Here is a 57671-nt window from a genome sequence, read left to right as displayed (position 1 = left end):
TCCATTAGTTGAAATGGATGGAGATGAAATGACAAGAATAATATGGAAGATGATTAAGGATGAGTTATTACTTCCATTTATAGATTTAAAGACAGAGTACTATGATTTAGGTTTAGAATATAGAAATGAAACAGATGATAAAGTTACAACTGAAGCATCTGAGGCTATCAAGAAGTATGGTGTTGGAGTAAAATGCGCTACTATAACTCCTAATGCAGCAAGAGTTAAGGAATATAACCTAAAAGAAATGTGGAAGAGTCCAAATGGAACTATAAGGGCTATATTAGATGGGACAGTGTTCAGAAGTCCTATAATAGTAGATTCTATTGAACCTTTCGTTAGAACTTGGAAAAAGCCTATAACTATAGCAAGACATGCTTATGGTGATGTTTATAAAAATGTTGAAATAAAGGTTGAAGGCAAAGGAACAGCTGAATTAGTATTTACTTCAGAAAATGGAGAAGTTGAAAAGCAAGTAATCCATACTTTTGATGGACCAGGAGTTCTTCAAGGAATGCATAATACAAATAAATCAATAGAAAGCTTTGCAAGAGCATGTTTTAACTTTGCATTAGATAGAAAAGAAGATTTATGGTTTGCATCAAAGGATACAATATCTAAAAAATACGATCATACTTTTAAGGATATATTTGAAGAAATATTTGAAGAGGAATATAAAGTTAAATTTGATGAAGCTGGTATAGAATTCTTCTATACACTTATAGATGATGCAGTAGCAAGAGTAGTAAAATCAGAAGGCGGATTTATATGGGCATGTAAGAACTATGATGGAGATGTAATGAGTGACATGGTTGCAACGGCTTTTGGTTCATTAGCTATGATGACTTCAGTACTTGTTTCACCAGAAGGTTTCTATGAATATGAAGCAGCTCACGGAACAGTACAAAGACACTACTACAATCACTTAAAAGGAAAAGAAACTTCAACTAATTCTATGGCAACCCTATTTGCATGGACAGGAGCTTTAAGAAAAAGAGGGGAACTAGACAATATCCCAGAACTTATAACTTTCGCAGATAAGTTAGATAAAGCATCTATTCAAACAATAGAAGAAGGTGTGATGACAAAGGATCTAGCAAGCCTTTCATCAATAAAAGATATTAAAGTGGTAAATACAGAAGATTTTATAAAAGAAATAAGAACTAGACTTGAAGCTGCGCTTTAAGATTTAGAAAGAACCTAGAGAAATCTAGGTTCTTTTTCTATTATAGCTAAGCTAATATAGACACTATAAAAATACCTGTGATAGAATTGTAATATATGGAAAAATGAAGGGGAGCAGCTATGGGAAAGAAATCAAAATTTATATTAGTTATATTATATACAGTTATAGTAGTGGTGATTACCATGTATTTTAATTTAAGAACTTATACAGTAGTTAAATATAACTTTGATGTAATAGCGGATGACTTTATAGTTAGAGATTTTACTTTAGTTACATTTAAGGATAAATACTATATACCTAAAAGTTATAAAATTGAGAAAAGAGGTTCTTCAAAAGAAAAAATTAGTGATATTTCGATGGAAATATATCAGGATGGAAAAATCATAAAAAGTTACTTTTTTGGTTTTGAACATAACCAGGAATATGAATCTGGCGTGGATGAATTGGGGGATTCAAGGATTTTTCCAGAAAAGATAAAGTTAGACAAAGCAATAGATATAAAATTTAAATACACCCTAGATGGCGTAGAGAAGATAAGTAATCAGACGGTAGAGCTAGATAAACATATAGAGCAAAAGCTTTAAGAAAAATCTTCAAGGGAGTGTGAAAAGTTAATTTTACACTCTTCTTTTTTCTATTTAATTTTATGATAAAATTGAATAATAGAATATTAGGAAGTTGGAGTGAATAACACATGGATAAAAATATTAGATTATCAGGAATAGCATATGAATCTTTAGTTAATGGACCTGGCATTAGAAGAGTTTTCTTCTCCCAAGGATGTTTACATAATTGTAAGGAATGTTTTAACCCAGATACCCATGATTTTAACGGGGGAGAACTTAGAGATATGGATGAACTTATACTAGATGTTAAGGAAAATCCAATGATAAAGGGAATAACTTTCTCTGGTGGAGATCCCTTTGAACAAGCTGATAAGTTCTCTTACATGGCTAAGGAGTTTAAAAAGTTTGGATTAAATATTTGGAGTTATACAGGATATACTTTTGAATATATATTAAGTCATATAGAGGAAAGAGAAGGCTGGAAAGAGCTAATAAATAATATTGATGCCTTAGTTGATGGAAGATTTGAAATAGATAAAAAGGAAGATGGGCTTAGGTTTAGAGGATCATCAAACCAAAGGATTATCAATGTTCCAGAGAGTTTAAAAGAGGGAAAAGTTATTTTAGTTGAAATTTAAATAAAGAAGAGAGTTTTTAATGAAACTCTCTTCTTTTTATCTTAAAAATTATTAACTTCCTTTAAAAACAAATCTTTTGCTTCAATAAATGGATAATGACCGCAATTATTAAAGACTACAAGCTTACTATTAGCTATATTACTATTTAAGTCCATACCTAGTGAAACTGGCACTGATGTATCATTTGAACTAAATAAGAGCAAAGTCTTATTAGGTATGGTTTTTATTATATCCATAGGAATTCCTGTATTCTTAGTAGTAATTAGTTTACTAAGGGTTTGAGCTGGAATAGTCCTATTAAAATAGTAGTCTTCTCGAAAGTAATCCATATCCATGTTGCTGTTTTTAATAAATTTTTTAGAAAAACTTGCACCTTGTATGTAATAGTTTATGTATGCTTCCTTCTTAATTACTGAAGGTACAGGTGCTTGCTTTTTACCAGCTTGTATTATGGGATTAACTAAAATTAAAGAATTAATTCTATCCGAATGAGTTAAGGATAGGTTTATCGCAACAGCTCCTCCCATTCCATGTCCTAGCACTGAAAATTTACTTATCGATAATGCATTAGCTACATTAAGTATGGCTTCACTAAATGAAGTATATGTATATTCTTGCTTTGAGTCTTTTGATGAAAGACCAAAGCCAGGTAAATCTATAGTAATCACTCTATGATTTTTTGCAAGTTCATCCTTAATTGAATAAAAGTCATTAGAACTTCCTAAAAAGTCATGAACAAGGATTATAGGTGCGCCACTTCCCACATCCGTATACCTAATTTTATAATTATTTAATTCTAGAAATTTTTCACCTTTAAATTTGTCTTCATAAGAAATAGAAATGAATAAATTCGTAAGATAAGAAAAACCTATAAGTAGTAATAATGAAGTTATTATTATTTTAATAAAACGATTAATCAATTTCTTCATAAATTTATGCTCCTACAAAGGTAGATATTTAAGTTTATTATACCACTAAAAGATAAATGTTTTCTAATCTTTATTATGTATCATTAGTAATAGTATATTTATGAAGAATATGGTATATTTAAATTATTAATTGATAGTAACTATTAAGAGGTGATAAATATGGACATAAACTATAAAAAGTTTCCTTGTTCTGAAGCTGATGCAGTTATAATACCTTTATTTGAAGGTAAGGTTGAAGTGCCAAATGAGGAAACTAATAGATTCTTAGATTTAATAAAAGCAAAGGGACAGTTTAAAGGAGCTAAAGGAGAAGTAATAAGCTTTATAAGAGATTTAGGCGGAAATCTTCAGGATGCAATAATTACAGGTCTTGGTAAAGAGGAAGAACTTTCAAGCGAAGCTATTAGAGTAGCTTTATCAAAAGCTGTAAGAAAGGCAAAAGAATTAAAGGATAAAAGAATATTTATTAAGATTCCAGAAAACTCAAAACTAAATTATTATGAAACAGCAAAAGCAGTTGCAGAGGGTTTAGGATTAGGATCCTATAGTTTTGAGAAATATAAAAGCAACAATGAGACATTAGACTTAAGTTTCTCCTTAGGTGGAAGAGATATTAGTGATGAAGAGACTAATAATATAAATGAGGCTATAGAAGAGGGAATAGTATTAGTAGAGGCGGTAGAAATTGCTAGAGATTTAGTTAATGAACCTGCCAATGCTCTATATCCTAGAACATTAGCTGAAAAGGTTAAAGACTTAGGAAATACATATGGTTTTAAAGTAGAAGTAAAAGAAAATGAAGAGATTAAAGCTTTAGGAATGGAAGCATTTTTAACAGTTGCGAGAGGAGCTAAAAACAGTCCTAAGTTAATTGTAATGAGATATTATGGCGATGATAGTAATAAGGATAAAGTTTTAGGCTTAGTTGGAAAAGGACTTACATATGACTCAGGTGGATATTCCCTAAAGCCAAGTAGTGGAATGGAGACTATGAAATCTGACATGGGAGGAGCAGCTGCTGTAATTGGAACAATGGTATCTATAGCTAGAAGAAAGCTAAAGACTAATGTAATAGCAGTGGTAGCAGCTTGTGAAAACATGATATCAGGTGATGCATATAAACCTGGAGATATTATAGGCTCTATGGCAGGAAAAAAGATAGAAGTTATAAACACAGATGCAGAAGGAAGACTTACCCTTGCTGATGCAGTTACATACATAATTAGAAAAGAAGGAGTTGATGAAGTAATTGATGTTGCGACACTAACAGGTGCAGCCTTAGTTGCTTTAGGAACAACAACAACAGCAGTAATTACAAATAATAACGAATTCTATGGAGAACTTAGTGCAGCATCAGAATACTCTGGAGAAAGGATATGGCAGCTTCCAAGCTTCCCAGAATATAAAAAGTTAATTAAATCAGATATAGCAGATTTAAAAAATACTGGTGGAAGATATGCAGGAACAATAACTGCTGGTTTGTTTATAGGTGAGTTTGTAGAAGATAAACCATGGATGCACTTAGATATAGCAGGAACCGCTTGGAATGATTCGGTTAGAGATTATTCTCCAAAGGGTGGAACTGGAGAACCTTTAAGAACTTTATATGAGCTTTTAAAAAGAAGAGCTAAATAATAAAATATATAATTAAAAGGATTTGGGTAACCAAGTCCTTTAATTTTTTGCCTAGATTTAATTACTATTATTTATTTTTGTTTGCTGATATAATAATTAAGGGATGCTAAGAAGGAGGTAATAATATGATAAATATTTATAAGACTACAAGTGAAACAGATCTTACATTAAAGACTATAGAAAATATTGAAGCTGGATGTTGGGTAAATGTTGTGGCCCCTACAGAGCAAGAAATAATATTACTAGCAAAGAAGACTGGGGTACCTCTGGAATTTTTAAAGGCTCCTCTAGATGATGAAGAAACTTCAAGAATTGATATTATAGATAATAATATATTGGTTATAGTGGATATTCCATTTACTGAAATGGAGGACAACTCATTAACTTATGACACTTATCCTTTAGCAATCATACATACTGAAAAAGAGATCATAACAGTATGTTTAAAGAATTCAAAAATATTAACTGATTTTGCTAAAGGTGAAATAAGAGGTTTTTATACCTTTAAAAGATCAAGATTTATATTACAAATATTAAGTAAAATAGCAACCTACTATCTTCTTTACTTAAGACAAATAGATAAGAAGAGTTTAATGATAGAGAAGAAACTTCATAAATCAATGAAGAATAAAGAATTGATACAAATGTTATCTCTAGAAAAATCATTGGTATACTTCTCAACTTCACTTAAATCAAATGAAATAACCTTAGAGAAGATGATGAAAATGTCAATTATGCAGAAGTATCCAGAGGATAATGATGTATTAGAAGACGTTATTATAGAAAATAAGCAAGCTATAGAGATGGCTGGAATATATAGTGATATATTAGCAGGTACAATGGATGCCTTCGCTTCAGTAATTGCTAATAACTTAAATATTGTAATGAAGGTATTAGCAGCTGTAACTATAGTTATGTCTATACCTAATATGATATCGGGAATATTTGGGATGAATGTTGGAGGAAATCCATTTTCAGAAAGTCCAGTAGGACTTATATCTGTGGTAGGGTTTATAGTTTTCCTTTGTGTTGTAACAGCACTAATCTTAAAGAAAAAAGATATGTTTTAATTGGGTATAAGGAAGAGGGAATTTTATGAGAAAGAATATAGCATTTTTTGATATAGACGGAACTCTAATTGGATTTAATGGAACAAGTTTAGTTATGCCTGAAAGTACAAAAAGGGCTATAAAAGAATTCAGAGAAAGAGGAAATCTAGCTTTTATTTGCAGTGGAAGACAAATAAGATTTATTCTTGAGATGTTTGGAACTGATATGTTTGATGGATATATATCAGCTAATGGAACACAAATAATGCTTGGAGATAAGGTGGTATTTGAAAGAACCTTATCTAAAGACAGGATAGAGTACTTAAAAAATGCTTTTGATGAACTTGGTATATCCTGTATCTTTAATGATGCTTTTCATGGCTATTCCTATGATATGGATGAAAGTAGAATAAAAAGATATAATTCTCAATTTAAAGGAAATGACTATATATTAAAGCGTTGGAATATGGACAATATCAAGGCAAGTTCACTAGATATATTTTATAAGGATGAAGATGCATTAGAAAAATGCAGAGAATACTTTAAAGAAAGCTTGATTTTTAATCCTCATGGACCCAACATGTCTGCAGATGTTTCTCTTAAAGAATGGGGTAAAGCAGATGCAATCGAATATATCTCAGAATACTTAAAGATTCCTATGGACAATACCTATGCCTTTGGGGATGGTCACAATGATATTGAGATGATTAAGAGGGTTAATACAGGAATAGCTATGGGGAACGCAGTAGAAGAATTAAAAGAGGTAGCTGATTATATAACTTCTGATATATTTGAGGATGGAATAGAAAGGGCTATGAAAACTTATAAATTAATATAAAACATAAAAACTCCAGTAGAGCTTATCTCTACTGGAGTTTTTTATTAAAAGTCTGATTGACCTGTAGTTCTTGGGAATGGTATAACGTCTCTTATGTTTGTCATTCCAGTTATATACATGATTAATCTTTCAAAACCTAAACCGAAACCAGAGTGAGGTGTTTCACCATATTTTCTTAATTCTAGGTACCACCAGTAATCTTCTTCATTTAAGTTTAGTTCAGCCATCTTTTTCTTTAACACATCAAGTCTTTCTTCTCTTTGAGAACCACCGATGATTTCTCCTATTCCAGGAACTAAACAGTCCATTGCAGCAACAGTTTTTCCATCTTCATTAAGTCTCATATAGAAAGCTTTGATATCTTTTGGATAATCAGTTACAAATACAGGTCTCTTAAATATTTCTTCAGTTAAATATCTTTCATGTTCAGTTTGAAGATCTATTCCCCATTCTACTGGGTACTCAAATTTCTTGTCTGATTTTTGAAGAAGTTCAACTGCATCAGTATAAGTAACTTTACCAAAGTCAGAAGTTACAACATGGTTAAGTCTTTCTAAAAGACCTTTATCTATAAATTGATTAAAGAATTCTAATTCTTCAGGACATTCTTCCATAACATAGTTAATAACAAACTTTAACATGTCTTCTGCTAGTTCCATATCATCTTTAAGATCAGCAAAAGATATTTCAGGTTCTATCATCCAGAATTCAGCTGCATGTCTAGCAGTATTAGAATTTTCAGCTCTAAAAGTAGGTCCGAAAGTATAAATGTTTCTAAATGCTAATGCAAAAGATTCTCCGTTTAATTGTCCTGAAACAGTAAGATTTGTTTCTTTACCAAAGAAATCCTCTGAATAGTCTATCTTACCTTCTTCAGTTTTAGGAATGTTATTAAGATCTAAAGTAGTAACTCTAAACATTTCTCCAGCACCTTCAGCATCAGATCCAGTTAATATTGGAGTATGTGTATATACAAATCCTCTTTCTTGGAAGAACTTGTGTATAGCATATGCTGCAACAGAACGAACTCTAAAAACCGCAGAAAATGCGTTACTTCTTGGTCTTAAGTGAGCAATTGTTCTTAAATACTCAAAAGTATGTCTTTTCTTTTGAAGTGGGTAGTCAGAGGAAGACATTCCTTCAACTATAATTTGATTTGCTTGGATTTCAAAAGGTTGTTTTGCATCAGGTGTCTCAACTAAAGTACCTATAACAGATATAGATGAACTAATAGGTAACTTAGAAATGTCTTTAAAGTTTTCTAATTTATTAGCATCTAAAACTATTTGTACGTTCTTAAAGAAAGAACCATCATTTAATTCAATAAATCCAAAGGCATTAGAAGCTCTTAAAGTCCTAATCCATCCACTAATTTTAATCTCTTTGTTAGCAAAATCTTTTTGTTCTCTATAAAGGGATTTTACTAAAATGTTGTTACTCATAGATATCCTCCTTAAACTTTTTAAATGTAGTCCGAAAGTTATAATTTATTCTAAAACCGTTATATACACAGCTAAAAGTTATATTACTAATAATTGCATATAAGTCATAATGAGATTTTACAACAAAAAGCCAGTATTTGCAAGAAGCCACCAGACTTATTCGGTACCGCTTTCGTAACCATCTATAAGTCTAGTTGGAAAATCAAGCAGCTGCATATCCTTCATAATTCTTTTATATTCATAAGGAACCTCTTTGAAATTAACCTTAGGCTTTGCCTCTCCTTGTATATCAATTATTGCATAAGTAGCATTAGGTCTACCAAGCATAGGTTTACCAACTGATCCATCATTTATAAATAATTTATCATTAAATTCCTTGTATCCAGGTAAATGAGTATGTGCAGCTACCAGGATATCACCTTGGAAATCCTTCATAATTTCAGCTGTTTCCTCCGAGTCTTGTAATAAATATTCGTTTATCCTTCTTGGACTTCCGTGAACAAAAGTTATTTTCTTTTCTTCAAATTCTAGTGTCATAGAACTTGGAAGATTATTTAAAAATTCTTTATTTGAGGCCCTTAATTCATTAACAGTCCATGGAAGTACAAAGGAATTTATAGAAGTATCTCTAATATAAGTAAAATCATTATCAACAACAGAAGCATCATAATTACCCTTTAAGCAAGGAATTCTTTTCCTTCTAATTAAGGCAATAACTTCATTTGGATGAGGACCATAACCTACTAAATCTCCTAAACACATAATAAAATCGATATTTTCGTTATCTATATCTTCTAGAACGCTCATTAATGCATATATATTGCCATGTATATCTGATATTGCAGCTATTCTCATATTATTTCCTCCAGTTTTATTTTTATATTTATTATATTACTACAATGCTTTTCAATTTTAAATATTGTAAATACTATATAATATGATAAATCAGTTACATTTTGGTTAAATAAGAATGATATAATAAGGTTATGTAAAATTATATTTAGTAGGAGTGAAGGAAATGAAAGTAGACAGAGTTAAAAAGATATTAAGGGATATGGAAGCAGAAGGCTTAGAGCAAATGATAGTTACATCCTCAGCTGCTATTTTTTATTTAACAGGTAAATGGTTTGAAGTAGGAGAACGTATGATAGCTCTTTATTTATCAACTAAGAATGAACCTAAGCTAGTAGTTAATGAGTTATTCCCAATAGTAGAAGATTTAGGTGTGGAAATTTTATGGTATAAGGATACTGAAGATCCAATACTTATTTTGAGTAAATTTATTGATAAAGAAAAATCACTTGGAATAGATAAGAATTGGCAAGCTCATTTCTTAATAAGATTAATGGAACTTGGAGCAGGAAAAGCATTTGTAAATGGATCTCCAATAATTGATAAGGCTAGAGCAATAAAAGATAGTGAAGAAATAGAGCTTATGAAAAAAGCTAGCGAAATTAATGATAGAGCCATGAAAGAAATTTGGAGAAGCATAGGGGAAGTAAAAACTGAAAAAGAAATGGGAGCATTATTAGGAGAATTATACGATAAAGAAGGAGCAGAAGGATATTCTTTTGCGCCTATAATAGCTTATGGAGCTAATGGGGCAGATCCACACCATGAACCAGATAAATCACTACTAAAAAAAGGTGAAGGGGTGGTTATAGATATTGGATGTTTATATAACCATTATTGTTCAGATATGACAAGAACAGTGTTTTATGGTGAACCTTCAAGTAAAGCAATAGAAGTATACAATATTGTAAAAGAGGCAAATTTAAAGGGGGAGGAAGCTGTTAAACCAGGTAGAAGATTTTGTGATGTAGATAATGCTGCTAGGAAGCATATAGAAAAGGCTGGATACGGTAAGTATTTTACTCATAGAACAGGACATTCTATAGGAATAGAAGTTCATGATTATGGTAATGTAAGTGCTGTTAATGAAGATAAATTAGAATCAGGAATGATCTTCTCTGTAGAACCAGGAATATATCTATCTGGAGATGTAGGGGTTAGAATAGAGGACTTAGTTCTAGTAACAGAATCTGGAGTAGAGGTATTGAATAAAGTAACAAAGGAAATAGTAGTTCTTTAACATACTTTGTTAAGGAGGATAAAAGGATGTTTTTTATAGGTATATTCGGAATTGAAACTAAGCAAAAAGAGATTAAGAGAATAGCTTCTGCTTTATGCAAAGAATGCAGGACAGGGGAACTTATATTATATAAACAATTTAATATGTTTCATTTCTTTTTTATTCCCTTATTTAAATGGGGAGTAAAATACTACCTAGTATGTAAAGATTGTAATACTATCTATGAAATATCAATAGAAAAAGGTAAGGCTGTAGAAGAAAATAGAGAAGACATAACTTACTGGGACTTAAAGGTATTGCATAGGGGAGATGTTAAAGTGTATTGCAGTCATTGTAATAGGGAAGTAAATGAAGAATTTGAATACTGTCCACATTGTGGAAGTAAAATATAAAAAAGGCTTTAATAAGCCTTTTTTTCATTCATCTAGATTTTCTTTACCATTAAACCATTTTAAAGAAATCTATGTTATAATGGCTTAAATTAATGAACCAATAAAACTATTTATTTCTGGAAGGAACTTAATAATGAGTGAATCTAATGAACTATTAGAGCTATCAAAAGAATTTAAAGAATGCCAAAAGGCATTAATAGCAATTGGTGATGAAACAAGGCAGTTAATTATAAGTGCATTACTTTTAAGCGATTGTAGTGGGGTAAGGGTAGGTGACATTGCTAATAAGACTAATCTTTCAAGACCATCAGTATCACATCATTTACAAGTATTAAAAAATGCAAATATGATAAGTGTGAGAAGAGAAGGAACAAAAAATTATTATTATCTAGAAGCAAGGGATAATGAGTTAAATAAGATTATAAGACTTTTTAATCATGTCAATACTATTATGAAGCATGCACCTGATAGAAGAGATGATTTTTAAAGATTAGAAGTAAAAATTACATAATCAAAAATAAGAATTAAATTGTTGGGGGAATAAGAGTGGATATGAAGTCAGATGTTAGCATTGATTTAGAAAAATGTATTGGTTGTAGTAAGTGTGTAAAGGATTGTCCAGAACATAATATTGTGATGGAAAATAATAAAGCTGTTATAAGAAGGGATGAATGTCTTAAGTGCGGTCACTGCGTGGCTATTTGTCCTAAAAATGCAGTGAGAATACCTCAATATGATGAAGAAGAAATTATACCTATAAGTGGGGAGGACAAACTTAATAGTGATACGCTACTAAAGGTAATAAAAGGTGGACGTTCAATTAGGCAATTTAAAGATATTCCAGTAGAAAAGGAAAAGTTAATGCAGATAATTGAAGCAGGACGGTATACAGCAACTGCAAGTAATAAACAGGATGTTTCATATATTGTGATTACAGAAAAGAATAAGGAAATTGAAAAGGAAGCAGTAAAGCTATTGAGATTACTAAAAAAGCCTCTAGGATTATTTATACCAATTGTAAAATCAATTACTATAGATGATGAATTCTATTTTAAAAATGCTCCAGCAGTTATTGTTGTAGTATCAAAGGATCAAGTTAATGGATCGTTAGCTGCTTCTAATATGGAGTTAATGGCAGAGTCTTTAGGGCTAGGCACATTTTACAGTGGATTTTTTACTAGAGCAGTAAATATAAGTGCTAAACTTAGAAATCTCTTGAGAATGGAGAAAGGACAAAAGGTTGCAACTGTCCTAGTAATTGGATATCCAAATGTAACATATGAAAGGACGGTACCGAGAAAAAAGGCAGATGTTCAGTTTGTGTAGTTTTTAAGAAAAAGTTGATTTGAAAGTTATAAATAAAATATAAAAGAAGAGAAATATATAGGCATAATATTTCTCTTCTTTTTACTTTAAATACTTTTATAGAGATTCTATTATATTATTCATTAATGAAATAAAGGTATTCTTTACTTTTTCTGAAGTCTCCATAACTTCTTCATGACTTAACGGTTGATCTAATATTCCAGCTGCCATATTTGTCATGCAAGATATGCCGAGTACCTTCATACCTTGATGTTTTGCTATTATGACCTCAGGAACAGTTGACATACCAGCAGCATCTCCACCTAAGACTCTTATCATTCTTATTTCAGCAGGTGTTTCATAAGTAGGACCACTCATCATAGTATATACACCTTCTTTAAGTGATAAGTTTAATGAAGTAGCTATATCTTTAGCTTTTTCTCTTAAATCTTTATCATAGGCATTGGACATATCAGGGAATCTAGGACCAAAGTCATTTAAGTTTCTGCCTATTAGTGGATTATCACCTGATAAATTAATATGATCTGATATTAGCATTAAATCTCCTGGTTTAAAGGAGGTATTAACAGCTCCTGCGGCATTAGTTACAATTAATGTCTCTACACCAAGAAGCTTCATAACTCTAACAGGAAAAGTTACTTCATTCATTTCATATCCTTCGTAAAAGTGAAAACGTCCTTGCATTGCAACAACAGATTTTCCTTGAAGTTTACCTATAACAAGTCTTCCTGCATGACCTTCTACAGTAGATACAGGGAAATGAGGTATTTCATTATAATTATAGTATTCTGCATCTTCTATTTTATCCCCAATAGCACCTAGTCCTGAGCCTAAGATAAGTGCAATTTCAGGTTTGTATTTTGTCTTAGATAGTATAAAGTCACCAGCTTCTTTTATTTTTATATTTAAATCAATCATTATTTCACTCCTTATTCCTATTTCAATATTTCTTTAAGGAAACTTTCACCGTTTTGTATTTTTTCAGTATTAAATATTTCACATATAGTTTGCCCCATACTGTAGAAGCCCATTTTAATTCCTAGGTTATAACCTTCTTTTAGCGATTTCCCATACGCTAAAAATGGTACATATTCTCTTGTGTGATCTGTTCCAGGGAATGTAGGATCGCATCCGTGATCTGCAGTTATAAATAATACGTCATCTTCCTTCATATTACCTATTATTTCTTTTAGTCTTTGGTCAAATGCTTCTAATCCCTCGCCATAAGCCTTTGCATTATTTCTATGACCCCATTTAGAATCAAAATCAACAAGGTTAGTAAATATAAGCCCAGAAGTACTTTCATTCATATAATCTAGAGTTTTATCAACTCCGTCCATGTTATCTTTAGTATGAATTGCGTGAGTTATTCCTTTGCCAGAGAAAATATCCTCAATTTTTCCTACTGCCATAACAGGAATACCTGCTGACTTTAATATATCTAGAGTTGTTTCGTGTGGTGGAACTAATGCATAGTCTTTTCTGTTAGGTGTTCTGCTAAAATTGCCAGGTTCGCCTATATAAGGTCTGGCAATAACACGAGCTACTTTACGGTTGCCATGTAACATTTCTCTAGCTATTTCACAATATTTATATAAGTCATCAAGTGGAATTAATTCTTCATGTGCTGCGATTTGAAATACTGAGTCAGCTGATGTATATACTATTAGTGCACCAGTTTTTAATTGCTCTTCGCCTAATTCATCAAGTATCTCAGTTCCAGAAGCAACTTTATTTCCTATTACTTTTCTTCCAGTTTTCTCTTCAAATTCTTCTATCAAATCTTTAGGGAATCCATTAGGATATGTAGGGAATGCAACTTCAGTTTTTACTCCAACCATTTCCCAATGACCAGTTACAGTATCCTTACCGTTTGAAGCTTCATGTAATTTACCATAACAACCTATAGGGTTTTGGGCTTTGTTTATGTTTTCCATACCATCAATTAATCCAAGACCAAGGGATTCCATGTTAGGTAGTTTTAACCCACCATTATATTTTGCAACATTCCCTATAGTATTTGAACCAACATCACCATACTTATCTGCATCAGGAAGAGCCCCCATTCCAACACTATCAAGAACTATCCAAATTACTCTTTTTATCATAATATCGCCTCCAAAATAATAATTGGGTATAATCTATGAATATTTGATTATACATTAAGTGTAACCGCTTTACCTTTAAGGGTTAAATATTCTAGAGAAGTTTACTCTCTAGAATAAAAATTGAAATCTATTTTTTATAATATTTTTCTGATCCTTTAAGTACTAATGAAGATTTAAGTGTTATAGTCTGTACGTCTACTTTATCATCTGAATTAAGAGAGTTTAAAAGTAAGTTCATTCCTATTTCTCCAAGTTCAGTAGTTGGACCATCAATGTAACTAATATCTAATCCTATTATATTAAATAAATCTATTCTATCAAAGGAAATTAACGCAATATCTTCAGGAAAAGATAAATTTTTTTCTCTAATAGATTTTATGGCACCTATAGTCATTTGGTTAGAACTAGTGAAAATGGCAGTAGGTCCATTATGTAACTCTAAAATTTTATTTGTTAAATTATATCCAGATTCAAGGGTGTAATCACCATAAAAAATATACTCATTATTTACTTGAATATTATTTTCTTCTAAAGCTTTCTTGTAACCATCAAGACGTTCTTGAGCTGATTTTGAATTCATTCTCCCAGTAATTATTGCAATTTTAGTATGCCCTGCATTGATTAATGAATTCACGGCATTATAACTACTTTCTAGGTTGTCTACAAAAACACCAGAAAAATTCGAATGCTTTAGATGACCATCTATTAAAACAACAGGAATACCTAAGTTGTTTAATTCATTTAAACAATCTACATTTTGGTCATCTTCACAGGAGGTTGGTGTAATTAATAAGCCACGGATTCTATGCTCTCTTAAGGATTGAATACTTCTAATTTCTTTCTGAATTGACTCGTGGGAATCACAGAGAATTATATTAAAATTATTATTCTCTGCCACTTTATTTATTCCTCTAAATACTTCACCATAGAAAGGGTTGGTTATGTCTGGAACTATTACTCCTATAGTATTAGTCTGTTTTTTAGATAAACTTCTTGCAATTGCAGATGGAGTATAGTTATAATCCTTCATAATTTTTAGTATTTTTTCTTTTGTTTCTAATTTAACGTAACCAGAATTATTAAGAACCCTTGAAACAGTAGCTAAAGAAACCCCTGCAGCTTTAGCAATATCAGAAATTGTTGCAGCCATTTAAATCCCCCCAAAAAATAGATAGTAATAATATATATGAGTAGTACAAAAATAAATAATTAATGGACTAAATGTATCAATATATAATGGTAACATTTTCACCCATAATTTACAACAAATCAACATAAAAATCAATAGTAAATTAAAGAAAAACTGGACTTTTGTTAACATAATGACATTTAAAGCATAGTAAAATAAAGTATAATTTAAAATAGAACTAAGTTGGATAACATTAATATAATGAATTAAGGAGAATACTATGAGAAAGAGGATTTTTGTGATTTTAGGTGTATTACTGGTTTTATTGGGCTTAAGTCAATTATATATTTTCACTGGTGGAACTAAAAAAATTACTGAAAAGAGCAATGCGATAATTATTCTTGGTTGCAAAGTGAATGGAAAAGAACCCTCAAGATTTTTATTAGAAAGAACCTTAAAAGCCAAAGAATTATATAGTGAGGGACTGGGAGAATATATAATATTATCAGGTGGACAGGGATCTGGTGAAGAAATATCAGAAGCTATGTGTATGAAGAAGATATTAGTTGACAATGGTATACCAGAAGACAAGCTATTACTTGAAGACAAATCGAAAAATACCTATGAAAATCTAAGAAATTCTAAAGAGATAGTTAAAGAAAAAAACTTTAATAATGTAATTGTAGTATCAAATGAGTTCCATTTAAGAAGAGCAAAGATGATAGGTGATAAATTAAATATTAATGCAAAATATTCAGGTGTGTTTGTGAAAGATAAATGGTTAACTGAGATTTATGGTGGAATACGAGAAATTCCTGCAATAATCAAAGATAGCTTTAGATAGTAGAAAAGTAATAATCACTCATTTTAAAATGAGTGATTATTACTTTTAAATTATAAAGATATTTATCTTTGGCTTAGGAACTTATTAAGTACAAGCATATAATTCTAATTTATTTTTAGAATAAGGAACCAAGAAGAAACCAAGGTAATGGATTATAGCCGTAATAATATGGTTGATAGTAAGGATGATAGTAAGGGTGATAGTAAGGATGATATGGTTGTTTATATCCATAACCATAGCTAGGATAATTCTTATAGCCTGAATATTTTTGCCTGTTAGTTCCAGTGGAAGAACCGCTAGAACCAGTAGAAGAACCTGTGGAGCCAGTAGTGCTAGTTCCTCCAGAAGTTAAACCTGTAGCTGAAGACTGGGTTCCAGGATAAGATTGCATATATGGAGTAGCTGATCCAGGCATTTGCATACCTCCAGGCATCTGCATGCCGCCGGGCATTTGCATATATGGGTATTGTCCTTCTTGACCTTGAGTCTGTCCTTGAGGCATATAGTAAGGGTTTGGTAAGAATGGAACAGTTTTTAGATATTCCATACAACTAGCAAAAGGACTCATTTGGCCACCTTGAGTTATATCTTGAGTAGTTTGACCGTATTGTCCAAATTGAGTTCCTTGAGTTCCTGAACCATATTGAGTTCCTTGATTATATAGATTATCTTGGGTAGTAGTCTGGCTACCGCTTCCTTGATCGTCATATTGTTCACGATACATGAGTTTCCTCCGAATAATTTTTTTCACATTAATGATATATGCGAATTAATGTTGTAATGTGAAAACAATATAAAAAATCGTCAAGGAGATTATGAGTCGTCGATTTTTTACTCGCATCTGACTTTCTGAACGAATGTGAGGAAAAATGTCAGGCGATCAATTCTATTTTTACTCTTTATGGGAAGGTGGCTGATACTTAAATTTAAATTCAAACTTAATAAAGTTACTCGAACACTTAAAATATTATTATTTCTTAAAGAGTAAAAAAGGCAGTTAAATGAATTGTTAAAAAATTCTTTAACTACCTAACTTTAATATATTACTGTAGGAACATTTCTCCAACTTGAACTACGTCACCTGCACCTACAGTAAGAAGTATGTCACCATCCTTGATTTTACCTTTTACATAATCACATGCCTCTTTATGTGAAGAGACATTTATACATTTTATACCTTTAGATCTAAGTGCATCACCTAACATTTTAGAGTTTATATCACCAGGATCCTTTTCTCTAGCTGCATATATATCCATTAAAATAAGTTCATCCACATCATTGAATGCTTCAGTAAATTCTTTAAAAAGAGTTTTTGTTCTTGTATATGTGTGAGGTTGGAAAACACAAAACAAGTTATTATGCTTAATATTTTTTGAAGTGCTTAATGTTGCCTTTATTTCTACTGGGTGATGAGCATAATCATCAATAACAGTTACACCATCTTTTACACCCTTATATTCAAAACGCTTATGAGCTCCTCCAAATGAAGTAAGACCTTGAGTTATTGCATCTGAAGAAAGATTAAAGATTAAGCCTACCGCTACAGCTGAAAGTGCATTTAAAACATTATGCTTTCCAGGAACATTTAATGAAATTGTAAATAACTTATCTTCATGTTTATAAGCATCAAAGGTCGCACATCCTTTTTCATTAAATACTATGTTTTTAGCAGTAATAATACCCCCATCTATTCCGTAACTAATAACATTACAAGATGTAGTTTCCATTGCTTTCACAACTCTAGGATCATCATGATTTCCAATTAAGTAACCATCTTGTGGTATAAGTTTTACGAACTTTTCAAAGGTTTCTTGAATATGATCGATATCTCTGTAGTAATCTAGGTGATCAGCATCAATATTAAGTATTATTCCTATATATGGATAAAAACTTAAAAATGAAGCTTTATATTCACAGGCTTCTGTTATGAAATACTCAGAATTTCCAACTTTATAGTTACCGTTAATAATGTCCAATTCCCCTCCAACTAGTATAGTTGGATCTAAATTTCCTTCAAGTGCTATATGAGAAACCATAGATGTTGTTGTTGTTTTTCCATGAGTTCCTGCAATCGCAACATTATATTTATGGCCTTGCATAATATGACCTAAAAATTCGGCTCTATCCATTAATGCAAGTCCTCTTTCCTTCGCTTCTAGTAGTTCGGGATTGTCCTTTGGAATAGCAGCAGTATAAACTACTAAATCTGCATCTCCTATATTTTCTCTTTTATGACCTATGTATATTTCAGCACCTTTAGCTTTAAGTGAATCAATTATTTTAGAATTTTTAGCATCTGAACCAGAGACTCTATAACCACCATTCAAAAGCACAGCAGCTAATCCACTCATGCTTATTCCACCAATACCTATGAAATATACCTTCATGTGTTTATCCTTTAAAAAATCAAAAGACAATTTTATCAACTCCTTAAGTTAATTCATTTATAATTATATACAATTTTATGAAATTGAACACACTTTTTATAGAAGAATTAACAATTGGAAGAAAAATATTATAAAATACTTGCTAATTGTTTAAATAATATTGATTATGGCTATAATATAGAATAAAATATGAATATTAAGATAGTTTTTTATATAGAAAATTCGTTAAATATGATAAAAATGTAGGTGATGTTTGTGGAAAAGTTAAGTAGAAATAGCAGAGTTGTAGCCATTACAAAACTATTAATGGAGAATCCAAATAAAATAATAGGATTAAATAATTTTTCGGATTTATTGAATGCGGCAAAATCAACAGTTAGTGAAGATATAGTAATAGTAAGAGAAGTTCTGGAAAAGCTAGGAATGGGAAGAGTGGAGACTATTTCTGGTGCAGCAGGAGGGATAAAATTCATAAATGGAATTAGTGACGAGAGTAGGGAGCAATTTGGAGAAAGATTATGCGAACTCTTAAAGGAACCATCAAGAATCGTACCAGGTAATTTTATTTACATGACAGATTTGATGTATAATCCACAAATAATAAGCAAGGCGGGGGTTATTTTAGCAAAAGCACTTGGAAATCAAAAAGCTGACTATGTAGTTACAGTTGAAACTAAAGGAATACCATTAGCTTATGAAGTTGCAAAAAATCTAGGAACAGAGTTAGTGATTGCAAGAAGAGACAATAATAAAGTTACTGAAGGACCTACAGTAACAATAAACTACGTTTCTGGTAGTAGCGGAAAGATTCAACAAATGTCTCTTTCAAAAAAATCTTTAAAAACAGGAAGTAGATGCATATTTATTGATGATTTCTTAAAAGGTGGAGGAACTGCAAAGGGTATACAAGATTTACTAAATGAATTTGATTCAGAATTAGTTGGAATAGGGGTTTTAGTGGATCATATTGGAGCAGAAAAGAAGCTAATTGATGATTATGTTTCTATAATAGAGTTAAAAAATGTAGATAAAAATGGAGTGGTTGACTTAAAGCCATCAAAATTATTAATTTAATATTCTAAAAATTTCAACAAAAAAAAGGATTTTAGTAACTTTTATAGAATATAAACTACAATAAACAACTGGAGGTGTAGTGAAATGCAAATCACAGACGTAAGAATAAGAAAAATAGCTGCTGAAGGAAAGATGAAGGCTATAGTTTCTGTTACTTTCGATAACGAGTTTGTTGTACATGACATTAAAGTTATTGAAGGACAAAATGGTCTATTTATTGCAATGCCAAGTAGAAAAACCCCTGATGGTGAGTTTAAAGATATAGCGCATCCAATAAATACAGAGACTAGAGAAAAGATTCAAAATGCTATTTTGGACGAATATGAAAAAGCCAAAGTAGAAGAAGATGAAGAATCTGTAGAGGAATAATCATGTATAAAAAAGGAAGCTGAGCTTCCTTTTTTTACTTTAGGAGAGAAAGAATGGTAAACTATAAAATCACACAAAGTTACACTAAATTATAATTTAATAAATATAATAGACAACAATGTTTAAAGGGATATCTATATTATAGAATTTGCTGTAAAATTCAGAAAATTAGGGATATGAAGATTTCGTTAGATTATGTTGAAATAGTAGATTTAATAACCTATAATATAATAGGTACGTTAAAAAATATCATAATTTAACTTAAAATTAAGTGAAAGAACATAGAGGTGTATTAATGTATAGTTGTGCTTTAATCCTAGCAGCGGGGCAAGGAAAGAGAATAAAATCAAACTTACCGAAGGTATTGCATAAAGTTTGTGGTAAGGAAATGGTTAATCATGTAATAGACACTATGAGAATGGCTAAAATACAAGATGTTAATGTTATAATTGGAAAAGGTGCAGAACTTGTTCAAGAAATGACTCAAGAAAAGAAAGTGAGTTATTCTATACAGTCAGAACAATTAGGAACAGGTCATGCAATAATATGTGCCAAAGAGTTCTTGAAGGATAAAGATGGTGTGGTTGCCATATTTACTGGAGATGCACCATTAGTAAAAAGTGAAACTGTAGAAAGTTTAATAAAGAAACATATAACAGAAGGAAATTCAGCAACATTATTAACGTCTATAATTGACAATCCAAATGGATATGGAAGAATAATTAGAAGTGGGGATAGTGTCGAGAAAATTGTAGAACATAAAGACTGTAATGTAAGTGAATTAGAAACAAAAGAAATAAACGCAGGAATGTACTGTTTTAATATAAAATCACTAGTAGATGCTTTAGATAAGCTATCAAATAATAATGCACAAGGGGAGTATTATTTAACTGATGTTATAGGAATACTAAAAAACCAACAAGAAAAAGTAGGTGCATTAGTTACAGAATTTGAAGAAACCTTAGGGGTTAATTCAAGAGTTGAATTAGCTAAAGCAGAAGAGATAATGAAAGAAAGAATAAATAACAAGCATTTAGAAAACGGGGTAACTATTATTGATCCTAGATCAACTTACATTGGAATTGATGTAACTATAGGTCAAGATACAATTATTTATCCAGGTAATGTTATAGAAGGAAACACTGAAATAGGAACTGATTGTATGTTATATCCTAATTCGAGAATTAGTAATTCTAAAATTGGAGATAATGTAGAAATTCAAAGTTCAGTTATTTTAGATAGTAAAGTTGGTGGAAATACTACTGTAGGTCCATTTGCATATATAAGACCAGAATCAGTAATTGGCGAAAAAGTTAGAATTGGTGACTTTGTTGAAATAAAAAAATCAACTATTGGAAATAACACTAAAGTATCACATTTAACCTACATTGGTGATGCAGAAGTAGGAGAAAGTTGTAATTTTGGTTGTGGAACAGTTGTTGTAAATTATGATGGTAAGAATAAGCATAAAACTAAAATAGGAAATAATTCATTTATAGGATGCAATACGAATTTGGTTTCTCCTGTAGAAGTTAAGGACAATACTTATATTGCTGCAGGTTCAACTATAACAAAAGAAGTCCCAGAAGGTAGTCTTGCTATTGCAAGAGCAAAACAAACAAACATTGAGGGATGGGTTAATAAAAAAGCGCTTAAAAAATAACAATTTTACAAAGGCACTTTTTAAAATATATTCACTTTTTAAAATATATTAAGGAGGTATTCTAAGGAATGATTACCCATGGAAGAAATATTAAAATTTTCACTGGAAATTCACATCCAAAACTTGCAAAAGACATAGCTGATATATTAGGGGTGCCAGTGGGTAATGCGAAGGTAGGAACCTTCAGCGATGGAGAAATATGCGTAGATATTAATGAGACTGTTAGAGGACAAGAGGTGTTTGTAGTTCAATCAACTAATTCACCAGTTAATAACAATCTTATGGAATTGCTAATTATGATTGATGCACTTAAAAGAGCATCAGCAGGAAGAATAACAGCTGTTATTCCATACTATGGTTATGCAAGACAAGATAGAAAGGCAAAATCTAGAGACCCAATTACTGCAAAACTAGTTGCTGATATATTAACAACTGCAGGAGCAGATAGAGTTTTAACAATGGATTTACATGCCGCTCAAATACAAGGATATTTTGATATACCAGTAGATCATTTATTAGGATCACCTATACTAGCTAGATACTTTGTTGAAAAAGGATTTGAAGATAGAGAAGATGTTGTAGTAGTATCTCCAGATTTAGGAAGTGTTACAAGAGCTAGAAAGTTTGCTGATAAGTTACATGCACCAATTGCTATAATTGATAAGAGAAGACCAAAAGCCAATGTATCTGAAATAATGAATATCATTGGAGAAGTTAAAGGTAAGGCATGCATACTTATCGATGATATGATTGACACTGCAGGAACAATTGCTAATGCAGCAAATGCTTTAAAAGATTTAGGAGCAACTAATGTATATGCATGCTGTACACATGGTGTTTTATCTGGCCCTGCGTTTGATAGAATTAATGCAAGTGCAATAGAAGAATTAGTTATGTTAGATACCATTGCACTACCAGAAAGAAATGATTTAGGTAAGTTTAAGTCTATTTCGGTAGCACCTTTATTTGCAGAAGCAATTAAGAGGATCTACGATGAGGAACCATTAAGTAAATTATTTGATGTTTAATACATATAAGCTTTATAGTATTAATAAGCAAGAATTTTAAATTACGTATTGAAATTAAAATTGAAAGTTACTTATATTAAAAGAGGATGGCGTTATTTGCCGTCCTTTTTCCATTACATATTATTTGGTATCTTTACATAAGTTAAAAAAAAGATACAATATCATAAAAACTATATTTTATTATGTAAACTTGTGGTAAATTATTTATATGAAAGGAGTGGAGATAAGAATGGAAGGAACAATCGGTAAAATATTAGTAGTGGATGATGATGAAAACATTTGTGAGTTAATTAAGATGTATTTAAATAGTGCCAATTATGATAGTAAGGTTGTATATAATGGGAAGGATGTACAGGAAGCTTTTGTAGAATATAAGCCAGACTTGGTTTTATTGGATATAATGCTTCCTAACATAGATGGAATAGATGTGCTTAAATGGATCAGAAAAGAAGGGGAAACACCAGTTATTATGCTAACTGCAAAGGGAGATACTTTTGACAAAGTACTTGCTTTGGAATTAGGAGCAGATGACTATATAGTAAAACCTTTTGAGCCTAAAGAACTTTTAGCTAGAGTAAAGGCAGTACTTAGAAGATACACCTCAGATCCTTCAAATAAAGAAGTAATAAGCTATTCAGATTTAAGTGTGGATGCGAACTCTTATAATGTAGTATATAAAGGGACTGAAATAAAAATGCCACCAAAAGAATTTGAGTTATTATACTACTTAGCATCAAATAAAAATAAAGTGTTTACAAGAGAACAACTTTTATGTGAGGTTTGGGGATATGATTATCCAGGAGACTCTAGAACTGTAGATGTGCATGTGAAAAGATTAAGAGAGAAACTTCCTGAGGGTAGCACTTGGCAAATTGAGACTGTTTGGGGGGTAGGTTATAAATTCGAGGTGAAATAGCAAATGAAAAGAGAGAGCTTAGTTTCAAAATTGCTTATTGCAGTAACAGGTATAGTTGCATTATCGTTCATTATAATTGCAGCTAGCCTTTCATTTTGGTTTGAGGGATATTTTTTTGATAGAAGAAAAAACCTTTTAGACAATCAGGCCCAGTTAATATCGTCAACTTCAATTGATTACTTATCAAATAAGCAGAATTCATTAGATTCATTAAATAATGTAATGAATTATGTTAGCGGAAGCCTCTCTATTGATATACTTTTAGCTGATAATATGGGATATGTATATGCTGTGTCTGATCAAAGATATGAATCTCTAAAATATACAAAGCTTCAAGTAGAAAAAATGGATCAACTTAAAGCAGGTAAAGCAGTTGAGATAAAAGATCCAGAAAAGAAATTTTCTGATTCCTCAGAATATGTATATTATAAACCGATAATTAGCAAAGGGAATTTTTATGGATTTATTGTAATGGTAACTCCACTTGAACAAATACGAACGCCTCTTAACAAGGTGTACCTTGTTATATGGTTCTCAGCTGTTATTGCTATTGCATCATCTGTAGTAGTGATTTATTTGCTTGCTCAAAACATTCTAATCAGACCTTTAGCAGAAATAAATGCAGTTTCAAAGAGAATAGCTAAGGGAGAAGTTGGTCAAAGGGTAATAATTAGATCAAATGATGAGATAGGAGAATTGGGAGAGTCATTTAATATAATGGCAGATTCTTTAGAGAAGGTTGATAACAATAGAAGAGAGTTTATCTCAAACGTTTCTCATGAGTTAAGATCTCCAATTACCTCAATAAAAGGATTTATAGCAGGAATACTAGATGGAGTTATTACTAAAGATAAAGAAAATCATTATTTAAAAATTGTATATGACGAAATTCAGAGATTAACAAGGTTAATAAATAAACTATTAGATATGTCAGCTATGGAAGAAGGAAAGGTAGAATTAGAGATAAGTGAAGTAGAAGTGAATAGTTTAATTACAAGAGTGGTTATGAATTTGGAAAATAAAGCATTAGATAAAAAGTTAAAGGTAGATGTGGTTTTTGAAGAAAAACGCATTTTTGCATTAGCAGATAGGGATAGATTAATTCAAGTAGTAACTAATATAGTTGATAATGCTATTAAATATTCATATTCAGGGGGAAATATTAAAATATATACTAAGGTTAAGTTGAATAAGATATACATAAGTATATATAATGATGGCCCAACTATTTCTAAAGAAGACTTGAACAATATTTGGCAAAGATTCTATAAGGCTGATAAATCAAGAACTAATAAACTTAGTACGGGGCTGGGTCTTCCTATAGTAAGACAAATAATTACTCAGCATGGTAATGATATATGGGTTCAAAATAGTGAAGATGGAAAAGGAGTAATTTTTACTTTTACTTTGTCCAGAGCTACCTAAAGTGAGGGTATTATATGCTAAATAATAATGAAAAAAAAGATGATATTGATGTAAGTGAAAAAAATGAACAAGGAAAAGTATCTATAAGTGTAAAAAAGAACAAACGTAAGATTTTTCTAAAGGTATTCGCACTGGGGACTTTTCTCATTTTATTGTCAGTAATTACAGGTATAATAACATCTCAGATTATTATAAATAAGAAGATAAAAGAATTAGGATTGAACACTATTTCTGAAAATGATTATGTGTCTTATGAAAATGTTTTGAATAATATTTATCTTTCGAAAGTAATAAAGAAAACCTCTGTATCATTAGTTACTATAAGTGACAATAAGGAGAATTTGAATACAAATAAGTCATTTACAGATAGAACAACAGGCGTGATTATAGATTCTCGAGGATATATAGCAACTAGTTTTAGCTCTATTAAAGATTTGAAGAGTATATATGTTGGGCTTTCTTCACCTGGAACCAAACCAATGCAAGGTAAGCTTATAGGGGAATATGAACCTTTAGACATTGCAATTATAAAGATTGAAGGAACAGGATATACTGCTTGTGAACTAGATAAAGATGACAAAACAGTTGTGGGAGATCGTGTTGTTTCAATTGGCCACCCTCTAGGTACCGGGGAAGTAGGGTTTGCTAGTTTTGGAGTAGTAACATCTAATAGAATTGAAATAACAATAAATCATGATGTGGAAACTGAGAAAACATTTAATTCCATTCAGAGTAGTACAATAATAACTAAGGATAATAATGGTGGACCATTATGTAATTTGGATGGTGAAGTAATAGGAATTAGTTCATTGGAATTCCAAAAGGAGCATGGGGAGAATCATTTATCTGTTGTAGTCGGGGGAAGTGAGTTAGTTTCAATAATAGAGGCAATAATAGATACAGGAAATGCGGAAAAGATAAAGTTGGGGTTTATTGGTGGAAGTATAAAATCTGAAGATGGAAAAACTTACGACGGAGTTTATGTAGAAAGTGTCATACAAGATAGTAACATTGCAAAAGCAGGTATAGGACCAACTGACATAATTAAAGAAGTAGGCGGAGAAAAAATAAATACTATTGAAGATTTAGATAAGATTATTAAAAAATATAATGTTGGAGATAATATAAGCTGTAAGATTTTAAGAAGCGGACAGCTAGTAAATATAAATTTAACTATTTAAAGATATAAATAAAGAAGATCATTGAGATTAATATCATAATTTCAGTGATATAATTAACTATGTAATTATGAAACAATTTTTTATGTTTTGACATCATAATGAAACATTATTAATGTATTATATATATCATTGAAAGTTTATAATTGCATAGCATGAGTAGTCTGGAGGGAAACTATGTATTTAATTGTGGGGCTTGGAAATCCCGGAAGTGAGTATAAAGGAACAAGACATAATATAGGGTTTGATGTTATAGATCACTTAGCAGAAAAAAACAATATTAATATTAACAAGAAAAAGTTTAAAGCAGAATATGGAGAAGGTAATATAGCGGGTGAAAAAGTTATTTTACTTAAGCCAACTACATATATGAATCTTAGCGGGGAGAGTATAAGAGAGGTAATAAACTTTTATAAAATTTCCGGGGAACAGATTATAGTAATATATGACGACATTAGTTTGGCTGTTGGAAGGCTAAGAATAAGAGGAAAAGGAAGTGCTGGTGGGCATAATGGAATTAAAAGTATTATAGCAAATTTAAGCAGTGATGTTTTCCCAAGAATTAAGGTGGGGGTAGGACAACCCAAAGGTGATTTAGTTTCTCATGTCTTAGGTAAATTTTCTAAAGAGGAACAAGAAATGTTAAAAAAAGTTATAAGTGCAGCTGGAGATTCAGCAGAAGAAATTATTAAAAACGGAGAAGTTGAAGCTATGAATAAGTATAATAGCTTTTCACTATAGAAGTTTTGAACGGTGGTGTATCATATGAGGTTAAGAGGTATAATGGAGCCTCTAGAATCTTCTGACAAATTTAAAGAAGTTATTAAAAACTTAGATTCAAATACTACTCCAATAGGAGTATATGGTTTAGGAGACTCTGGTAAAAGCTATTTTATAAATGGTGTATATGAAAATTACCATAAATCTATTCTCGTTGTAACGCATTCAGATATGGAGGCAAAAAATCTCTATGAGGATCTTTCCTTATTTCATATGAATGTGTTTTATTTGCCTGCAAAAGAAGTGGTTTTCTATAATATTGATGCTATTTCTGGGGATTTAAGATGGGAAAGACTTAAAGTATTTAAGGAAATGTTAAATGATAAGAAAAAAATAGTAATAACATCTATAGAAAATTTGGCAGCCTTATATACACCAAAGGAACTCTATGAAAGTCATTTTATAAAATTAAAAACTTCAGATGAATATGATTTAAAAGAACTTACAACATTACTAGTTGAAAGTGGTTATGAAGCTGTAGAAATAGTTGAAGGAAAAGGACAGTTTTCTTTAAGAGGTGGAATATTAGATGTGTTCCCAATTCAGTACGGGACACCTTATAGAATAGAGTTTTTTGGAGATGAAATAGAGTCAATTAGAAGTTTTAATTTAGAAACGCAAAGAAGTATTACTAAGGTTGAAGAGATTGAAATTTTTCCTGCCAAAGAAGTAGTTTTAGACAAAGAAGCACTAGAAAGATCTATTCGTAATATCGAAAGTGAATTTAATGAGGTTAAGGATAAAAGAAAAAAAGAAAAAGAGGTATGTGAAAAGCTAGATTCAATAGTTAGAAATAATATTGAACTTTTAAAGGAAACTTGGACATTCGAGACTATAGAAAGTTATATGCCATTTTTATATGAGAATCCTTGGAGTTTATTTCAGTATACTAATAATTATTTAGTTGTTATGGATGATACCCAAAGGTGTAAAGGTAGATTAGAAAGTCTATATTTTGAGTTTGGTGAAAATTATACTTCGTTTTTATCAAGGGGGGATATACTCCCATCTCAAGGAAAACTTTTAATCGATGAAGATATTCTTTATAATGCGCTAGAAGATAAAGAATTAATAACTATTGATGCTTTAGCTAAAGGCAGGGATTATCTTAAACCTCTTGCAATAAATAACTTTACACAACTAACTCTTCATGATTACCAAGGACAATTAGATTTCTTGATTGAAGATATAAAAGATAAAAAACAAAAAGGTTTTAAAACCCTAATATTATCAGGTACAAGAAGCAGAGGAGAAAGACTGGTAGATACTTTAAGAGATAGAGGAATTGAGAGTTCTTATAGGGATGATATTAAAGATGTTCAATTTGGAGAAGTTGTTATTACCTTTGGCAATCTCCTTAAGGGGTTTGAATATCCTGAACTAAGATTATGTGTAATATCAGATAAAGAAGTATTTGGTGAAGCAAAAAGAAAGATTTCCAGAAAACCTTCAAAGCAAAAAGGTGTAGGAAAAATAAAGAGTTTTGGGGAATTAAAACCTGGTGACTATGTTGTTCATGTAAATCACGGTATTGGTGTATATAAAGGAATAAAACAAATAGAGGTTTCTGGTCATACTAGGGATTACTTAGATATTTTATATGATAAAGGTGATAAGCTATATGTTCCTGTTGATCAATTAGACATGATTCAGAAATATATAGGAAGTGAAGGTAAGTCTCCTAAAATAAATAAATTAGGTGGTTCCGAGTGGCAAAAGGCAAAGGCAAAGGTAAGGAATTCTATCAATGATATAGCAGAAGAATTAGTAAAGTTGTATGCAGCAAGAGCAACTTTAAGGGGACATAGTTATTCAAAAGATACTCAATGGCAAAGACAATTTGAAGATGAATTCCCATTTGAAGAGACTCCAGATCAGCTAACATCTTTAGAGGAAATAAAGAATGATATGGAATCTGATAAGCCTATGGATAGACTTCTATGTGGGGATGTTGGTTATGGAAAAACAGAGGTGGCAATAAGAGCAGCATTTAAAGCTGTCATGGATGGGAAACAGGTAGCATTTTTAGTACCAACAACAATATTGGCAGAACAGCATTATACCAACATGAGAAAGAGATTTTCTGATTTTCCAATTAAGATTGACATGATAAGTAGATTTAGAACAGCTAAAAAGCAAAAAGAAACTTTGAAGTCGTTAAAAGAAGGAAATGTAGATATATTAATAGGAACACATAGGCTCGTATCCAAAGATATTTCTTTCAAAGATCTAGGATTATTAATAGTAGATGAAGAGCAAAGATTTGGAGTTACTCAAAAAGAAAAAATAAAGAATTTAAAAAAGAATGTAGATGTTTTGACCTTAAGTGCAACTCCAATTCCAAGAACACTTCATATGTCATTAACAGGAGTTAGAGATATTTCAGTAATAGAAACACCACCAGAAGAAAGGTACCCTATACAAACTTATGTAGTTGAACATAATGACCAATTAGTAAGAGATGCAATATTAAGGGAACTAAATAGGGGTGGGCAAGCATTTTTTGTTTACAACAGGGTTGAAGATATTGAAAAGATGGCTAAATACTTGATGGATTTGATACCTGAAGCAAAAGTTACAATTGCTCATGGGCAAATGACTGAACGAGAGCTTGAAAAAGAAATGATGGCCTTTATGAATAAAGAATATGATATATTGTTGTGCACTACTATTATAGAGACTGGGATAGATATTCCTAATGTAAATACAATGATAGTTTATGACTCCGACAAAATGGGGTTGTCTCAATTATATCAGCTAAGAGGTAGAGTAGGTAGAAGTAACAGAATAGCTTATGCATATTTTGTATACAAAAAAGATAAGATTCTTACTGAAGTAGCTGAAAAGAGATTAAAGGCATTAAAGGACTTCACAGAACTCGGTTCTGGTTTTAAAATAGCCATGAGAGACTTGGAAATCAGAGGAGCTGGAAATATGATGGGCTCAGCTCAACATGGGCACATGGCATCTGTTGGTTATGATTTGTATTGTAGAATGCTTGAAGATACAATTAAGTTAATTAAAGGAGAAATAGATCAGGAACCAATTGAAACAACTGTAGATATTAAGGTGGATGCATTTATTTCAGAGAACTATATTGAAGATGAGATTCAAAAAATTGAAATCTACAAAAAAATTGCAGCTATTGAAAATCAGGAAGATTATGACGATATAAAAGAAGAACTTAACGATAGGTATTCAAAAATTCCAGCAGAAATATTTAATTTGATGGATATAGCTTATATTAAAAGTAAAGCAAAAATTCTTGGAGTTGAAGAAGTTAAGGAAAAAGATAATAAGGTATTATTTATTTTCCAAGGTAGAGATAGAGTAAAACTAGATATATATAAAGCTTTACTTGATAGTTACAAAAATAAAATTTATATTAACCTTGGAGAAAAACCGACATTTGCTTACAAAATAAGTGAAGGTAAAAAGGAAACTTTATTAGAAGAAATAAAAGAATTGTTGAATAAAGTTGTTTAAGAAAAATCTTTGGAAATTTGATAGCTTTGAAATAAATAGAAAATATTGATATACTAATATTATGTCACATTGGTTTAACTTAAAATTAATTATATATGGATTGCTAGTTGAACTTAAAGCTAAAATGAAAGGTGAGGAAGATATTGAAGAAAGTTAAAAAATTATTAGGGCTTATAATTGTTGGAGCAGTAAGTTTCTCTGTAGTTGGTTGTAATATGGTTCAAAAAACACCGGAAGCTATCGCAAAGACTGTTGTAGCAAAAGTAGGCGATCAAAAGATAACATTGGGAGAAGTAGATGAAAATCTACAACAAACTATAAGCCAACTAAAGCAACAATATGGAGATAAATATTTAGATAATGCAGATGCTAAGAGTGCATTAACAAGTCAAAGAAAAGAAGTTCTTACTCAATTAGTAAATCAAAAAATGATGCTTAAAAAGGCTGAGGATATGAAAGTAGTTCCTTCAGATTCAGATTTAAATAAAGCTGTAGATGATCAAATAAAATCATATCAAGAAATGTATGGCGGAGAGGATAAGTTAAATGATGCCATTAAGTCAGCAGGAATGACATTGGATTCACTTAAAAAGCTTATAAGAGAACAAGCAATAGTACAAAAAGCTCAGGAAGCTCTTACTAAAGATGTAAAAGTAACTGATGAAGATGCTAAGAAGTACTATGATGAAAATAAAGCTACTGAATTTACACAAGGTGCAGGAGCTACTGTTTCGCATATATTAGTGGCAACAGAGGATGAAGCTAAGAAGATAAAACAACAATTAGATGGCGGAGCTAAGTTTGAAGATGTGGCTAAAGCTTCATCAACAGATACAGGGTCAAAAGATAATGGTGGAAGCTTAGGGTTTATCCCTTATAACTCAACTCAATATGATACTGATTTTATGGCTGGAGTTAAAGCTCTTAAAAAAGATGGAGATATTTCAGGACCAGTAAAGAGTCAATTCGGATATCATATTATTAAAGTAACTGGTATTCAAACTCAAGACATTGTGAAGAAGTTTGAAGATGTAAAAGAAGACATAATTACAAATGTAACAAATCAGAAGAAGAGTGATTTAATTAATTCTACATTAGAACAATTAAAGAAAGACTATAAAGTAACAACTTACGAAGATAAACTATAATAAATATTTAATATGAGGAGTCATATCGAGAAAATTCTTGATGTGACTCTTTTTTTTGTATATATAACGAATAGAATATTCCATAATCATCAATGAGAAATCTTTATTGCTAATTAGAATAAAAATAGCCAGTTTTACGTATAAAAAATTTATTTAGAAAAATAATAATGTTGTAAAGAAAAAATTACTTCAAAGTATAAAAATAGGAGGGACAAAGGATGAAAGCTACAGGCATAGTAAGAAGAATTGACGATTTAGGTAGAGTAGTAATTCCAAAGGAGATAAGAAGAACTTTAAGAATAAGAGAGGGAGATCCTCTTGAAATCTTTACAGATAGAGAGGGTGGGGTAATCTTAAAAAAATATTCTCCTATTGGTGAGTTAACAGATTTCTCAAAAGAATACGCAGAGTCATTGCAACAATCAATTGGACACATTATCCTAATTGCTGATAAGGATGCTTTTATTTCAGTAAGTGGTGTATCAAAAAAAGATTATATTGAAAAGAAAGTATCAAGTGAACTAGAAGCAATAATGGAAGAAAGGAAGACAGTATTATTAGGAGGTGGTACTGGTAAAGTAGTGCCACTATATAGTGATGATGATTCTGGTAAGTATAGTACACAAGTAATATCTCCAATACTAGCAGAAGGAGATACAATTGGTGCTGTAGTAATAATTGAAAAAGATGATGGACAAAAATTGGGTGATTTAGAAATGAAATTAGCAGAAACAGCATCAGCATTTTTAGGAAAGCAAATGGAGCAATAACCACATAATTTAATATAAGTTAGAATAATACCTCTATGTTTGAAATAGACATTAGTATAGATTCAATAACAATGAAAATATAAGCGTAATAGATTTTCATAGTTTAAATTCTGTAGTAAAGTTTCAAACTGGAGGTATTTTATGAGAAAGCAATCCCTAATAAAAGGAAGTATAATACTTGGTATGGCAGGAATAATAGCAAAGTTTTTAGGCATATTCTTTCGATGGCCATTAATAATGCTTATAGGAGATGAAGGAGTGGGATATTATCAGATGTCTTATCCTTTGTATATGTTTTTTATTGCTTTATCGGCAGGAGTCCCTGTAGCCATATCAAAGATGGTCTCAGAAAATAATGCTTTAGGAAATAAGGCGGATACTTTTCAAATAATTAGGGAAGCATTTTTGCTAATGGCTATACTTGGGACAGGCACTAGTTTGTTCTTGTTTTTTGGTGCAAGACCATTGATTTCCCTTCTTAAGTGGGACAGTAAAGCTTATTTCTCATTGATAGGAATTTCATTTGCGCCAATTATAATGACTTTTACAACTATATATCGAGGGTTTTTCCAAGGCTTACAAAACATGACACCTTCAGCAATCTCTCAAATATTAGAACAGATTGCAAGAGTGATTGTTGGCGTGGGGTTAGCTATTATATTACTTCCTAGAGGGATAGAATACTCAGCAGGTGGTGCTGCCTTTGGAGCCACTGCTGGAGCATTGCTCGGAGGGAGTTATTTATATTTTAAATATAGAAAAGTTAAAAAGGAATTTGGTATAAAAAGAGTTTCGTTTAATCCAGAAGTGCTAAATAGATTGCTTAAAATTTCTATTCCAATATCTTTAGGTGCTACAGTAGGTAGTGTTATGGGGCTTATAGATTCTGTTCTAGTTCCAAGAAAACTATTGGAAGCTGGGTTAGATACAAAGACAGCAACAATTCTCTACGCTCAGCTTACAGGTAAGGCAGCGGTATTAACAAATATACCATTGACTCTTTCTATGGCATTATGTGCATCTATAGTTCCGATAATTGCTGAAAATTATATATTGAGTAACAAAGAAGAAGTTATTTCAAAGGTTAATACATCTTTGAAGTTATCATTTACAATAGCATTACCATCTTTAGCAGGGTTGTACTTTTTAGCATTACCAATAATGCAAATAATATTTCCAGGAAGATATGATGGATATGAAATTTTAAAATATTTATCTATTTCAATTCCATTTATAGTTCTAGCTCAAACAACAACTGCAATTTTACAAAGTACTGGTAGATATATAATTCCGGTAATAAATTTATTAATAGGCTGCGCCATAAAAATATTCTTAACATCAACCTTGGTATCAATTAATGAGCTAAATGTATATGGCGCAGTTATAGCAAGTATTTCAGCATACTTAGTTTCATCAATATTAAACTTGATTTGTTTAAAGATGCATTTGAAATTAAAAATTAAGTTCTATGAAATATTGATTAAGCCTGCTTATGCAACTATTGCAATGATAATAGGGGTTATGGGGAGTTATGTAGTGTTAACATATAAAATTAATAGTCCTTCTTTAGCTTGCTTGATTTCGATATTTTTGGGTATTATTATATATATAGTTCTAATAGTAATATTGGGAGTTTTTAAATATGATACCATTAGAAGTCGATTAAGGAGATAAAAAAGGAGAGAGCTTAATGATAAAAATAGTAGGTTTAGGTCCGGGTGCACCAGAAGCATTGACATTAGGAACTTTAAAAGTACTGAAAGAAAGTAAGCAGGTTTTATTGAGAACTGAAAAGCACCCTACAGTTGAGTATTTAAAGGAAATGGACATTAACTTTGAAACATATGATTCAAAATATGAAGAAAGCCAAAGTTTTGATCAGGTATATGAGGCCATAGCAAAAGAATTAATAAAGGTTCACGAACAGTTCGGAGATGTGGTATATGCAGTACCGGGGCATCCATTGGTTGCCGAAAAATCTGTTTTTAACATAATTTCATTGTGTGATAAGAATAATATAGAATATAATATATATCCTGCAGTAAGCTTTGTGGATGCGATGATGGATGCGCTTAAAATTGATCCAATTGATGGACTTAAGATAATAGATGCTTTTGACATTGATAATCAGGTGTTAGATAAGCGAATAGGGACGATTATAACACAAGTTTATAATCAATTTATAGCTTCAGAAGTGAAATTGAAGTTATCAGAATACTATAATGATGATACAGAGATATTTTATGTTAGGGCAGCTGGAATTAAAGGGATGGAAAGTATAAGAAATATTCCCCTATTTGAATTAGATAGACAGGAAGATATAGATTATCTTACATCTATTTATATCCCTAAGGATTTAAATAATAAAAAAGATTTCAATGATTTAGTAAAAATCATTGAAAGGTTAAGAGGCGTTGATGGGTGTCCTTGGGATAGAGAGCAAACACATGAAAGTTTGAAGTCTGCATTGATTGAGGAAAGCTACGAAGTCATAGATGCCATAGAAGAGTTAGATGATGATGCATTAATTGAAGAACTAGGAGATGTGCTGCTTCAAGTAGTGTTCCATGGAATAATAGGTAAGGAAGATGGATATTTCAACATAGGAGATATAATAGAAGGAATATGCAATAAAATGATATACAGACATCCTCATGTTTTTGGGGATGAAACTGCAGACTCCTCAAAAGAAGTTCTTGTAAATTGGGAGGAACTTAAGAAAAAGGAAAAAGGATTAGAGAGTCTTACCGAAGAGATGGAGGCTATTGCCAAGAGTTTGCCGGCATTAATAAGGGCAAATAAGGTTCAAAAGAAAGCAAAGAAGGTCGGATTTGATTGGGATAACGTTGAACCAGCAATGGAAAAAGTAATTGAAGAATTAAATGAAATAAAAGAGGTATATAAGGAAGGAAATAGGGAAAGAATAACAGAAGAAGTAGGAGATTTGTTATTTGCATGTATTAATGTAGCTAGATTTCTAGATGTTGATGGAGAATTAGCATTAAATAAAACTACTGATAAGTTTATAAAAAGAATGTCATATATAGAACAAAAAGTTGCGCAATTAGGGAAAAAAATACAAGAAATGTCATTAAATGAGCTAGATGTAATATGGGAAGAATCAAAAAATAAAGAAAAATAATAAAATCTAGGAGGAAATTAGGAATTTAAGGAGAATATATATAAATTGTATAAATGTATTACTACTTATCATAAAAATACCTTTTTTACACAAAATATCTATATTTCTATAGACTAGGCTGAAATCAAGGTATATAATAGGATGAGATAATGTAGTACATAAGTAATAAAAACTACAGTAATTTAATATCTCTATGATCGAGGAGGATGTAATCGTGAATAAAGCAGAATTAATCACTAGTATTGCAGAAAAGAGTAAATTAACAAAGAAAGATGCTGAAGCAGCTTTAAAAGCTTTAATAGAAAGCGTTGAAGAAGCACTAGCTAATGGAGATAAAGTTCAATTAGTTGGATTCGGAACATTTGAAACAAGAGAAAGAGCTGCTAGAGAAGGAAGAAATCCTAGAACAAAGGAAGCTATCCAAATTCCAGCATCAACTGTACCTGTATTCAAAGCAGGAAAAGAATTCAAAGAAAAAGTTAGTAAATAATCTTAAAAAACCCGAGTGCATCTCGGGTTTTTTTTGAATACATAAACTTTAGCATTTAATAAGGAGGAAAAGAAATTGAGATTAGATAAATATTTGAAAGTTTCTAGAATTATAAAACGAAGAACAATAGCCAAAGAAGCTTGCGAAGGAGGAAGAGTTACAATTAATGGGAAAGTAGCAAAACCTTCAACAGATATAAAAGAAGGGGATGTTATAGAAATAACATTTGCAAATAAAAAAATTAAAGCAAAGATAGTAAGTATTGCAGAACATGTAAGAAAAGAAGATGCTAGAGAAATGTATGAGATACTAGAGGGTGAAGAAGATCAAGAGTAGTATCGATAATAATAGTAGATATTATATAGGGTTTTTTATAGGAAACTTAATTTATTCTTGTTTGAAAATGTCGGCTTCTGGACATTTTCAGAAATGAATAAATTATTAGTTGAACTTAAAATCCTATTATAAATAAGTGCCTAGATAGTATTCTTAGGGAATTTATTAAATTTTATAAATTCATAAATGTTAATTCTTAAATTTAATTTACTAGCATATATTCTGTTAGAAATATTATTAAGGAGAGACATTATGGAAACTAAAAAGGAAATAATTCAAAAGGAAAGTTCAATTCGTCTTGAAAATAGAAAAAAATTAGCTCTAACAGGAGTTTTAGAAGTCCTAAGCTTCGATGAGGAAAAAATAGAGTTAAATACAAATGAAGGACTATTAGTTATAAAAGGTCAAGAATTAAAGATGAATAAGCTTGATGTTGAAAATGGAGATGTTATTATCGCAGGTCTTATATATAGTATGATATATTCTGGAAAAGAAGTTAAGAAAGAAAAGGAAGCCTTGCTTAAAAGGCTATTTAAATAGGTAATAGCTATGTTGTTACCTAACAATGTACAGTATAACATAATTGTATATAGCCTTTTGGCAGGAATGTTAACAGGAATATTCTTTGATGCATATAGAATAATAAGAGGTAATGGAATAAATAAGGTTATAATAATTTTTGAAGACTTACTTTTTGGTATATTAAGCGGCCTTGCTATTTTTACTTTCCTTTTATATTATAATTCAGCTTTTTTAGGATTTTATGTTTACTGTGGAATAATTATAGGATTCATATTATATTTAAGATTAATTAGTAAGTATATTTTAAGATTTGAAAAAATGCTATTATCAAGTGTAAATAAGTTTTTCAGAATAATATTAATTAATGTGATTTACATTTTAAAAATAATTTTTTATAAAATTTTAGGAAAAAGTAAATAAATTTAAAAATTACTTGAATATATAGTCTTTTCTCTTTAAAATAAAGATAAGAATTGTTATAAAAGAGGGGAACAAATATGAGAAAAAGAATTAACTTAAAGAACTTGGTTATAGTCTTTTTGATAGGTTTTTTTTGTTTCAGCTTTTTTAGACAAGAAACTGCTATGAAAAGATTAAATAAACAAAAAGCAGATAAACAGGCACAACTTCAAGAGTTGAAGAATGACAATGATAGACTTAAACAAGAAGTGCAAAAGATTCAAAGTAATAACGATGAATTTATAGAAGAAATGGTTAGGGTTAGACTAGGTTTAATTAAACCAGGGGAAAAAGTCGTAAATAATGCAAGCACAAAATAAATAAGGTTATTATTTTATAACATATATATTTTTTAAGGAGGAGTCTTTTTAACATGACCTTGATGGCAGGAAACATTTTAGAAGGTACAGTAGTAAACATCACAAACTTTGGAGCATTCGTAGAGGTGGAAGGTAAAACAGGCTTAGTTCATATTTCAGAAGTTGCTGATTCTTTTGTAAAAGATATTAGACAACACTTGAAAGAACAAGATAAAGTGAAGGTAAAAGTAATCTCAATTGATGACAATGGAAAGATTAGTTTATCTATTAAACAAGCAAATCCTCAAAGAAAAAGTGTAAAACCAGCAGAAATTGATTGGACAGCAGAAAAGAAAAAACAAAACTCTGAAAGTTTTGAAGATATAATGTCTAAATTTTTAAAAGATAGTGAAGACAGAATGCAAGATGTTAAGAAAAATCAAGATTTCAAAAGTAAGAGTAGAAAGAACTTCGGTTAAACTATGATAGATAGGCTTCTAACAAGGATTAGAAGCCTTTTTGATTTCATTCTATTCTTATAGATTTAGAGGTAAAGTTAAAAAAATAATAAAAAGTGTTGACAGAAGTACAATGGTACCTTATAATTAATTTTGTTGTCACAACCCAAGGGTGCTGATAACTAATGCTGAAGTGGCGGAACTGGCAGACGCACAGGACTTAAAATCCTGCGGTGCTTAAACACCGTACCGGTTCGATTCCGGTCTTCAGCACCACAATATCGCGGGGTGGAGCAGTTGGTAGCTCGTCGGGCTCATAACCCGAAGGTCGTAGGTTCAAGTCCTGCCCCCGCAACCATAAAGAAAGTTAGGCGGGATAGCTCAGTTGGCTAGAGCATTCGGTTCATACCCGAAGGGTCGCAGGTTCGAATCCTGTTCCCGCTACCATATAACATAACATGCTGAAGTGGCGGAACTGGCAGACGCACAGGACTTAAAATCCTGCGGTGCTTAAACACCGTACCGGTTCGATTCCGGTCTTCAGCACCATAATATCGCGGGGTGGAGCAGTTGGTAGCTCGTCGGGCTCATAACCCGAAGGTCGTAGGTTCAAGTCCTGCCCCCGCAACCAAAAAAATTAGGCGGGATAGCTCAGTTGGCTAGAGCATTCGGTTCATACCCGAAGGGTCGCAGGTTCGAATCCTGTTCCCGCTACCAAATAATATAACATGCTGGAGTGGCGGAACTGGCAGACGCACAGGACTTAAAATCCTGCGGTGCTTAAACACCGTACCGGTTCGATTCCGGTCTCCAGCACCAAGAAAAGTCTACAATTTTAATTGTAGGCTTTTTTGTTATATAGGATTTTTGATAGTAAACTTAACTTATACTTGTTTGAAAATGTCGGCATCTGGACATTTTCAGGCATGAATAAGTTAATAGTTGAACTAAAACCCTATATAAAATAATAAGAGAGGAAACATGTCTATTGGACTTAAGAAAAAGATAGAAAATTGAGTATTCCAAAAATTGTTTTCTATAAAGCTTCAAAGAGTAGAATAACATGACAAAATATTATCTTAACAAAATCTAATGATATATACCTCTAAGCTTAACTATTGCAATAGAATATTAAAGGTTCTAGGAAAAATAATAGAATGAGTTCTATGCTGAGGGATACACAATTTTTATGAATTATATATAATTTTGTCCAACGAAAAAAATTATTCGAAACAAAGAATGACATATAATTTGAAAAGCTGCTGATATAATAATATTACATTTATTGGTAATTGGAGGTATAAAAATGCAGTATGGGTTAGAGGTAGAAACATATAAAAGAATAGGTAAAAGAAAAAAAGAGAATAAGGAAACCATGTACTATTCGCCAGTTAAACTGGCTGTAATATTTTCAGTAGGACTGTTGGTTAGTAGAGTTATGATAAATTTAAATATATCCAAAGTAGACTACATAGCACCTTTTGGAGTGGCATATCTTTTATCCTTTTTAGGGGAGAGGGATAGAGTATATAAAATAGTAGCATCCATTGGAACGTTAGTCGGATACTTAACTATTATTAGTAAAGTTAATGATGGAAATATGTATATAATAACTATTTGTATATTAACATTAGGATCTATAATTCCCATAAAGATAGACAAGAAGGTTAATAATATAAAAAACATCATTTTCCTATATGGCTTAATTCTTATATATAAATATGTACTACAGGGATATGAAGTTCTTTTTTCAATAATATTATCATTTTCTTTAACTATGGTAATGGCATCTGTAAGCTATATTATTAAATACTCATTGGAATGTATAGAGGAATTTAATACAGAACATTTATTTTCAAAAGAAGAAATAATAAGCATAATAATTTTACTTGCATTAACTATAACTGGAATTGGACAACTTACTTTACTTAATGTTAGTTTACGTAATGTTATAGGATTGTTAGTAGTCGTTTTGATATCTTATATTTCAGAAGGAACCTTAGGTGCAACTACTGGAATAGCATTGGGAGCAATTATTGGAATAACTACAGGAGATATGCCCTTTTATGTGTGTCTATATGGAATATGTGGTTTAACAGTTGGTATATTTAAAGATATGGGAAAAATCTTTTCGATAGCTGCTTTCTTAATAATATATATGATGCTCAATATGTATTCACAAGATCTTACAATGTACAGTGGAATTGAGGGAGTATTATCAGCATTGATATTTAGCATAGTCCCTAGAAGAATCTTCAATAAGTTAAGTTTGGAATTTGATTCAGAGAAAAAAGAAGATAAAAATGCACAAGTTCATTTTATGAAGATTAAAGAGGAGTTTGGTAAAAGATTAAAAGATTTTACTCAGCTTCTTGGCAATATGTCTACTACTCTACAGAGTTTTGATGATAATGATAGATTGCTGTTAAAAAACACAAGTTCAGCTTTGATAGAAAACCTAGGGGATAGAGTATGCTCAAGTTGTGATATGAAGTATATGTGTTGGAAAAGAGAATTATATAGTACTTATGTAAGCTTTTCTGAATTGATTAAATCAGCTGAAGAAGGGAAAATAAAATTCCCTGCTAATTTAGAAAAAAAATGTGTTAAAAAGAATAGATTAATAAAAAGTACAGAAGAAATAGTTGAAAATCATGTACTGAATTCTATGTGGAAAAAGAGATTGGCCGAGGGAAGAAGAATGCTCGCTGGGCATATAGGGAATATGGCAGATACAGTAGAAGATATATTAGTGAATTTAGATAAAGATATAGAATTAAGTAGTGAGCTTGAGAGAAATGTGAAGAAAATGCTTAGGAAGAATAATATAAAATTCTATGATGTATTTTGTTATGAGGATAAAAATTGTAGGGTTAATATTAAACTCACTATGGATAACTGCAAAGGAAGTAAAACTTGTATTAAGGATGTTATACCATTAATCAATGATATTATAGGAAAACCAATGAGTGTTGGAGGAGAAGGATGTCACATTAATCCTAGTAATAATCAGTGTACTGTACTCATTGAAGAGATGCCTAAATATTATGTTGAAAGTCATGTGGCATTATCATGCAAGGAAGGTGAAAAATATACTGGAGATAGTTATTCTTTTGGAAACACAAAAGATGGAGGCTATATGACAATCGTTAGCGATGGTATGGGATCGGGGCCTAGTGCAGGAACTGAATCGAAAGCTACAGTAGAATTGATAGAAAAGTTTACTTCTGCAGGGTTTAAAAACACAACTGCCATTAATGCAGTGAATTCTATAATGAATATGAAGTTTGCTGAGGATGAAAAATTTGCTACCTTAGATATGAATACAATAGATTTATATACAGGGGAAGTAGAATTTATTAAGATTGGAGCTGTAGCAAGTTTTATAAAGAGCAACAATAAGGTTGAAGAAATAAATTCAAAGACATTACCTTTTGGAGTTTTAGATAAACCAGATATAGAAATGGTAAATAGAAAACTTAAGAATGGAGATATATTACTCACCTTAAGTGATGGAATTCTAGAAATTAATAAAAATGAAACTGGAAATACTGGGTGGATAGTTAATTATTTAAGAGAAACTAAGATAACAAATCCAAAGGAGATGGCACAAGATATACTTGAGAAGGCTAAAGAACTTTCTGGAGGTAAGTGTAAAGATGATATGACTATCGTGGCTTCAAAGGTATATGCATGTTATTAGAATTTAATATAAATTTAAAAGACTTGGTTTTAACCAGGTCTTTTATTTGGAATTTATAATTGAATAATGATAATAAATGGTATAATATAAAATGAATTTGTTTTAAAGGTGTGAAAATAATATGAAAGAAAAAGTAACTAATTATATATATGAGAATAAATTAATAAACCCGGGAGATAAGATATTAGTAGCTCTTTCGGGAGGACCAGATTCTGTATGTCTGATAAATCTTCTTATAGAAATGAGAGATGAGTTCAATATTAGTGTTGGGGCAGCGCACATAAATCATATGCTAAGAGGGGATGAGGCAGATGCAGATGAGGAATATGTTAGAAAAATATGTGAACTAAATAATATACCATGTTATGTTAAGAGAGTAGATATAAATAAGGTTTCTAAGGAAAAAGGAATAAGTTCTGAAATGGCAGGAAGGGAAGAACGCTATAATTTTTTTGATGAAATAAGAACTAGATACTTATATGATAAAGTTGCACTAGCACATAATTCTAATGATCAGGCTGAAACTGTATTGATGAGATTAATGAGAGGAAGCGGATTAGAGGGGTTAACAGGTATAAAAGCTAAAAGAGATGAAATATACATAAGGCCTATTTTAAGTTGTGAGAGAAGTGAAATAGAAAATTATTGCATCGAAAAAGGACTAAATCCAAGGATAGATAAAACTAATTTAGAAAATATTTATTCAAGAAATAAAGTTAGACTTGAATTAATTCCATATATAAGAGAAAATTTTAATACAGATATAGTAAATACATTAAACAGAATAGCTCTTTTATTAGAAAAGGATAGTGAATTTATTCAATATTATGTAGAGGAAGCAATAGAAAAATATTGTGTATTTAATGAAAAACTTATAATTAAAAGTGGTCTATTCGAATTAAAAGAAGCAATTTTAACTAGAGTTATTAAAAATTCTATAATGAGGTTTTCTCAAAAATATTATAATATAGAAATGAAACATATTTATGATATTGTATCTCTTCAAACGAATAAAAGTGGAAGTAGAATATCACTTCCAAATGAGCTTGAAGCTTCAAATTCCTATGGAAATATAGAAATAAGATTTACTAATAATGACGAAAAAGAAAATATAAAAGAAAATAATATATTAATAAATAAAGAAAATGTATATAATTATTTAGTAGAGTTCTATAATTATAATATAGAATTTAGTGTTTTAAAAAAAGATGAAAAGTTAAATTTTTCTAAAGACTCTTTAATTAAATATTTTGATTATGATAAGATAGTTAGTAGTATAGAAGTAAGAAGAAGAAAAGATGGAGATGCTATAAAACCTTATGGAATGAAGGGGAAGAAAAAACTTAAAGATTTATTTATGGATCTGAAAATTCCAAGGGAAGATAGAGATGAAATTCCTTTAGTATGTTTTAATGATGAAATAGCTTGGATTGTTGGTATTAGAACTTCAGAGGATTTTAAAATAACTAAAAATACAAAAAATATATTAAGGATTAAGTTTTCTAGAAAGGAATAAAGAGAATGATAAAAGATATTAAAGAGATTTTATTCGATGAGGAAACGATAAAAGCTAAAATTGTGGAATTAGCGAATTTGATAAGTGAGGATTACAAAGGGAAAAATCTCGTGATTGTTGGGGTTTTAAAGGGATCTGTAATTTTTGCGGCAGAACTAATTAAGAACATTAAAGTTCCATGTGAGATTGACTTTATGGCAGTTTCTTCATATGGAAACTCTACTGAAACCTCAGGGGTAGTAAGGATATTAAAGGACTTAGATCATGGAATTGAGGGAAAAGATATTTTAATAGTAGAAGATATAGTAGACAGTGGAATAACATTGAACTATTTAGGGAAATACTTACAAGGTAGGGGAGCTAAGAGTATTAACATAGTTACCTTGCTAAATAAGTCAGCAAGGAGAAAAACAGATGTTGATGTAAAATATCAAGGATTTGATGTTCCAGATGAATTTATTGTTGGCTATGGAATAGATTATGCAGAAAAATACAGGAATTTACCTTTTATAGGAATATTAAAACCTGAGGTTTATGAAAAATAGAATAAAATCTTATTGTTGTTAGATAAATTTATATATGATAAAATTTTATAATAACTAGAAAGAGAGGGGGGCCTTAAATGAAAAAATTTTCAAGCGCAACGGCCTGGATTATAATATCTGTTATGGTTATGTTTATAGCTTTTACTATTTGGGAAAGCGGTAAAACTAAGGACATATTATCATACAGTCAATTTAAACAACATTACCAAAACAATGAAGTGAAATCAATACGTGTAAATCAGGATAATATAACTATAGAGGGTACTTTGAATGATGGAAAGGTATTTAATGCTTATGTACCTTTAGAAACATTAAATACTTTAATTGCAGCAAGTCCAAAGGATTCAGTTGATTTATCTTTTGATGCACCTAAAAGCACAAAAGAATGGTTAAATTTAATTCCTACCGTATTGCTGATAGTTGTGTTCTTAATTTTCTTATTTATTTTTATGCAACAATCTCAAAGCGGTGGTGGCAATCGTGGAGTAATGAATTTTGGTAGAAGTAGGGCCAAAATGGCAACGCCTGATAAGAAGAAGGTTTCATTTAAAGATGTAGCAGGTGCAGATGAGGAGAAAGAGGAACTGGCAGAGATTGTAGATTTCTTAAAGGATCCTAAGAAGTATACAGATATGGGAGCAAGAATTCCTAAGGGTGTCTTATTAGTTGGGCCTCCAGGAACAGGTAAAACTCTTCTTGCAAAAGCCATAGCAGGAGAAGCTGGAGTACCATTCCTTAGTATTTCAGGTTCAGATTTCGTAGAAATGTTTGTTGGAGTTGGTGCTTCAAGGGTAAGAGACCTATTTGAGCAAGCGAAGAAGTTCCCATCTTCTATTGTATTTATTGATGAAATAGATGCAGTTGGTAGACAAAGAGGTGCTGGCCTTGGTGGAGGACACGATGAAAGAGAACAAACATTAAATCAATTACTAGTTGAAATGGATGGATTCGGAGTAAATGAAGGAATAATTATGATAGCAGCAACTAATAGACCTGATATCTTAGATCCTGCATTACTTAGACCTGGAAGATTTGATAGACAAATCATGGTAGGAGCTCCTGATGTTAAAGGTAGAGAAGAGATTCTAAAGGTTCATACTAGACATAAGCCATTAGCAGAAGATGTAAATCTTGAAGTTTTAGCAAAAAGAACTCCAGGCTTTACAGGTGCAGATATAGAAAACCTTACTAATGAAGCAGCACTACTTTCTGTAAGAAAAACTAAAAATAGAATTGGAATGGAAGAAATGGAAGAGGCTATTACTAGAGTAATCGCTGGTCCAGAAAAGAAGAGTAGAGTTATAAGCGAGCACGACAAGAAGCTTACAGCTTATCACGAAGCAGGTCATGCAGTTGTAGCTATGTTCTTAGAAAATTCAGATCCAGTTCATCAAATCAGTATTATACCTAGAGGTATGGCTGGTGGTTATACAATGCATCTTCCTAAGGAGGATAGATCATATACATCTAAGTCTAAACTTAAAGATGATATGGTAGGACTTCTAGGTGGAAGAGTTGCAGAAAAACTTGTTATTGGAGATATAAGTACTGGAGCTAAAAATGATATAGACAGAGCTTCAAATATAGCAAGAGCAATGGTTATGGAATACGGAATGAGTGAAGAAGTAGGTCCAATCAGCTATGGAACTGATCAAAATGAAGTTTTCTTAGGAAGAGATATCGGAAGATCAAGAAACTTTAGTGAAGATATTGGAGCTAAAATAGATAATGAAATCAAGGGATTGATTGATGATGCTTATAATAGCGCACAAAAGATATTAACAGAAAATATAAATAAGCTTCATGCAGTAGCACAAGCTTTACTTGAAAGAGAAAGACTTGAAGCTAATGAATTCCAAGAAGTATTTAATAATGCATAAAAGAGTGAAAGCCGTATGAAATACGGCTTTCTTTTAATATTTGTTCGTAATAACACGAAAATAAACAAAAAAATATTTAAAATTATATTTATAAATGGTATAATAAACAAGGAAATTTTAAATACTTTAAATAAAAGAGGTGTCTCAGAATGAAAAGTGATATTGAAATTGCACAAGGTGCAAAAATGCAACCTATTGTTAATATAGCTGAAAAATTAGGGTTAAATGAAGATGATATAGAGTTATATGGTAAATACAAATGCAAAATTTCTTTAGATGTCATGGATAAAACATCAAAGAAAGATGGAAAATTAGTTTTGGTAACTGCAATAAATCCAACTCCTGCGGGAGAAGGGAAATCTACAGTAACTGTTGGATTGAGTCAAGCGTTATGTAGATTAAATAAAAATTCTGTAGTAGCTATGAGAGAACCTTCATTAGGTCCTGTATTTGGGGTTAAAGGGGGAGCAGCAGGTGGTGGATATGCTCAAGTTGTACCAATGGAAGATATAAACTTACATTTTACAGGGGATATGCATGCCATTACTACTGCTAATAATTTGCTTTCAGCGGCTATAGATAATCATATACATCAAGGAAATCAGTTAAGAATCGATGCAAGAAGAATACTATTTAAAAGAGTAATGGATATGAATGATAGAGCATTAAGACAAGTAGTAGTTGGTATGGGTGGTAAACCTAATGGATTCTTAAGAGAAGATGGTTTTATGATTACAGTAGCATCTGAAATAATGGCAATATTATGTTTAGCTAAAGATTTAAAAGATTTAAAGGAAAGAATGGGTAATATATTAGTTGCTTATAATTTGGATGGGGAACCTGTCTATGCAAAAGATATTCAAGTGCAAGGTGCCATGGCTTTATTGATGAAAGATGCAATAAAACCAAATCTAGTTCAAACTTTAGAAAATACTCCAGCAATAATACATGGAGGACCTTTTGCAAATATAGCCCATGGATGCAATTCTATTATTGCTACAAAAATGGCATTGAAATTAGGAGATATTGTAGTAACAGAAGCTGGATTTGGAGCAGATTTAGGAGCTGAGAAATTCTTTGATATAAAATGCAGATATGCAGGTCTTAATCCGGATTGTGTTGTATTAGTAGCTACAATTAGAGCGTTAAAACATCATGGAGGAGCTTCAAAAGCTGATTTAAGTGCAGAAAACTTAGAATGTCTCTCAAAAGGATTAGATAATTTAGGGAAACATATTGAAAATGTTAATAAATATGGAGTTCCATTGGTAGTTGCTATTAATAGATTCCTTAGTGATACAGAAGAGGAAATTAAGCTAATAGAAAACTATTGTAAAGAGAAAAATGTAAAAGTGGCGCTATCAGATGTATGGGCAAAGGGTGGCGAAGGCGGAATTGAGCTTGCAAATGAAGTTATCAATATTTTAGATAATGAAGTTTCGGATTTTAAAGTGTTATATAAAGTTGAAGACAAAGTAACAGATAAAATTACTAAGATAGCACAAGAAATATATGGAGCTAGAGGAGTGAATTTCACACCACAAGCAATTAATCAAATAAAAGAATTAGAAAGAATAAATTGTGATGAGTTACCAATATGTATGGCAAAAACTCAATATTCACTTTCAGATAATCCTAATCTTCTTGGCAAGGCTTCTAATTTCGATATTACAGTTAGAGAAGTCAGAGTTTCTAAGGGGGCAGGATTTATAGTAGTATTAACTGGTGATATTATGACTATGCCAGGATTGCCTAAGGTACCTGCAGCGAATAGAATGGATATATTAGATGATGGGGAAATAGTAGGATTATTTTAGATATTAATATTTTAAAATATAGCTGGTAAAAAATATGAAAAGAAAGTTGTTAATTATTAACAACTTTCTTTTTGTTAATATCTTGACAAATGATAATTAATTGCTAAAATTAAATTGTTAAATTTACAGTATAAAATTCAATTTTTATGATTTATTAAAATGGAGAGGCGGTTCTTTTGTTATAAATGATTTGAAGGAATCTTTTACCCTCCTTATTTTATTATTTTAGGTGGTGCAATATGATATTATTAATAGATGTTGGAAATACTAACATAGTTTTAGGGCTTAATGATGAAAATGGATTTAGTGCAAGTTGGAGAATATCAACAGATGCAAATAAAACATCTGATGAATATGGAATACAAGTTACTCAGCTATTTCATCAAAATGACATAAACCCAAGGGATGTTGAAGGAATAATAATTTCTTCAGTAGTTCCTAATATAATGTATTCTCTTGAACATATGATTAGAAAATGTTTTAATGTTGACCCAGTAATTGTAGGACCAGGTGTGAAAACTGGAATAAATATTAAATATGATAATCCAAAAGAGGTAGGTGCAGATAGGATAGTAAATGCTGTTGCAGCACATGAAAAGTTTAGAAGAAGTTCAATAATAATAGATTTTGGAACTGCAACAACATTCTGCGCATTAACTAAGAATGGAAACTATCTAGGAGGCAATATTGTACCAGGAATAAAAATATCATCTGAAGCACTATTCCAAAGAGCAGCCAAATTACCTAGAGTTGAATTAGAAAAACCTAAGGGCGTTATTTGTAAAAATACTATATCCAGTATGCAAGCTGGCATAATATATTCATATGTTGGTGGAGTTGAGTATATAGTTAGAGCAATGAAAAAAGAAATGATGGCAGTTGGAGAAGATGAACCTATAGTAGTTGCAACAGGGGGACTTGCGAAACTTATTGCAGAAAGTACTGATGTAATTGATATTATAGAACCACAGCTTACCTTAGAGGGACTAAAGATAATTTATGAAAAGAATAAGGAGTAGGATATAGTGAAAATAGGAAATCTAGAATTTGAAAATGCTATTTTCTTAGCTCCTATGGCAGGTGTTACAGACATTTCTTTTAGAGGGCTTTGCAAAGAGATGGGTTGCGAGTTAGTATATACAGAAATGATAAGTTCAAAGGCAATGTATTATGGTAGTGATAATACAATGAATTTACTTAGAACAGCTGATGAAGAGCGACCTGTAGCAGCACAAATTTTTGGGAATGATCCCAAAGTCATGGCTGAGGTAGTTGAGAAATACTTTAATGAAAGAGAAGATATATGCATTATAGATATAAATATGGGGTGTCCAGCTCCTAAGATAGTAAAGAATGGTGAAGGGTCTGCATTGATGAAAGATCCAAAACTTGCATGGGAGATAGTGAGTTCTATAAAGAAAGTTTCAAAAAAACCTGTAACTGTAAAGTTTAGAAAAGGATTTAATGAAGATAATATAAATGCAGTAGAATTTGCTAAGTGGATGGAAGACGCAGGAGCTGATACAATAGCAGTGCATGGAAGAACACGAGAACAAATGTATGAAGGTAAGGCGGATTGGGACATAATAGCTAAGGTAAAGAATGCTGTTGGTATTCCAGTTATAGGTAATGGGGATATCTTTAAACCAGAAGATGCATTAGAATTAAAAAGAGTTTCTAATTGTGATGGAATAATGATTGCAAGAGGAAGTATGGGGAATCCTTGGATATTTAAGCAGATTTCTCAGATATTAAAAGGTGAAGAAGTTACATATCCGACTCCATCAGAAAAGATAAAAATGTGTATGAGACATTATGAATTGGCATTTAAGTATGATGGAGAATATAAAGCTATTAGAGAAATGAGAAAGCATTCAGCTTGGTATATAAAAGGACTAAACAATTGTACTGATATTAAAAATAAAATAAACCTCCAAGAAAATATAAATGACGTTTTTGAAATTTTAAAAAGTTATATGATATATTTAGAATCTGAAGGTATTAATAATTAGCTGAGTGAATAATATACCATAAGAATAATATATGAGGTAAAGCTTAGTGAGAGATATTTTAGATATACGGGTAGCTGACGGAGAACCATATTTCAAAAATAACTCTGTAACAAAAATATTAGATAGTTTTAAAATAAAAAGAATTGCACAAATTAATTTAAGTGATTTTAACAGCAATATAGTTAGAGTAAGTATTCCACCAAATCTAAATTGGAGTTCTTACTCTAATAATGTAGTTAGGGCAATAGGTAGGAGAAAATGGGATTCCATCAGCATAAAGGGAAATAGAAAATATGATTTTAATTATTTAGAGAATTTCCAAAGGGATGTTTTAGCCTATGGAATTATTGCATCTATAAAAATCATTCTTATGAATAATCATAAGAAGATAAGCAATTCAACTATAGGCATAGAGGATGGTGGAAATGTATCAAACTTGCCAATAATAAAGCAATGTGCCATGTATACAAATAGAATTCTTTTAATAACAAGAAATTATAAAGAAGCAAGTAAAATAAGGGAATATATAATAGCTAATTATGGGGTTTCACCAGAAATAGCGTTTACAGAGGATAAGACGGAGAATATTGATTTTATTGTTACAGAATATGATAAGGAATACAGCTCTTTAGGCGTTTGGTATTTAAATAATTACTATTTACCTAAAAATTATATTATGCATGCAATAAATGATGTGGAGTTTTATTTACCTGAACTTAAGGAGGATATTCCGCCTGAATTGCTAGGAGTTTTATTAAAATCAAGCAAAGGGAATAATAAAACAGTAGAAGAAATACTAAATTGTAATAAGATAGAAATTAGTAAAATAAAACTTGGAAAAAAGGAAATAAAGGTATAGAATTATTGACAGTAAGTGTACTTAGTTTTATAATATGTTAAATAATCCTATAGTTAAAAATATATATTAAATTAATAATATACTGTATAAAATGAGCTATGTAGAAGGGGAGAAAGAAATGAGCGAGCAAAAAAAGGTAATTTTAACTTATGAAGGAGTTAAAAAACTAGAAGATGAACTTGAATTTTTAAAAACTGTTAAAAGAAAAGAAATTACTGAAAAAATAAAAGTAGCTTTAGGTTACGGTGATTTAAGCGAAAACTCAGAATACGATGAAGCTAAGAATGAGCAAGCATTCACTGAAGGAAGAATTCTTCAGCTAGAAAACATGCTTAAAAATGCAGTAGTTGTTGATGAGTCGGAAATTTCAACAGATTCAGTAACTGTAGGATCAGTTGTAAAAGTTAAGGATTTTGAGTTTGATGAAGAAGTTGAGTATATAATAGTTGGTTCAGCAGAAGCAGATCCAATGAACTATAAAATATCAAATGAGTCACCAGTTGGTGCTGCACTTTTAGGTAAAAAAGTAGGAGACACAGTAGAAGTTATAGTGCCAGGTGGTACAAATAAATTCGAAGTTTTAGGAATTAGAAGAGAGTAACGGAGGTTTCACAATGTCAAATGAGGAAATGAACATTAACCAGTTAGAAGCTCAATTTAGTGAACAAGAGAGATTGAGAAGACAAAAACTTGAAGAATTAAAGGCTACAGGAAATGATCCTTTCGATGTTTATAAGGTTGAAGTAAGCCATTCTTCAAAAGCAGTAAAAGAAGATTTTGAATCTTTAGAAGGAAAAAATGTAAAGGTTGCTGGAAGACTAATGTCTAAAAGAGGCCAAGGAAAAGTAATTTTTGCAGATATTCATGATAAAGAAGGAAAACTTCAATTATTTATAAAACTTGATGCTGTTGGAGAAGAAAATCTTAAATCCTTTAAGACTTTCGATTTAGGAGATTGGATTTCAGCAGAAGGAGAAGTTTTTAAAACTAAAGCAGGAGAAATATCTGTAAAGGTTAATGAATTCAAACTTATTTGTAAATCATTAAAACCTCTACCAGAAAAATGGCATGGCTTAAAAGATCCAGACTTAAGATATAGACAAAGAGAACTAGATTTAATAACTAATCAAGATGTTAGAGAAACTTTTATTAAGAGATCTAAGATAATATCTGGTATTAGACAATTCTTAGATAATAGAGGATATTTAGAAGTTGACACACCTATGCTATCACCAACAGCAGGAGGTGCAGCTGCTAGACCATTTATTACTCACCATAATACATTAGATATAGATATGTATTTAAGAATTGCAACAGAATTACACTTAAAAAGATGTATAGTTGGTGGATTCGAAAAAGTATATGATATGGGAAGAATCTTCAGAAATGAAGGGATGTCAGTAAAACATAACCCAGAATTCACTACAATTGAATTATATGAAGCATATGCTGATTATAATGATATGATGGAAATCACTGAAAATATGGTAGCATATGTTTGTGAAAAAGTTAATGGATCAACTAAGGTTTCATACCAAGGAACTGAAATAGATTTCAAACCACCTTGGAGAAGAATAACTATGGTTGATGCAGTTAAAGAATATGCTAATGTAGATTACAATGCTATTTCAAGCAATGAAGAAGCTCAAAAAATAGCAAAAGAAAGAAATCTAGAATTTAAGAAACCTTTATCAACTGTAACAAAAGGAGAAGTATTAAATGCTCTTTACGAAGAATACTGTGAAGAAAAAATGATACAACCTACTTTTGTAATAGATTATCCAGTTGAAATATCTCCTCTTACTAAAAAGAAAAGAGGAAATGAAGAATTCACTGAAAGATTTGAAGGATTTGTTTTTGGAAGAGAGGTATGTAATGCTTACTCTGAATTAAATGATCCTATTGTTCAAAGAGAAAGATTTGAACAACAAGAAAAGGAAAGAGATCTAGGAGATGATGAAGCATACATGATAGATGAAGAATTCATGAGTGCTTTAGAAACAGGTATGCCTCCAACAGGAGGATTAGGAATCGGTATTGATAGACTAATCATGTTCTTAACAGATTCAGCATCAATTAGAGACGTAATCTTATTCCCAACAATGAAGCCATTACAGTAAGTTTTAATAAATCGCCCAGAAGTGGGCGATTTTTTTTATGAAAAATTTTTGAGAAAACTATTGCATTTTATTAAAATCTTGATATAATAATATTTGTGATTGACGTTCCGCGATAGCTCAATGGTGGAGCACTCGGCTGTTAACCGATAGGTTGGAGGTTCGAGCCCTCTTCGCGGAGCCAATTTTATTTTTAGAAGATAATAATAGTAATGAGATTCAGCGTAAGCTGATTTTTTTTTACTCTTTAGGAATTTATAATATTGGTGTTTTGAATACTTTGGATTTTGGTTGACAATATGTGAGGATTTGATTATATTATTAATATAAAATTTAATAGGCATGATGATAAAGAGGAGTAACTTTATGATTTATTTAGAGAGGTAGTGTTTGGTGAAAACTATCAAATCTTAAGGTGAAGGGCACTTTTGAATGCACGAAATGTTAAAGCAGGGCAATTGCCAAGAAGGGTGGAACCGCGGAAAGATATTTTCGTCCCTTTATGGTAATGGCTTTTTTTATTTTACTGAAAAATTATAAAGTACAAATTAAGTTAGGTTGGAGGTATTATTATGGCAGTAGAAAAGACAATGGATAAAATCGTTGCACTTGCAAAAAACAGAGGGTTTATATTTCCTGGCTCAGAGATTTATGGAGGCCTTGCAAATTCATGGGATTATGGCCCTTTAGGAGTAGAATTCAAAAACAATGTTAAAAAGGCATGGTGGAAAAAGTTCGTTCAAGAAAGTCCATATAACGTTGGTGTTGATTGCGCAATACTTATGAATAGAGAAGTTTGGGTTGCATCAGGACATGTAGGAGGATTTTCTGATCCATTAATGGATTGTAAAGAATGTAAAACAAGATTTAGAGCAGATAAGATTGTTGAAGATCATATGACTGCAAATGGAGCAGAGGTTGCAACCGCAGATGGCTGGAGTAATGAAGAGCTTAAGAAGTATATAGATGACAATAACATAGTATGTCCTAAATGCGGAAAGAAGAATTATACTGAGATAAGAAAGTTTAATTTAATGTTCAAAACTTTCCAAGGAGTAACTGAGGATGCAAAGTCAGAAATATTCTTAAGACCTGAAACGGCTCAAGGAATATTTGTTAACTTTAAATCAGTTCAAAGAAGTTCAAGAAAGAAAGTTCCATTTGGAATAGCTCAAATTGGTAAGTCATTTAGAAATGAAATAACACCAGGAAACTTTACATTCAGAACAAGAGAATTCGAACAAATGGAATTAGAATTCTTCTGTAAACCAGGAACTGATATAGAATGGTTTAACTATTGGAGAGAATATTGCTGGAACTTCTTATTAAACTTAGGAGCAAATAAAGAAAATTTAAGAATGAGAGATCACGAAGCTGAAGAGCTTTCATTCTACTCAAATGCAACTTCTGATATAGAGTACTTATTCCCATTTGGATGGGGAGAATTATGGGGAATAGCTGATAGAACAGATTATGACCTTAAGAAACATCAAGAGCATTCAGGAGAAGATTTAAGCTATCTAGATCCTTCCACAAATGAGAGATATGTTCCTTACTGTGTAGAACCTTCTTTAGGTGCAGATAGAGTAGCTCTTGCATTTTTAATAGATGCTTATGATGAAGAGGAACTTGAAGGCGGAGATGTAAGAACAGTATTACACCTACACCCTGCATTAGCACCATTTAAAGCAGCTGTTTTACCACTTTCTAAGAAATTATCAGAAAAAGCAGATGAGGTATATTCATCTCTTGCTAAAAAATTCAACATTGAGTATGATGAAGCTGGAAGCATAGGAAAGAGATATAGAAGACAAGATGAAATAGGAACTCCATTCTGTATAACTGTAGATTTCGATACTCTTGAAGATGGAGCAGTAACTGTAAGGGATAGAGATACAATGGCTCAAGAGAGAGTTAAAATAAGCGACTTAGAAGCATATATAGAAAAAAGATTAGAATTTTAATAATAAAGGGGCTATCACAGAATGATTTTATCGGAAAACATTCTCTGGTAGCTCTTTTTGCAATTAAAAACATTTACCACAACAACTTGTAGAATATTATTTCATAAAATCATACTATGTATATATATTTTTATCAGATTTAAAGTTAATGGCTACATTGTATATGAAGCAGCTTGTCTAAAGTGGAATTATAATACAACCAATGTTATAATAAAAATAAAATAGGCAAAAATTTAGTGTATATAGATTTTTTTGGAGGAAAACTAAATGAAAAAAGATTTTAATGAATTTAAGAGATTCATAAAGGGAAAGAATGTTGCTGTAGTAGGTATTGGAGTAAGTAATATTCCTCTAATAGATTTTTTGTTAAGTTTAGATGCTAAAGTAACAGCTTTTGATAAAAAAGAAGAAAATGAACTTGGTGATATAGCTATATCATTTAAAAATAAGAATGTTAAACTGATGTTAGGAGAGGATTATTTGACCAAGCTTAACGGCTTTCAAGTAATATTTAAGACTCCTGGCATGAGAATTGATATTCCAGAATTAGATGAAGCTAAGAAGCAGGGTGCTTATATTACTTCTGAAATGGAGGAGTTTGTTAGGTATTGTCCTGCAAAGATATATGGAGTAACTGGTAGTGATGGTAAAACAACTACAACAACTATTGTTTCTAAGTTACTTATGGAAGAAGGCTATAAGACTTGGGTTGGAGGAAATATAGGAACTCCTCTTTTCTCAAAAATTGAAGAAATAAGAGAATCAGATAGAGTTGTGCTAGAATTATCTTCATTTCAATTAATGACAATGGATAGCAGGATAGAGAGAACAATAGTGACTAATTTAACCCCAAATCATTTAGACATGCATAAAGGAATGGAAGAATATATAGATTCTAAGAAAAATATTTTTAAGTATCAAGCTAAAGATGATTTGTTAGTTATAAATAAAGATAATTCTATAACAAATAGTTTCGAAAAAGAGGCTAAGGGGAAGGTTAACTTCTTTTCTTCTAAGGAAGAATTGATTAATGGAGCTTATTTAAGAAATGGAATTCTATATTTAGGTGAAAGAGAAGTTGTTGCTGAGAAAGAAGTAATACTTAGAGGGACTCATAATATGGAAAATTACTTAGCGGCGTTTTTAGTAACAAAAGATGATGTGAAAATAGAAACAATGAAGAAGGTTGCTAAAACTTTTAAAGGTGTAGAACATAGATGTGAGCTAGTAAAAGAAATAGATGGAGTAAAGTATTATAATGATTCAATAGCATCTAGTCCTACAAGAACCTTAGCAGGATTAAAAGCTTTTGATAAAAAAGTAATATTGATAGCAGGTGGGTATGATAAGCACATACCATTTGAACCACTAGCTGAAGAAGGATATATGTTTATAAAAGAACTTATTTTACTTGGTGCAACAAGAGAGAAGATTAAAGCTACTTTTAATAAATTAAAAGATGATAAAGGTATAGATGTGCCAGTCCACATGGTTAATTCATTAGAAGAGGCAGTTGATGTAGCTAAGACTTTATCAAAACAGGGGGATATTGTAACTCTTTCACCTGCATGTGCAAGCTTTGATATGTTCCCTAATTTTTCCGTAAGGGGAGATAAGTTTAAGGAAATAGTAAATAGTTTAAAGTAATTTGAAATGCGAAAGTATATAAGAAGGAGATAATATTATTACACATATCTGTAATAATATTATCTCCTTCAAAGTTTTAATTTCTATATTAAATGATTTAGCTGACAGCATTTTGAACTATTAATACACCTTCTTCTGGTGCGATACTTTTTTGATATAAGATAGAAGTACCTAATATATAATAGTCAATAACTGAATCAGTTGTTATTGGTTTATCTGTAAAAGAATTATTGCCAGAGTCTATTAGAGAATAAATGCTATTTGAAGAATCCTTGTTTAAAAAGAAAATACTATTATTAGAAGATTTTAGTTTTTCAGCTTTCACATCAAATATTTTCTTTTCTTCTTGAGTAGATAAATCTAAATAGTACAATTTATCATTATCAGAAGAATTAACAAAAATTATGTTGCTTTTATATATAATAAAGCTTTCAACAGAGGATTTAGATAATTTCACTCTATTGGTACCATCTGTTTTGACTGCATATATTGAGAAGTTGTCAGAGGCATTTTGATATATTATCCATTGTCCAGAAACAACAAAATTACCACTAGAATCTTGAGTTAATGCAGTTCTTGACTTTTTATCCAAATCATATTTTGTAATATAGTTATTATTGCTTTTATTTATGTAAAATAAATTATTTTGAGAGAATATTATGTTTTGAGGAACGTCATCAGATATTTTGGTTTGAGTTTTACTTGTGGTATCAAAAGAGTAAAGTGCTGATGAATCACTAGCATTTCCAAAATATACAATGGTTCCAGAAACTCCAATTGAATTAGGTGAGGATATAGGATCAAATATGGTATCTGTCTTAATTCCATTCGTAAGGTCTTTATCAAATGATGTTAATTTATTATTATTTCTCCAATCAGGAAAAATATTTTTTGAATCAATAGCATAAAAATTGTTTGGTGTATCGACAGTATCTGTTATTGTAACAGGTGTTGCTTCGTTTGTGCTTGGAGAATTGATAGATATAGACGAACTACTTGGAGTTTTAGTATCACTGTTACTGCTTTTACTACAAGATATTAGAGAAAAACTTAAGGATGATATTAAAACAGCTATTAATATTTTCTTCAAATTTAATTACCTCCTTTAAATAGTATATATTTTATTATATCGTAATTTAATGAAAAGACTATACGGCACTATAATATAATTGATAAATCAAGATAAACCTATCCTAGTGTATCTATAATAGAACAATTGAGAATTTAATTGAAATATTAAGAATGAACAACTTATTTGAATTAATTGAACCTTAAATGAGAAATATATATATATACATCATGGTACTATTTTATTCGTCGCTGATGGCGATGCAACAAAAAAGTGCTTGACACTAGATAATCAAAATGTTATTATAGTTAAGCAAGTTTTAATTGCTCTTTGAAAATTAAACAGAGGAAATGAAGTAAGATTTAGAAATAAACTTAAGTCAACGTAATCTTTTGAGTTAGATTAAGCTTTCAAATTGAGAGTTTGATCCTGGCTCAG

At 30.9% G+C, this 57671-nt stretch carries 51 protein-coding genes and 8 tRNA genes (1 of these 59 running past the window's edge); 50 read left to right on the top strand and 9 right to left on the bottom strand.

What is annotated here, in order from left to right:
• The 3 genes from JK634_RS02500 to nrdG all read left to right on the top strand — a co-directional run.
• Positions 1 to 1186, top strand: the 3' portion of a protein-coding gene (locus JK634_RS02500; RefSeq protein ID WP_202766047.1) for an NADP-dependent isocitrate dehydrogenase. The gene continues 23 nt to the left of window position 1, outside the view; the window shows 1186 of its 1209 coding nt (coding positions 24-1209); its start codon lies beyond the left edge, outside the window; the stop codon is at positions 1184 to 1186.
• Between the two features lie 119 nt (positions 1187 to 1305).
• Complete coding sequence (locus JK634_RS02495) at positions 1306 to 1770, top strand: hypothetical protein (protein WP_202766046.1); 465 nt, start codon at positions 1306 to 1308, stop codon at positions 1768 to 1770.
• A 110-nt stretch (positions 1771 to 1880) separates the two neighbouring features.
• Complete coding sequence (gene nrdG, locus JK634_RS02490; RefSeq protein WP_202766045.1) at positions 1881 to 2390, top strand: anaerobic ribonucleoside-triphosphate reductase activating protein; 510 nt, start codon at positions 1881 to 1883, stop codon at positions 2388 to 2390.
• Between the two features lie 41 nt (positions 2391 to 2431).
• Here the strand turns inward: nrdG and JK634_RS02485 are convergent, their stop codons facing one another.
• Entirely contained in the window at positions 2432 to 3319 is an 888-nt protein-coding gene (locus JK634_RS02485) for an alpha/beta fold hydrolase (protein WP_202766044.1), read from the bottom strand.
• A 159-nt stretch (positions 3320 to 3478) separates the two neighbouring features.
• Here JK634_RS02485 and JK634_RS02480 point away from each other — a divergent pair, with 159 nt between their 5' ends.
• The 3 genes from JK634_RS02480 (at position 3479) to JK634_RS02470 (ending at position 6841) form a co-directional block, all read left to right on the top strand.
• Positions 3479 to 4954 carry a leucyl aminopeptidase gene (locus JK634_RS02480; RefSeq protein ID WP_202766043.1) on the top strand — a complete coding sequence of 492 codons (1476 nt, stop codon included), beginning with the start codon at positions 3479 to 3481 and terminating at the stop codon, positions 4952 to 4954.
• A gap of 125 nt (positions 4955 to 5079) precedes the next feature.
• Positions 5080 to 6024, top strand: a complete 945-nt coding sequence (locus JK634_RS02475; protein WP_202766042.1) for a magnesium transporter CorA family protein — start codon at positions 5080 to 5082, stop codon at positions 6022 to 6024.
• 25 nt (positions 6025 to 6049) lie between these two features.
• A complete protein-coding gene (locus tag JK634_RS02470; protein WP_202766041.1) occupies positions 6050 to 6841 on the top strand; it encodes an HAD family hydrolase in 792 nt (263 codons plus the stop codon).
• Between the two features lie 44 nt (positions 6842 to 6885).
• Here the strand turns inward: JK634_RS02470 and asnS are convergent, their stop codons facing one another.
• Together asnS and JK634_RS02460 are read right to left on the bottom strand one after the other, a co-directional pair.
• Positions 6886 to 8283, bottom strand: a complete 1398-nt coding sequence (asnS, locus tag JK634_RS02465; RefSeq protein ID WP_202766040.1) for an asparagine--tRNA ligase — start codon at positions 8281 to 8283, stop codon at positions 6886 to 6888.
• Between the two features lie 156 nt (positions 8284 to 8439).
• Positions 8440 to 9138: a metallophosphoesterase family protein gene (locus tag JK634_RS02460; RefSeq protein WP_202766039.1), complete on the bottom strand. Its 699-nt coding sequence runs from the start codon at positions 9136 to 9138 to the stop codon at positions 8440 to 8442.
• Positions 9139 to 9301: 163 nt separating this feature from the next.
• Between JK634_RS02460 and JK634_RS02455 the strand changes: the two genes are divergently transcribed.
• From JK634_RS02455 to JK634_RS02440, 4 genes are all read left to right on the top strand, one after another.
• The gene (locus tag JK634_RS02455; protein ID WP_202766038.1) at positions 9302 to 10375 is read left to right on the top strand and encodes a M24 family metallopeptidase; all 1074 of its coding nucleotides are present in this window, start codon (positions 9302 to 9304) and stop codon (positions 10373 to 10375) included.
• Positions 10376 to 10401: 26 nt separating this feature from the next.
• The gene (locus tag JK634_RS02450) at positions 10402 to 10767 is read left to right on the top strand and encodes a zinc ribbon domain-containing protein (protein ID WP_202766037.1); all 366 of its coding nucleotides are present in this window, start codon (positions 10402 to 10404) and stop codon (positions 10765 to 10767) included.
• Between the two features lie 133 nt (positions 10768 to 10900).
• On the top strand, positions 10901 to 11254 hold the full coding sequence (locus JK634_RS02445) for an ArsR/SmtB family transcription factor (protein WP_202766036.1): 354 nt from the start codon (positions 10901 to 10903) through the stop codon (positions 11252 to 11254).
• Positions 11255 to 11319: 65 nt separating this feature from the next.
• Positions 11320 to 12093 (top strand): nitroreductase family protein, encoded by a 774-nt coding sequence (locus JK634_RS02440; protein WP_243425543.1) that lies wholly within the window; start codon positions 11320 to 11322, stop codon positions 12091 to 12093.
• A 96-nt stretch (positions 12094 to 12189) separates the two neighbouring features.
• Here the strand turns inward: JK634_RS02440 and JK634_RS02435 are convergent, their stop codons facing one another.
• From JK634_RS02435 to JK634_RS02425, 3 genes are all read right to left on the bottom strand, one after another.
• Positions 12190 to 13008 (bottom strand): purine-nucleoside phosphorylase, encoded by an 819-nt coding sequence (locus tag JK634_RS02435; protein WP_202766050.1) that lies wholly within the window; start codon positions 13006 to 13008, stop codon positions 12190 to 12192.
• A gap of 20 nt (positions 13009 to 13028) precedes the next feature.
• Positions 13029 to 14201: a phosphopentomutase gene (locus JK634_RS02430; RefSeq protein ID WP_202766034.1), complete on the bottom strand. Its 1173-nt coding sequence runs from the start codon at positions 14199 to 14201 to the stop codon at positions 13029 to 13031.
• A gap of 127 nt (positions 14202 to 14328) precedes the next feature.
• On the bottom strand, positions 14329 to 15351 hold the full coding sequence (locus tag JK634_RS02425; RefSeq protein WP_202766033.1) for a LacI family DNA-binding transcriptional regulator: 1023 nt from the start codon (positions 15349 to 15351) through the stop codon (positions 14329 to 14331).
• Positions 15352 to 15610: 259 nt separating this feature from the next.
• On the opposite strand from JK634_RS02425, the gene JK634_RS02420 reads away from it, so the two are divergent.
• Positions 15611 to 16174: a YdcF family protein gene (locus JK634_RS02420; protein WP_202766032.1), complete on the top strand. Its 564-nt coding sequence runs from the start codon at positions 15611 to 15613 to the stop codon at positions 16172 to 16174.
• A 115-nt stretch (positions 16175 to 16289) separates the two neighbouring features.
• On the opposite strand, the gene JK634_RS02415 is transcribed toward JK634_RS02420, so the two are convergent.
• Together JK634_RS02415 and murC are read right to left on the bottom strand one after the other, a co-directional pair.
• The gene (locus JK634_RS02415; RefSeq protein ID WP_202766031.1) at positions 16290 to 16898 is read right to left on the bottom strand and encodes a hypothetical protein; all 609 of its coding nucleotides are present in this window, start codon (positions 16896 to 16898) and stop codon (positions 16290 to 16292) included.
• Between the two features lie 319 nt (positions 16899 to 17217).
• Positions 17218 to 18591 carry a UDP-N-acetylmuramate--L-alanine ligase gene (gene murC, locus JK634_RS02410; RefSeq protein ID WP_202766030.1) on the bottom strand — a complete coding sequence of 458 codons (1374 nt, stop codon included), beginning with the start codon at positions 18589 to 18591 and terminating at the stop codon, positions 17218 to 17220.
• A gap of 225 nt (positions 18592 to 18816) precedes the next feature.
• Here murC and purR point away from each other — a divergent pair, with 225 nt between their 5' ends.
• The 39 genes from purR (at position 18817) to murD (ending at position 56164) form a co-directional block, all read left to right on the top strand.
• A complete protein-coding gene (purR, locus tag JK634_RS02405) occupies positions 18817 to 19635 on the top strand; it encodes a pur operon repressor (RefSeq protein ID WP_202766029.1) in 819 nt (272 codons plus the stop codon).
• 84 nt (positions 19636 to 19719) lie between these two features.
• Positions 19720 to 20004, top strand: coding sequence for a septation regulator SpoVG (gene spoVG, locus JK634_RS02400; protein ID WP_202766028.1), 285 nt, complete (start codon positions 19720 to 19722; stop codon positions 20002 to 20004).
• A 295-nt stretch (positions 20005 to 20299) separates the two neighbouring features.
• Positions 20300 to 21667 (top strand): bifunctional UDP-N-acetylglucosamine diphosphorylase/glucosamine-1-phosphate N-acetyltransferase GlmU, encoded by a 1368-nt coding sequence (glmU, locus tag JK634_RS02395; protein ID WP_202766027.1) that lies wholly within the window; start codon positions 20300 to 20302, stop codon positions 21665 to 21667.
• A gap of 68 nt (positions 21668 to 21735) precedes the next feature.
• Positions 21736 to 22695 (top strand): ribose-phosphate diphosphokinase, encoded by a 960-nt coding sequence (locus JK634_RS02390; RefSeq protein WP_202766026.1) that lies wholly within the window; start codon positions 21736 to 21738, stop codon positions 22693 to 22695.
• A gap of 229 nt (positions 22696 to 22924) precedes the next feature.
• A complete protein-coding gene (locus JK634_RS02385) occupies positions 22925 to 23611 on the top strand; it encodes a response regulator transcription factor (RefSeq protein ID WP_202766025.1) in 687 nt (228 codons plus the stop codon).
• A 3-nt stretch (positions 23612 to 23614) separates the two neighbouring features.
• A complete protein-coding gene (locus tag JK634_RS02380) occupies positions 23615 to 25036 on the top strand; it encodes a sensor histidine kinase (RefSeq protein WP_202766024.1) in 1422 nt (473 codons plus the stop codon).
• A 14-nt stretch (positions 25037 to 25050) separates the two neighbouring features.
• Complete coding sequence (locus JK634_RS02375) at positions 25051 to 26217, top strand: trypsin-like peptidase domain-containing protein (protein WP_202766023.1); 1167 nt, start codon at positions 25051 to 25053, stop codon at positions 26215 to 26217.
• Positions 26218 to 26391: 174 nt separating this feature from the next.
• Complete coding sequence (gene pth, locus JK634_RS02370; protein ID WP_202766022.1) at positions 26392 to 26955, top strand: aminoacyl-tRNA hydrolase; 564 nt, start codon at positions 26392 to 26394, stop codon at positions 26953 to 26955.
• Positions 26956 to 26979: 24 nt separating this feature from the next.
• Positions 26980 to 30480, top strand: a complete 3501-nt coding sequence (gene mfd / locus JK634_RS02365) for a transcription-repair coupling factor (RefSeq protein ID WP_202766021.1) — start codon at positions 26980 to 26982, stop codon at positions 30478 to 30480.
• A 143-nt stretch (positions 30481 to 30623) separates the two neighbouring features.
• On the top strand, positions 30624 to 31628 hold the full coding sequence (locus JK634_RS02360; RefSeq protein WP_202766020.1) for a peptidylprolyl isomerase: 1005 nt from the start codon (positions 30624 to 30626) through the stop codon (positions 31626 to 31628).
• Positions 31629 to 31846: 218 nt separating this feature from the next.
• Positions 31847 to 32398, top strand: coding sequence for a stage V sporulation protein T (gene spoVT / locus JK634_RS02355; RefSeq protein ID WP_202766019.1), 552 nt, complete (start codon positions 31847 to 31849; stop codon positions 32396 to 32398).
• A 141-nt stretch (positions 32399 to 32539) separates the two neighbouring features.
• Positions 32540 to 34072, top strand: a complete 1533-nt coding sequence (locus tag JK634_RS02350) for a putative polysaccharide biosynthesis protein (protein ID WP_202766018.1) — start codon at positions 32540 to 32542, stop codon at positions 34070 to 34072.
• Between the two features lie 16 nt (positions 34073 to 34088).
• Positions 34089 to 35540: a bifunctional methyltransferase/pyrophosphohydrolase YabN gene (gene yabN / locus JK634_RS02345; RefSeq protein WP_202766017.1), complete on the top strand. Its 1452-nt coding sequence runs from the start codon at positions 34089 to 34091 to the stop codon at positions 35538 to 35540.
• Between the two features lie 214 nt (positions 35541 to 35754).
• Positions 35755 to 36030: an HU family DNA-binding protein gene (locus JK634_RS02340; RefSeq protein ID WP_202766016.1), complete on the top strand. Its 276-nt coding sequence runs from the start codon at positions 35755 to 35757 to the stop codon at positions 36028 to 36030.
• A 75-nt stretch (positions 36031 to 36105) separates the two neighbouring features.
• Positions 36106 to 36366, top strand: a complete 261-nt coding sequence (locus JK634_RS02335) for an RNA-binding S4 domain-containing protein (RefSeq protein ID WP_202766015.1) — start codon at positions 36106 to 36108, stop codon at positions 36364 to 36366.
• Positions 36367 to 36618: 252 nt separating this feature from the next.
• Complete coding sequence (gene yabP / locus JK634_RS02330; protein WP_202766014.1) at positions 36619 to 36906, top strand: sporulation protein YabP; 288 nt, start codon at positions 36619 to 36621, stop codon at positions 36904 to 36906.
• A 9-nt stretch (positions 36907 to 36915) separates the two neighbouring features.
• Positions 36916 to 37308, top strand: coding sequence for a spore cortex biosynthesis protein YabQ (yabQ, locus tag JK634_RS02325; protein ID WP_202766013.1), 393 nt, complete (start codon positions 36916 to 36918; stop codon positions 37306 to 37308).
• Positions 37309 to 37385: 77 nt separating this feature from the next.
• A complete protein-coding gene (locus JK634_RS02320) occupies positions 37386 to 37667 on the top strand; it encodes an FtsB family cell division protein (protein ID WP_202766012.1) in 282 nt (93 codons plus the stop codon).
• Positions 37668 to 37720: 53 nt separating this feature from the next.
• On the top strand, positions 37721 to 38125 hold the full coding sequence (locus tag JK634_RS02315) for a S1 domain-containing RNA-binding protein (protein WP_202766011.1): 405 nt from the start codon (positions 37721 to 37723) through the stop codon (positions 38123 to 38125).
• Positions 38126 to 38291: 166 nt separating this feature from the next.
• Positions 38292 to 38380, top strand: a tRNA-Leu gene (locus JK634_RS02310).
• 6 nt (positions 38381 to 38386) lie between these two features.
• A tRNA-Met gene (locus JK634_RS02305) sits at positions 38387 to 38462 on the top strand.
• A 12-nt stretch (positions 38463 to 38474) separates the two neighbouring features.
• A tRNA-Met gene (locus JK634_RS02300) sits at positions 38475 to 38551 on the top strand.
• Positions 38552 to 38564: 13 nt separating this feature from the next.
• A tRNA-Leu gene (locus JK634_RS02295) sits at positions 38565 to 38653 on the top strand.
• Positions 38654 to 38659: 6 nt separating this feature from the next.
• Positions 38660 to 38735, top strand: a tRNA-Met gene (locus tag JK634_RS02290).
• Positions 38736 to 38744: 9 nt separating this feature from the next.
• Positions 38745 to 38821 (top strand) — tRNA-Met (locus tag JK634_RS02285).
• 13 nt (positions 38822 to 38834) lie between these two features.
• A tRNA-Leu gene (locus JK634_RS02280) sits at positions 38835 to 38923 on the top strand.
• A 487-nt stretch (positions 38924 to 39410) separates the two neighbouring features.
• The gene (spoIIE, locus tag JK634_RS02275; RefSeq protein WP_202766010.1) at positions 39411 to 41807 is read left to right on the top strand and encodes a stage II sporulation protein E; all 2397 of its coding nucleotides are present in this window, start codon (positions 39411 to 39413) and stop codon (positions 41805 to 41807) included.
• 121 nt (positions 41808 to 41928) lie between these two features.
• Positions 41929 to 43323, top strand: coding sequence for a tRNA lysidine(34) synthetase TilS (gene tilS / locus JK634_RS02270; protein WP_202766009.1), 1395 nt, complete (start codon positions 41929 to 41931; stop codon positions 43321 to 43323).
• Between the two features lie 5 nt (positions 43324 to 43328).
• Positions 43329 to 43868 (top strand): hypoxanthine phosphoribosyltransferase, encoded by a 540-nt coding sequence (gene hpt, locus JK634_RS02265; protein ID WP_202766008.1) that lies wholly within the window; start codon positions 43329 to 43331, stop codon positions 43866 to 43868.
• Positions 43869 to 43945: 77 nt separating this feature from the next.
• Positions 43946 to 45748, top strand: a complete 1803-nt coding sequence (ftsH, locus tag JK634_RS02260) for an ATP-dependent zinc metalloprotease FtsH (protein ID WP_202766007.1) — start codon at positions 43946 to 43948, stop codon at positions 45746 to 45748.
• A 149-nt stretch (positions 45749 to 45897) separates the two neighbouring features.
• Complete coding sequence (locus JK634_RS02255; protein WP_202766006.1) at positions 45898 to 47565, top strand: formate--tetrahydrofolate ligase; 1668 nt, start codon at positions 45898 to 45900, stop codon at positions 47563 to 47565.
• Between the two features lie 239 nt (positions 47566 to 47804).
• Positions 47805 to 48584 (top strand): type III pantothenate kinase, encoded by a 780-nt coding sequence (locus JK634_RS02250; RefSeq protein WP_202766005.1) that lies wholly within the window; start codon positions 47805 to 47807, stop codon positions 48582 to 48584.
• Positions 48585 to 48590: 6 nt separating this feature from the next.
• Positions 48591 to 49577, top strand: coding sequence for a tRNA dihydrouridine synthase DusB (gene dusB / locus JK634_RS02245; RefSeq protein ID WP_202766004.1), 987 nt, complete (start codon positions 48591 to 48593; stop codon positions 49575 to 49577).
• Positions 49578 to 49623: 46 nt separating this feature from the next.
• A complete protein-coding gene (locus tag JK634_RS02240) occupies positions 49624 to 50436 on the top strand; it encodes a hypothetical protein (protein ID WP_202766003.1) in 813 nt (270 codons plus the stop codon).
• A 118-nt stretch (positions 50437 to 50554) separates the two neighbouring features.
• Positions 50555 to 51037: a transcription elongation factor GreA gene (greA, locus tag JK634_RS02235; RefSeq protein ID WP_202766002.1), complete on the top strand. Its 483-nt coding sequence runs from the start codon at positions 50555 to 50557 to the stop codon at positions 51035 to 51037.
• Positions 51038 to 51050: 13 nt separating this feature from the next.
• A complete protein-coding gene (gene lysS / locus JK634_RS02230; RefSeq protein WP_202766001.1) occupies positions 51051 to 52556 on the top strand; it encodes a lysine--tRNA ligase in 1506 nt (501 codons plus the stop codon).
• Positions 52557 to 52662: 106 nt separating this feature from the next.
• Positions 52663 to 52737: transfer RNA gene (locus JK634_RS02225), tRNA-Asn, on the top strand.
• A 388-nt stretch (positions 52738 to 53125) separates the two neighbouring features.
• A complete protein-coding gene (locus JK634_RS02220; protein ID WP_202766000.1) occupies positions 53126 to 54517 on the top strand; it encodes a glycine--tRNA ligase in 1392 nt (463 codons plus the stop codon).
• A gap of 267 nt (positions 54518 to 54784) precedes the next feature.
• Positions 54785 to 56164 carry a UDP-N-acetylmuramoyl-L-alanine--D-glutamate ligase gene (murD, locus tag JK634_RS02215; protein ID WP_202765999.1) on the top strand — a complete coding sequence of 460 codons (1380 nt, stop codon included), beginning with the start codon at positions 54785 to 54787 and terminating at the stop codon, positions 56162 to 56164.
• A gap of 97 nt (positions 56165 to 56261) precedes the next feature.
• On the opposite strand, the gene JK634_RS02210 is transcribed toward murD, so the two are convergent.
• Complete coding sequence (locus JK634_RS02210) at positions 56262 to 57254, bottom strand: DUF5050 domain-containing protein (protein ID WP_202765998.1); 993 nt, start codon at positions 57252 to 57254, stop codon at positions 56262 to 56264.
• Positions 57255 to 57671 lie beyond the last annotated feature (417 nt).

Origin of the sequence: Clostridium paridis (genome assembly GCF_016765615.1) — a bacterium.
Lineage (GTDB): Bacteria > Bacillota > Clostridia > Clostridiales > Clostridiaceae > Clostridium_T > Clostridium_T paridis.
Note: the sequence above shows the minus strand (reverse complement) of the source record. Positions and strands in the feature narration are given on the sequence as shown.

What these genes read in the sequence shown, in the direction of transcription:
- mfd (WP_202766021.1), top strand. Translation starts at nt 26,980, where the DNA reads ATGAGGTTAAGAGGTATAATGGAGCCTCTAGAATCTTCTGACAAATTT.
- spoIIE (WP_202766010.1), top strand. Translation starts at nt 39,411, where the DNA reads ATGCAGTATGGGTTAGAGGTAGAAACATATAAAAGAATAGGTAAAAGA.
- greA (WP_202766002.1), top strand. Translation starts at nt 50,555, where the DNA reads ATGAGCGAGCAAAAAAAGGTAATTTTAACTTATGAAGGAGTTAAAAAA.
- JK634_RS02425 (WP_202766033.1), bottom strand. Translation starts at nt 15,351, where the DNA reads ATGGCTGCAACAATTTCTGATATTGCTAAAGCTGCAGGGGTTTCTTTA.
- JK634_RS02220 (WP_202766000.1), top strand. Translation starts at nt 53,126, where the DNA reads ATGGCAGTAGAAAAGACAATGGATAAAATCGTTGCACTTGCAAAAAAC.
- JK634_RS02350 (WP_202766018.1), top strand. Translation starts at nt 32,540, where the DNA reads ATGAGAAAGCAATCCCTAATAAAAGGAAGTATAATACTTGGTATGGCA.
- JK634_RS02250 (WP_202766005.1), top strand. Translation starts at nt 47,805, where the DNA reads ATGATATTATTAATAGATGTTGGAAATACTAACATAGTTTTAGGGCTT.
- pth (WP_202766022.1), top strand. Translation starts at nt 26,392, where the DNA reads ATGTATTTAATTGTGGGGCTTGGAAATCCCGGAAGTGAGTATAAAGGA.
- murD (WP_202765999.1), top strand. Translation starts at nt 54,785, where the DNA reads ATGAAAAAAGATTTTAATGAATTTAAGAGATTCATAAAGGGAAAGAAT.
- lysS (WP_202766001.1), top strand. Translation starts at nt 51,051, where the DNA reads ATGTCAAATGAGGAAATGAACATTAACCAGTTAGAAGCTCAATTTAGT.
- JK634_RS02440 (WP_243425543.1), top strand. Translation starts at nt 11,320, where the DNA reads ATGAAGTCAGATGTTAGCATTGATTTAGAAAAATGTATTGGTTGTAGT.
- ftsH (WP_202766007.1), top strand. Translation starts at nt 43,946, where the DNA reads ATGAAAAAATTTTCAAGCGCAACGGCCTGGATTATAATATCTGTTATG.
- JK634_RS02460 (WP_202766039.1), bottom strand. Translation starts at nt 9,138, where the DNA reads ATGAGAATAGCTGCAATATCAGATATACATGGCAATATATATGCATTA.
- JK634_RS02480 (WP_202766043.1), top strand. Translation starts at nt 3,479, where the DNA reads ATGGACATAAACTATAAAAAGTTTCCTTGTTCTGAAGCTGATGCAGTT.
- asnS (WP_202766040.1), bottom strand. Translation starts at nt 8,283, where the DNA reads ATGAGTAACAACATTTTAGTAAAATCCCTTTATAGAGAACAAAAAGAT.
- JK634_RS02450 (WP_202766037.1), top strand. Translation starts at nt 10,402, where the DNA reads ATGTTTTTTATAGGTATATTCGGAATTGAAACTAAGCAAAAAGAGATT.
- JK634_RS02445 (WP_202766036.1), top strand. Translation starts at nt 10,901, where the DNA reads ATGAGTGAATCTAATGAACTATTAGAGCTATCAAAAGAATTTAAAGAA.
- JK634_RS02385 (WP_202766025.1), top strand. Translation starts at nt 22,925, where the DNA reads ATGGAAGGAACAATCGGTAAAATATTAGTAGTGGATGATGATGAAAAC.
- JK634_RS02470 (WP_202766041.1), top strand. Translation starts at nt 6,050, where the DNA reads ATGAGAAAGAATATAGCATTTTTTGATATAGACGGAACTCTAATTGGA.
- tilS (WP_202766009.1), top strand. Translation starts at nt 41,929, where the DNA reads ATGAAAGAAAAAGTAACTAATTATATATATGAGAATAAATTAATAAAC.
- hpt (WP_202766008.1), top strand. Translation starts at nt 43,329, where the DNA reads ATGATAAAAGATATTAAAGAGATTTTATTCGATGAGGAAACGATAAAA.
- JK634_RS02415 (WP_202766031.1), bottom strand. Translation starts at nt 16,898, where the DNA reads ATGTATCGTGAACAATATGACGATCAAGGAAGCGGTAGCCAGACTACT.
- JK634_RS02420 (WP_202766032.1), top strand. Translation starts at nt 15,611, where the DNA reads ATGAGAAAGAGGATTTTTGTGATTTTAGGTGTATTACTGGTTTTATTG.
- JK634_RS02430 (WP_202766034.1), bottom strand. Translation starts at nt 14,201, where the DNA reads ATGATAAAAAGAGTAATTTGGATAGTTCTTGATAGTGTTGGAATGGGG.
- yabQ (WP_202766013.1), top strand. Translation starts at nt 36,916, where the DNA reads ATGTTGTTACCTAACAATGTACAGTATAACATAATTGTATATAGCCTT.
- yabP (WP_202766014.1), top strand. Translation starts at nt 36,619, where the DNA reads ATGGAAACTAAAAAGGAAATAATTCAAAAGGAAAGTTCAATTCGTCTT.
- JK634_RS02320 (WP_202766012.1), top strand. Translation starts at nt 37,386, where the DNA reads ATGAGAAAAAGAATTAACTTAAAGAACTTGGTTATAGTCTTTTTGATA.
- JK634_RS02390 (WP_202766026.1), top strand. Translation starts at nt 21,736, where the DNA reads ATGATTACCCATGGAAGAAATATTAAAATTTTCACTGGAAATTCACAT.
- JK634_RS02380 (WP_202766024.1), top strand. Translation starts at nt 23,615, where the DNA reads ATGAAAAGAGAGAGCTTAGTTTCAAAATTGCTTATTGCAGTAACAGGT.
- nrdG (WP_202766045.1), top strand. Translation starts at nt 1,881, where the DNA reads ATGGATAAAAATATTAGATTATCAGGAATAGCATATGAATCTTTAGTT.
- JK634_RS02255 (WP_202766006.1), top strand. Translation starts at nt 45,898, where the DNA reads ATGAAAAGTGATATTGAAATTGCACAAGGTGCAAAAATGCAACCTATT.
- glmU (WP_202766027.1), top strand. Translation starts at nt 20,300, where the DNA reads ATGTATAGTTGTGCTTTAATCCTAGCAGCGGGGCAAGGAAAGAGAATA.
- JK634_RS02455 (WP_202766038.1), top strand. Translation starts at nt 9,302, where the DNA reads ATGAAAGTAGACAGAGTTAAAAAGATATTAAGGGATATGGAAGCAGAA.
- yabN (WP_202766017.1), top strand. Translation starts at nt 34,089, where the DNA reads ATGATAAAAATAGTAGGTTTAGGTCCGGGTGCACCAGAAGCATTGACA.
- JK634_RS02495 (WP_202766046.1), top strand. Translation starts at nt 1,306, where the DNA reads ATGGGAAAGAAATCAAAATTTATATTAGTTATATTATATACAGTTATA.
- spoVG (WP_202766028.1), top strand. Translation starts at nt 19,720, where the DNA reads ATGCAAATCACAGACGTAAGAATAAGAAAAATAGCTGCTGAAGGAAAG.
- JK634_RS02315 (WP_202766011.1), top strand. Translation starts at nt 37,721, where the DNA reads ATGACCTTGATGGCAGGAAACATTTTAGAAGGTACAGTAGTAAACATC.
- JK634_RS02375 (WP_202766023.1), top strand. Translation starts at nt 25,051, where the DNA reads ATGCTAAATAATAATGAAAAAAAAGATGATATTGATGTAAGTGAAAAA.
- spoVT (WP_202766019.1), top strand. Translation starts at nt 31,847, where the DNA reads ATGAAAGCTACAGGCATAGTAAGAAGAATTGACGATTTAGGTAGAGTA.
- JK634_RS02475 (WP_202766042.1), top strand. Translation starts at nt 5,080, where the DNA reads ATGATAAATATTTATAAGACTACAAGTGAAACAGATCTTACATTAAAG.
- JK634_RS02485 (WP_202766044.1), bottom strand. Translation starts at nt 3,319, where the DNA reads ATGAAGAAATTGATTAATCGTTTTATTAAAATAATAATAACTTCATTA.